Origin of the sequence: Pontibacter deserti, from assembly GCF_023630255.1 — a bacterium.
Lineage (GTDB): Bacteria > Bacteroidota > Bacteroidia > Cytophagales > Hymenobacteraceae > Pontibacter > Pontibacter deserti.
In genome coordinates this window covers 1-57,671 of the sequence record NZ_JALPRS010000004.1, presented here as the reverse complement: position 1 = coordinate 57,671, position 57,671 = coordinate 1, and the positions used below count along the sequence as shown (strand labels likewise).

General features: G+C 43.3%; 54 protein-coding genes (1 of these 54 running past the window's edge). 15 read left to right on the top strand and 39 right to left on the bottom strand.

Annotation, left to right across the window (positions count from 1 at the left end; genetic code table 11):
• Positions 1-1,144, top strand: partial view of a hypothetical protein gene (locus MJ612_RS17295; protein WP_187034002.1) — the 3' portion only. Its footprint begins 305 nt before the window's first position; the window shows 1,144 of its 1,449 coding nt (coding positions 306-1,449); its start codon lies off the left edge, out of view; it ends in the stop codon at positions 1,142-1,144.
• Here MJ612_RS17295 and MJ612_RS17290 read toward each other — a convergent pair.
• The 7 genes from MJ612_RS17290 to MJ612_RS17260 form a co-directional block, all read right to left on the bottom strand.
• Positions 1,137-1,865, bottom strand: a complete 729-nt coding sequence (locus tag MJ612_RS17290) for a glycosyltransferase family 2 protein (RefSeq protein WP_187034003.1) — start codon at positions 1,863-1,865, stop codon at positions 1,137-1,139. The two genes, MJ612_RS17295 and MJ612_RS17290, sit on opposite strands and share 8 nt — an antisense overlap.
• A 179-nt stretch (positions 1,866-2,044) precedes the next feature.
• Positions 2,045-3,835 carry an acyl-CoA dehydrogenase family protein gene (locus MJ612_RS17285; protein ID WP_187034004.1) on the bottom strand — a complete coding sequence of 597 codons (1,791 nt, stop codon included), beginning with the start codon at positions 3,833-3,835 and terminating at the stop codon, positions 2,045-2,047.
• A 155-nt stretch (positions 3,836-3,990) separates the two neighbouring features.
• On the bottom strand, positions 3,991-5,169 hold the full coding sequence (locus tag MJ612_RS17280) for a thiolase family protein (protein ID WP_187034005.1): 1,179 nt from the start codon (positions 5,167-5,169) through the stop codon (positions 3,991-3,993).
• A 33-nt stretch (positions 5,170-5,202) separates the two neighbouring features.
• Positions 5,203-7,605 (bottom strand): 3-hydroxyacyl-CoA dehydrogenase/enoyl-CoA hydratase family protein, encoded by a 2,403-nt coding sequence (locus MJ612_RS17275; RefSeq protein ID WP_187034006.1) that lies wholly within the window; start codon positions 7,603-7,605, stop codon positions 5,203-5,205.
• Between the two features lie 24 nt (positions 7,606-7,629).
• Positions 7,630-8,064: a MarR family winged helix-turn-helix transcriptional regulator gene (locus MJ612_RS17270; protein ID WP_187034007.1), complete on the bottom strand. Its 435-nt coding sequence runs from the start codon at positions 8,062-8,064 to the stop codon at positions 7,630-7,632.
• Between the two features lie 179 nt (positions 8,065-8,243).
• Positions 8,244-8,837 (bottom strand): hypothetical protein, encoded by a 594-nt coding sequence (locus MJ612_RS17265; RefSeq protein WP_187034008.1) that lies wholly within the window; start codon positions 8,835-8,837, stop codon positions 8,244-8,246.
• 128 nt (positions 8,838-8,965) lie between these two features.
• On the bottom strand, positions 8,966-10,729 hold the full coding sequence (locus MJ612_RS17260; protein ID WP_187034009.1) for an AMP-dependent synthetase/ligase: 1,764 nt from the start codon (positions 10,727-10,729) through the stop codon (positions 8,966-8,968).
• 239 nt (positions 10,730-10,968) lie between these two features.
• Between MJ612_RS17260 and MJ612_RS17255 the strand changes: the two genes are divergently transcribed.
• From MJ612_RS17255 to murQ, 4 genes are all read left to right on the top strand, one after another.
• The gene (locus MJ612_RS17255) at positions 10,969-12,126 is read left to right on the top strand and encodes a formimidoylglutamase (RefSeq protein ID WP_187034010.1); all 1,158 of its coding nucleotides are present in this window, start codon (positions 10,969-10,971) and stop codon (positions 12,124-12,126) included.
• A gap of 9 nt (positions 12,127-12,135) precedes the next feature.
• A complete protein-coding gene (locus MJ612_RS17250; RefSeq protein WP_187034011.1) occupies positions 12,136-12,390 on the top strand; it encodes a cytochrome b5 domain-containing protein in 255 nt (84 codons plus the stop codon).
• A gap of 63 nt (positions 12,391-12,453) precedes the next feature.
• Positions 12,454-13,326, top strand: coding sequence for a hypothetical protein (locus MJ612_RS17245; protein WP_187034012.1), 873 nt, complete (start codon positions 12,454-12,456; stop codon positions 13,324-13,326).
• Positions 13,327-13,366: 40 nt separating this feature from the next.
• Positions 13,367-14,191 carry an N-acetylmuramic acid 6-phosphate etherase gene (gene murQ, locus MJ612_RS17240; RefSeq protein ID WP_187034013.1) on the top strand — a complete coding sequence of 275 codons (825 nt, stop codon included), beginning with the start codon at positions 13,367-13,369 and terminating at the stop codon, positions 14,189-14,191.
• Positions 14,192-14,206: 15 nt separating this feature from the next.
• On the opposite strand, the gene MJ612_RS17235 is transcribed toward murQ, so the two are convergent.
• Positions 14,207-15,289 carry a hypothetical protein gene (locus tag MJ612_RS17235; protein WP_187034014.1) on the bottom strand — a complete coding sequence of 361 codons (1,083 nt, stop codon included), beginning with the start codon at positions 15,287-15,289 and terminating at the stop codon, positions 14,207-14,209.
• A gap of 208 nt (positions 15,290-15,497) precedes the next feature.
• On the opposite strand from MJ612_RS17235, the gene MJ612_RS17230 reads away from it, so the two are divergent.
• Positions 15,498-16,067 (top strand): hypothetical protein, encoded by a 570-nt coding sequence (locus MJ612_RS17230; protein ID WP_187034015.1) that lies wholly within the window; start codon positions 15,498-15,500, stop codon positions 16,065-16,067.
• A 55-nt stretch (positions 16,068-16,122) separates the two neighbouring features.
• On the opposite strand, the gene MJ612_RS17225 is transcribed toward MJ612_RS17230, so the two are convergent.
• The 12 genes from MJ612_RS17225 to mazG form a co-directional block, all read right to left on the bottom strand.
• Positions 16,123-16,314 (bottom strand): hypothetical protein, encoded by a 192-nt coding sequence (locus MJ612_RS17225; protein ID WP_187034016.1) that lies wholly within the window; start codon positions 16,312-16,314, stop codon positions 16,123-16,125.
• Between the two features lie 186 nt (positions 16,315-16,500).
• Positions 16,501-16,701, bottom strand: coding sequence for a hypothetical protein (locus tag MJ612_RS17220; protein WP_187034017.1), 201 nt, complete (start codon positions 16,699-16,701; stop codon positions 16,501-16,503).
• Positions 16,702-16,781: 80 nt separating this feature from the next.
• Complete coding sequence (gene der / locus MJ612_RS17215) at positions 16,782-18,095, bottom strand: ribosome biogenesis GTPase Der (protein WP_187034018.1); 1,314 nt, start codon at positions 18,093-18,095, stop codon at positions 16,782-16,784.
• Between the two features lie 70 nt (positions 18,096-18,165).
• Positions 18,166-19,053: a GTPase Era gene (gene era / locus MJ612_RS17210; protein ID WP_187034019.1), complete on the bottom strand. Its 888-nt coding sequence runs from the start codon at positions 19,051-19,053 to the stop codon at positions 18,166-18,168.
• 167 nt (positions 19,054-19,220) lie between these two features.
• The gene (locus MJ612_RS17205) at positions 19,221-20,870 is read right to left on the bottom strand and encodes a tetratricopeptide repeat protein (RefSeq protein ID WP_187034020.1); all 1,650 of its coding nucleotides are present in this window, start codon (positions 20,868-20,870) and stop codon (positions 19,221-19,223) included.
• Positions 20,871-20,928: 58 nt separating this feature from the next.
• The gene (locus MJ612_RS17200) at positions 20,929-21,867 is read right to left on the bottom strand and encodes a PstS family phosphate ABC transporter substrate-binding protein (protein ID WP_187034021.1); all 939 of its coding nucleotides are present in this window, start codon (positions 21,865-21,867) and stop codon (positions 20,929-20,931) included.
• A 374-nt stretch (positions 21,868-22,241) separates the two neighbouring features.
• A complete protein-coding gene (locus tag MJ612_RS17195) occupies positions 22,242-23,087 on the bottom strand; it encodes an energy transducer TonB (protein WP_187034022.1) in 846 nt (281 codons plus the stop codon).
• A gap of 198 nt (positions 23,088-23,285) precedes the next feature.
• Entirely contained in the window at positions 23,286-24,104 is an 819-nt protein-coding gene (locus MJ612_RS17190) for an energy transducer TonB (RefSeq protein WP_187034023.1), read from the bottom strand.
• Positions 24,105-24,109: 5 nt separating this feature from the next.
• The gene (locus MJ612_RS17185; protein ID WP_187034024.1) at positions 24,110-24,637 is read right to left on the bottom strand and encodes an ExbD/TolR family protein; all 528 of its coding nucleotides are present in this window, start codon (positions 24,635-24,637) and stop codon (positions 24,110-24,112) included.
• Between the two features lie 19 nt (positions 24,638-24,656).
• On the bottom strand, positions 24,657-25,268 hold the full coding sequence (locus MJ612_RS17180; RefSeq protein WP_187034025.1) for an ExbD/TolR family protein: 612 nt from the start codon (positions 25,266-25,268) through the stop codon (positions 24,657-24,659).
• Between the two features lie 18 nt (positions 25,269-25,286).
• Positions 25,287-26,159 (bottom strand): MotA/TolQ/ExbB proton channel family protein, encoded by an 873-nt coding sequence (locus MJ612_RS17175; RefSeq protein WP_187034026.1) that lies wholly within the window; start codon positions 26,157-26,159, stop codon positions 25,287-25,289.
• Between the two features lie 516 nt (positions 26,160-26,675).
• Complete coding sequence (mazG, locus tag MJ612_RS17170) at positions 26,676-27,485, bottom strand: nucleoside triphosphate pyrophosphohydrolase (RefSeq protein WP_187034027.1); 810 nt, start codon at positions 27,483-27,485, stop codon at positions 26,676-26,678.
• A 125-nt stretch (positions 27,486-27,610) separates the two neighbouring features.
• On the opposite strand from mazG, the gene glmM reads away from it, so the two are divergent.
• The 4 genes from glmM to MJ612_RS17150 all read left to right on the top strand — a co-directional run bounded on the left by glmM (position 27,611) and on the right by MJ612_RS17150 (position 31,466).
• Entirely contained in the window at positions 27,611-29,005 is a 1,395-nt protein-coding gene (glmM, locus tag MJ612_RS17165; protein ID WP_187034028.1) for a phosphoglucosamine mutase, read from the top strand.
• Between the two features lie 135 nt (positions 29,006-29,140).
• On the top strand, positions 29,141-30,283 hold the full coding sequence (locus MJ612_RS17160; protein ID WP_187034029.1) for a cysteine desulfurase family protein: 1,143 nt from the start codon (positions 29,141-29,143) through the stop codon (positions 30,281-30,283).
• A gap of 89 nt (positions 30,284-30,372) precedes the next feature.
• Positions 30,373-30,954 carry an LOG family protein gene (locus tag MJ612_RS17155; RefSeq protein WP_187034030.1) on the top strand — a complete coding sequence of 194 codons (582 nt, stop codon included), beginning with the start codon at positions 30,373-30,375 and terminating at the stop codon, positions 30,952-30,954.
• Positions 30,955-30,965: 11 nt separating this feature from the next.
• Positions 30,966-31,466, top strand: a complete 501-nt coding sequence (locus MJ612_RS17150; protein WP_187034031.1) for a hypothetical protein — start codon at positions 30,966-30,968, stop codon at positions 31,464-31,466.
• A gap of 85 nt (positions 31,467-31,551) precedes the next feature.
• Here MJ612_RS17150 and hemH read toward each other — a convergent pair whose 3' ends face one another.
• The 16 genes from hemH to MJ612_RS17070 form a co-directional block, all read right to left on the bottom strand.
• Positions 31,552-32,580 (bottom strand): ferrochelatase, encoded by a 1,029-nt coding sequence (hemH, locus tag MJ612_RS17145; protein WP_187034032.1) that lies wholly within the window; start codon positions 32,578-32,580, stop codon positions 31,552-31,554.
• A gap of 159 nt (positions 32,581-32,739) precedes the next feature.
• Positions 32,740-33,777, bottom strand: coding sequence for an RluA family pseudouridine synthase (locus MJ612_RS17140; RefSeq protein WP_187034033.1), 1,038 nt, complete (start codon positions 33,775-33,777; stop codon positions 32,740-32,742).
• A gap of 80 nt (positions 33,778-33,857) precedes the next feature.
• Positions 33,858-34,478, bottom strand: coding sequence for an OmpH family outer membrane protein (locus tag MJ612_RS17135; RefSeq protein WP_187034034.1), 621 nt, complete (start codon positions 34,476-34,478; stop codon positions 33,858-33,860).
• Positions 34,479-34,509: 31 nt separating this feature from the next.
• Positions 34,510-35,172, bottom strand: coding sequence for an OmpH family outer membrane protein (locus tag MJ612_RS17130; protein WP_187034035.1), 663 nt, complete (start codon positions 35,170-35,172; stop codon positions 34,510-34,512).
• Between the two features lie 16 nt (positions 35,173-35,188).
• On the bottom strand, positions 35,189-37,669 hold the full coding sequence (gene bamA / locus MJ612_RS17125; RefSeq protein WP_187034036.1) for an outer membrane protein assembly factor BamA: 2,481 nt from the start codon (positions 37,667-37,669) through the stop codon (positions 35,189-35,191).
• Positions 37,670-37,676: 7 nt separating this feature from the next.
• Positions 37,677-38,420, bottom strand: coding sequence for an isoprenyl transferase (locus MJ612_RS17120; protein WP_187034037.1), 744 nt, complete (start codon positions 38,418-38,420; stop codon positions 37,677-37,679).
• Positions 38,421-38,480: 60 nt separating this feature from the next.
• Positions 38,481-39,251, bottom strand: a complete 771-nt coding sequence (porG, locus tag MJ612_RS17115) for a type IX secretion system protein PorG (RefSeq protein ID WP_187034038.1) — start codon at positions 39,249-39,251, stop codon at positions 38,481-38,483.
• Positions 39,252-39,299: 48 nt separating this feature from the next.
• Positions 39,300-40,307, bottom strand: a complete 1,008-nt coding sequence (locus tag MJ612_RS17110; protein ID WP_187034039.1) for a DUF6089 family protein — start codon at positions 40,305-40,307, stop codon at positions 39,300-39,302.
• Positions 40,308-40,423: 116 nt separating this feature from the next.
• Positions 40,424-41,311, bottom strand: coding sequence for an NAD kinase (locus MJ612_RS17105; protein ID WP_187034040.1), 888 nt, complete (start codon positions 41,309-41,311; stop codon positions 40,424-40,426).
• A gap of 10 nt (positions 41,312-41,321) precedes the next feature.
• On the bottom strand, positions 41,322-42,665 hold the full coding sequence (locus MJ612_RS17100) for a POTRA domain-containing protein (protein ID WP_187034041.1): 1,344 nt from the start codon (positions 42,663-42,665) through the stop codon (positions 41,322-41,324).
• A 46-nt stretch (positions 42,666-42,711) separates the two neighbouring features.
• Positions 42,712-43,377 carry a CBS domain-containing protein gene (locus MJ612_RS17095; protein WP_187034042.1) on the bottom strand — a complete coding sequence of 222 codons (666 nt, stop codon included), beginning with the start codon at positions 43,375-43,377 and terminating at the stop codon, positions 42,712-42,714.
• Entirely contained in the window at positions 43,374-44,147 is a 774-nt protein-coding gene (locus tag MJ612_RS17090) for an alpha/beta fold hydrolase (protein ID WP_187034043.1), read from the bottom strand. Before MJ612_RS17090 ends, MJ612_RS17095 begins: the two co-directional genes overlap by 4 nt.
• A gap of 27 nt (positions 44,148-44,174) precedes the next feature.
• Entirely contained in the window at positions 44,175-44,744 is a 570-nt protein-coding gene (locus tag MJ612_RS17085; protein WP_187034044.1) for an anthranilate synthase component II, read from the bottom strand.
• Between the two features lie 50 nt (positions 44,745-44,794).
• Entirely contained in the window at positions 44,795-45,076 is a 282-nt protein-coding gene (locus MJ612_RS17080; protein ID WP_250419229.1) for a PH domain-containing protein, read from the bottom strand.
• Between the two features lie 221 nt (positions 45,077-45,297).
• The gene (locus MJ612_RS17075; protein ID WP_187034046.1) at positions 45,298-45,816 is read right to left on the bottom strand and encodes a CvpA family protein; all 519 of its coding nucleotides are present in this window, start codon (positions 45,814-45,816) and stop codon (positions 45,298-45,300) included.
• A 131-nt stretch (positions 45,817-45,947) separates the two neighbouring features.
• Positions 45,948-46,409 (bottom strand): GatB/YqeY domain-containing protein, encoded by a 462-nt coding sequence (locus tag MJ612_RS17070; RefSeq protein WP_187034047.1) that lies wholly within the window; start codon positions 46,407-46,409, stop codon positions 45,948-45,950.
• A 168-nt stretch (positions 46,410-46,577) separates the two neighbouring features.
• On the opposite strand from MJ612_RS17070, the gene MJ612_RS17065 reads away from it, so the two are divergent.
• The 5 genes from MJ612_RS17065 (at position 46,578) to MJ612_RS17045 (ending at position 51,053) form a co-directional block, all read left to right on the top strand.
• Positions 46,578-47,291 (top strand): pyridoxine 5'-phosphate synthase, encoded by a 714-nt coding sequence (locus tag MJ612_RS17065; RefSeq protein ID WP_187034048.1) that lies wholly within the window; start codon positions 46,578-46,580, stop codon positions 47,289-47,291.
• 6 nt (positions 47,292-47,297) lie between these two features.
• Positions 47,298-48,326: a tRNA 2-selenouridine(34) synthase MnmH gene (gene mnmH, locus MJ612_RS17060; protein ID WP_187034049.1), complete on the top strand. Its 1,029-nt coding sequence runs from the start codon at positions 47,298-47,300 to the stop codon at positions 48,324-48,326.
• A gap of 2 nt (positions 48,327-48,328) precedes the next feature.
• Positions 48,329-49,381 (top strand): selenide, water dikinase SelD, encoded by a 1,053-nt coding sequence (gene selD / locus MJ612_RS17055; protein WP_187034050.1) that lies wholly within the window; start codon positions 48,329-48,331, stop codon positions 49,379-49,381.
• Positions 49,382-49,458: 77 nt separating this feature from the next.
• A complete protein-coding gene (locus MJ612_RS17050; RefSeq protein WP_187034051.1) occupies positions 49,459-50,229 on the top strand; it encodes an alpha/beta fold hydrolase in 771 nt (256 codons plus the stop codon).
• A gap of 107 nt (positions 50,230-50,336) precedes the next feature.
• A complete protein-coding gene (locus MJ612_RS17045; protein WP_187034052.1) occupies positions 50,337-51,053 on the top strand; it encodes an SAM-dependent methyltransferase in 717 nt (238 codons plus the stop codon).
• A 120-nt stretch (positions 51,054-51,173) separates the two neighbouring features.
• Here the strand turns inward: MJ612_RS17045 and MJ612_RS17040 are convergent, their stop codons facing one another.
• Genes MJ612_RS17040 through MJ612_RS17030 form a run of 3 tightly spaced genes read right to left on the bottom strand, consistent with a single transcriptional unit; the run spans position 51,174 to position 56,887 of the window.
• Complete coding sequence (locus MJ612_RS17040) at positions 51,174-52,205, bottom strand: DUF1735 domain-containing protein (protein ID WP_187034053.1); 1,032 nt, start codon at positions 52,203-52,205, stop codon at positions 51,174-51,176.
• A gap of 25 nt (positions 52,206-52,230) precedes the next feature.
• On the bottom strand, positions 52,231-53,736 hold the full coding sequence (locus MJ612_RS17035; RefSeq protein ID WP_187034054.1) for a SusD/RagB family nutrient-binding outer membrane lipoprotein: 1,506 nt from the start codon (positions 53,734-53,736) through the stop codon (positions 52,231-52,233).
• 34 nt (positions 53,737-53,770) lie between these two features.
• Positions 53,771-56,887, bottom strand: coding sequence for a SusC/RagA family TonB-linked outer membrane protein (locus tag MJ612_RS17030; protein WP_187034055.1), 3,117 nt, complete (start codon positions 56,885-56,887; stop codon positions 53,771-53,773).
• Positions 56,888-57,671: the final 784 nt, after the last annotated feature.

Sequence of the window (57,671 nt, the reverse complement as noted above, 5' to 3'; positions counted from 1 at the left end):
TATAGTTGTAGCACAAACCAAAACTGGGCATACACAGCAACTATACGGGTATTATGTTGAGCTGGTGAGCGGCGCTTTAAAAGACAAACAGTTATTACTGGAGAGTCCTGTATCTAACCGCGAGCCGGGCGTAGCTTTCTCACAGGATGGTTCAAAGCTACTGGTATACCATACGCAGGCCGATAGCAACCACAGGATCAGAAGTATAAGCGGCTCGTTGTATGATGAGAAATTATCAAAGATCAAGGATACCAACTATAACCTGAACGATGTGCGGGATATTTTGTCGGTGGATGTGCAGCTTAACAATGCGGGAGACCAACACCTAAGCCTTATTTCTGACAACATGAACCGCCTGACAGTGCGCCAGTACAACCTGAAGGACCCAAAGGCCAAAATAATGAGTGTATTAGTAGGCGGAGTGTTTGATGGCAAGAAAGTATACATAATGGATTCCCGTTTCAAACTGATGTCAGACGGACAACTTTATGGCGCTGTGATAACAGCAGAAGAGACTTCGGGTTTATATCATAGTTTAAAAACAGTACGCTTTAACTTTGAAGCCGAAGACATGGTATTTGCTGAGGAATTTAAGTTTACAGCTGATTACCTGGCAAAAATAAATGGGCTTAATAAAACAGACCAGAACAAGCCTAAGCGTTTCGAAGACATTTACCTAAGCGACATCTATCAGGCTGCAGATAACCAAATAATTGTGCTGGCTGAGAAGAAGTATACAACAGGTGGCAAAAATGCTCCATACTTTGCTAAAGAGATGCTGCTGTTCGCATACGATGAATACATGAACTCTGCCTGGAGCTCTGTTTTAATGAAGCACCAGCAGGCTTCTGCCGAAGATGTATTTTCAGGTATATCCTACAGCGCTTATATGAACGGCAATACCCTTAGCCTGCTAACGCTGGAAGAACTGGAAGGTAAATATGACTTATACTTACGCCAGATAGATACCAAGACCGGAGAAACCACACCAGCGAAAGGTGTTCGTCTGAACGTAGCGAACGACAAGGAACTGGCTTATGTAAAAGATTTTACGGCCTGGTTCTCAGACAAAGATGTAACTGTTGTAGTACGTCCTAAAAAACGCGAAGCAGGTCTTAGGTTGCATCACATACAGCTTAAATAGGTTTTAAAGTATAATTATCAGTTCTAGCTGGTTTTGTGGTTTTATGATGCTTTAGCTTTTTGGTAAAAGATGCCAGTTGAAGGCACATGTGCGAAAAACCAACATAGTTTACAATATCCACATACATCATAAACTCTTTTTTAGAACCATCCAGTACGCCCAGTTTATCAACCTTGTAGGTATTCATAGCTGACCATGGCATCCAGCGCACTACTCGTTTGTGGCGCAGCATGTAGCGGTTTATGGCAACCTCCAGTTGGTAGCACTTTAGCTTTTGTTTTAGTACCTGTTTCAGGTCGGCTGTTCGGAGTATACGCTCCCCGGAAAGCAGCACATCGCTACGGTACCATTTTACAAACCAGGGCGAGTTAATGCGCCGCATAATGATCATATCAATTCCGGTATAATGCTGATAGGCATCTAAAGCAGCTTCCAGTTCTTCTTTTCTCAGATCCTGCAGGTCAGCATCCATCATCAGTAATACCTCGTGCTGCACGTACTTTAAGCCATACTTTATAGCAGCTGTTTTACCAACATTTTGCGGCATGCGTATCACTTCCACTTCCGGCCAGTGCATTTCTATATAATCGGCTGTTCCGTCTTCTGATCCATCATCTACACAAATTACCTGAGCAATATAGCTGGTATCAATGATCACATTCAGCACTTGGGCAATCCGCTCACGCTCGTTATAACAAGGTATAAGACAGGTTACTTTCATAGTTAAATTTAGGTACAATTAAGGCGCTTTTCTGCATACGTAAAATCGGCCGTAGCTTTTGCCCCGACTAAGTATAAAATTATTCAATTACGTATTTTGCACTCAGTTTTGATACAATTTTAAAGCAAAAAGGCTTCCCCCTGTAGAGAAAGCCTTTCTAAACTATAAATGGTCAGAAATTAATAAACGTATTCGTTTGCCTCGATGAGGGCAGCTGCTATACGACGGCGTGCATCCTTGGTATTGAACAGGTCTTTCTTTGTGAAACGCTTTAAGCCCATAAATAACAGGCGCTGCTCATCTCCTTCGGCCATCGCGGCAATAGCATCTTTACCAGCTATAAACGATGCATCAACAGCATCATTCACTACCACACGTACAATATCGATCTGGTTTGCTACGGCTTCTTCGCCTCTATTGCTTACCAGTTTTTCTACACGTAGTAAAGTAGATTCAGCCACATATGTTTTGATAGCCATGTCGGCAATGTGCATCAGTATTTCCTGCTCTTTTGCCAATGATGCCATGTACTTTTGCACTGCTGTACCCGCTACTAAAAGTATAGCTTTCTTCAGATTACGGATGGCTTTGTGCTCCGCAGCAAACAGTCCTTCCTCCTCGCTTCCAAAATCAGGTATAGCCATTAACTCGTTCTGCACATTCTGCGCTGGTCCCATCAAATCCAGTTCACCGTTCATGGCTTTCTTCAGGATCATATCCACGGTAAGCATGCGGTTGATCTCGTTGGTACCTTCAAAAATGCGGTTGATACGTGAATCGCGGTATGCACGGTCCATTGGGTAATCAGCCGAGAAGCCGTAACCACCGTAGATCTGCACACCTTCGTCTACTACAAAATCCAGCACTTCAGAGCCTTCTACTTTAAGTATAGCGCACTCTACCGCAAACTCCTTCGCAGCACCAAGTAATGCTTCGTTCTCGTCTTTGCCGGCAGCCATCAGTTCCTGCTCCATGCGGTAAATGTCCATACCTGCACGGTACTGCGCCGACTCTACTGCATAAATTCTGATCGCCTGCTCTGCCAGTTTATGACGTATAGCGCCGAATTTGGAAATAGGAAGTTTAAATTGATGACGCTCATTCGCATACTTCACTGACAGGTCAGCTACTTTTTTAGCAGCACCCAGCGTAGCTGCACATAGTTTAATACGACCGATGTTCAGGATGTTGAACGCAATTAAATGGCCTTTGCCGATCTCGCCCAATACATTCTCTTTCGGAACTTCGCAGTCTGTTAAGAAAACCTGGCGCGTTGACGAACCTTTGATACCCATCTTGTGCTCTTCGTTACCTAAGCTCAATCCCGGATAATCTTTTTCAACTATAAAACCAGTGAACTTATCGCCATCCACTTGTGCAAACACGATGAACACATCGGCAAAACCAGCGTTTGTGATCCACATTTTCTGGCCGTTCAGGATGTAATGCGTACCTGCTTCGTTCAGTACTGCTTTGGTTTTAGCAGCTAGTGCATCAGACCCGGAACCAGGTTCCGTTAAGCAGTAAGACGACATCCACTCACCGCTCACCAGCTTCGGAATATACTTCTGTTTCTGCTCTTCGGTTCCGAAGTATAAAATTGGCAACGTACCGATACCGGTATGTGCCGCAAAAGCCACCGGGAATGAATGGCCACCACCAACGGACTCTGTTACCAGCAGCGCTGTGTTAAAGTCCATGTTCAGGCCACCGTATTGTTCCGGAATAGACACTGCGAACAAGCCAAGTTCTCCTGCTTTTTTCATCAGGTTTTCCATCAGGCCTTCTTCGTGGTTGTCCAGTCTGTCAAGCAGCGGATATACTTCGTCGCGCACAAAGTCCAGACAGGTCTGGGCCATCATGCGTTGCTCTTCGTTGAAATTTTCGGGCGTAAATACGTCCTGCGGATTCGTTTCCTTTATCAGGAACTCACCACCTTTTAGTATTGCGGTTTTATTCTGAGTTTCCATGGGATGTATGTTTTAAGGTTTTGGATACAGTTATAGTTAGTTTTTGTCCCCCTTTGAAGGGGGCTGGGGATGACAATCGTTAACCGATAAATTTTGTCTCAAATATGTAATCATCCCCCTACCCCCTTCAAAGGGGGACTTTAGGGCTTTTGCTACTATTTCAAAAGCTCATATATCCCAGCCACACCCTGGCCACCGCCTACGCAGGCTGTTACCATGCCATACTTTTTACCTAAGCGGCGAAGCTCGTGGAACTGCTGTATACTTAACTTGGCACCAGAGCAACCCAGCGGGTGACCAAGTGCAATAGCCCCACCACTTACATTCAGCTTAGAAGGATCAAAATCGAGGTGGCGCATTACAGCAATAGATTGCGCAGCAAAGGCTTCATTCATTTCGATCAGATCAATGTCATTCAGGGTCATTCCTGCCTGCTTCAGCGCTTTAGGCACCGCTGCGATTGGTCCCATACCCATAATGCGCGGATCGACACCACCAGATGCGTAGCTGATCAGACGGGCGATCGGCTCCAGGTTCAGCTCTTTTACCATGCGCTCGCTCATAACTATAACGAAGGCAGCGCCATCCGAAGTTTGAGAAGAGTTACCAGCCGTTACAGTACCACCTGCTGCAAACACCGGCTTCAGGCGAGCCAATGCTTCCATAGAGGTATCAGCGCGAGGACCTTCGTCGGTATCTACTACATAGCTGCGGGTCTTCTTTTTGCCACTCTCGTCCAGGTAAGTCTCTTCAACTGTTATCGGCACGATCTGATCTTTAAAGAAGCCGCTCTTGATAGCATTGATCGCTTTCTGGTGTGAATGGTAAGCAAACTCATCCTGGTCTTCGCGGGTAACGTTGTAATCGTTTGCAACCGCTTCGGCAGTTAAGCCCATGCTCAGGTACCAGTCTGGGTTACTTTTGGCAATTTTATAGTTTGGTACTGTCTTCCAGCCAGCTGTTGGCACCAGCGACATCGACTCGGTACCACCAGCTATGATACAGTCGGCCATACCTGCCGAAATACGATTAGCTGCAATGGCTATAGTTTCCAGGCCAGATCCGCAATAACGGTTTACTGTCATACCACTCACAGAGAGCGGTAAGGAAAGCAGAGAGATCATACGACCGATCTGGAGCCCCTGCTCTGCTTCCGGCACAGCGTTACCAACTATAAGGTCGTCTACGCGCTCCGGGTCCAAGGCTGGCACAGAGGCCATAAGGTGTTTGATGACATCAGCGGCCAGGTCATCAGGTCTGGTGAACCGAAATCCGCCGCGGCCCGCTTTACCCACGGCACTACGAAATCCGGCTACGATATATGCATTGTTCATTTTGATGCTCTTTTATAGTTGATACTATAGTTACTAGTTTCTCAGCGGCTTGCCTGTGGTCAGGATGCTCTGGATACGCTCCAGCGTTTTGCGCTCCCCTGTCAGTGACAGGAATGCTTCACGTTCCAGGTCCAGCAGGTACTGCTCGCTCACCTCTGTAGCCGCAGACAAGTCGCCGCCGCACATCACGTAAGCCAGTTTCTCCGATATCTTTTTATCATGCTCGGAAATATAGCGACCCGAGAACATGGCATTAGCACCTGTCAGGAACATACCCAACGCGCCTTTGCCCTGTACTTTTACATTGGTGCGCTGCACCGGTTTGGTATAACCAGCCTCAGCCAGAAGTATAGCCTGCGCTTTGGCATCAGCTATCAAACGGTTGCTGTTTATAGTTATGCCGTCAGATTTGCGCATGTAACCCAAGTCTATTGCTTCTTTACCTGAGGTAGATACTTTGGCCATACCAATCGTCAGGAACACGTTCTTCAGGTCATTGTATTCTATGTCGCCATCCGTATACATATCGGCAGCGCGAAGCGTCATTTCTTTGGTACCACCACCGCCTGGTATCAGACCAACCCCAAACTCCACCAGGCCCATATAGGTCTCAGCGGCAGCCTGTACGTGGTCGCAGTGCAGGTTAAGTTCGCAGCCACCACCCAGTGTTAGGCCATGTGGTGCACCTACTACAGGTATAGCCGAGTAGCGCATGCGCATAATCGCATCCTGAAACTGCTTGATCATGAAGTTGATCTCGTCGTACTCCTGCTCCAGCGCATACATGTACACCAGCCCCAGGTTAGCACCCGCTGAGAAGTTAGCTCCCTGGTTACCAACCACCATGCCTCTGAAATCTTTCTCTGCCAGTTCCACTCCTTTCATCAGGCCCTGCACCACATCACCTCCCAGTGTGTTCATCTTCGTGTGGAATTCCACGTTCAGGATGCCATCACCTAAGTCAGTTATAGTTGCGCCGCTGTTCTTCCAGATCACATTGCTGCTTCGCAGGTTATCAAGTATAATGAAGTTCTCAGCGCCAGGTATGGCTTTGTATTCTTTGCTGTTGATGTCGTAGTAGCGGCGCTGACCATTCTCTACTATGTAGAAAGACTCTTTGCCGCTATTCAGCATTTCTTCTACCCAGGCTGCAGGCTTGTAACCAGCTTCGGTCATGCGCTGCACACCTTCGCGGGCACCAATGGCATCCCAGTACTCAAACGGACCAAGCTCCCAGCCAAAGCCGGCACGCATGGCATCGTCTATTCTGTATAGTTCGTCAGATATCTCAGGTATGCGGTTGCTCACATACTGGAACAAGCCGTAAAGCGACTCATTAAAGAACTGTGCTGCTTTATCAGATTGCTGAGAGAAAGCTTTAACACGCTTCTTAAGGTCTTCAATCGGCTTCAGCACTTCCAGGCTCTGGAACTTGGCGCGCTGCTTCGGCCCATACTCCAGCGTGTTCAGGTCCAGCGTCAGGATCTCTGTTTTGCCTTTTGCGTCTTTTGTCTTTTTATAGAAGCCTTGGCCAGTCTTATCGCCTAGCCATTTGTTCTCAACCATTTTCTGCAGGTAGCCCGGCAACTGGAACAACTCACGCGACTCATCATTCTCGCCAGTCTGGTATAAACCGTTTGCTACGTTTGCCAAAGTATCCAAACCAACCACATCCAGTGTGCGGAAAGTAGCCGACTTCGGACGACCGATGATCGGGCCAGAGATTCTGTCTACTTCGTCTACGTTCAGGCCCAGTTTGTTCATTACCTGCAGGCCTTGCATAATGGCATAGATACCTACACGGTTAGCAATAAAGGCTGGGGTATCTTTAGCAAGTACAGTTGTCTTACCTAAGTATAGATCGCCGTAGTGCATCAGGAAATCAACTATAGCCGGATCGGTTTCAGGCGTTGGGATGATCTCCAGAAGCTTTAAGTAGCGTGGCGGGTTGAAGAAGTGCGTACCGCAGAAGTGTTTTCTGAAATCATCAGAGCGGCCGTCCAGCATCATATGGATTGGGATACCCGATGTGTTGGAAGAGATCAATGTACCCGGCTTACGGAACTGCTCCACCTGGTCGTACACGATCTTCTTTATCTTCAGGTTCTCTACCACCACCTCTATGGTCCAGTCGGCAGTAGCGATATCCTTCATGTTATCTTCAAAGTTACCTGTCTGGATCAGGCGGGCATCAGCTTTGCGGTAGATCGGCGAAGGATTAGAAGCAAGAGCTGCCTGCAGCGAGCTATTCACAATGCGGTTGCGCACGGCTTTGTTTTCCAGGGTCAGGCCTTTTTTCTCTTCGTCGGGCGTCAGCTCTTTTGGTACGATATCCAGCAGCAGCACCTGCACCCCGATGTTGGCGAAATGGCAGGCAATGCGCGAGCCCATCACACCCGAGCCAAGTACGGCTACTTTCTTTATTATTCGCTTCATAGAATAGCTATAGTTGTCTATGGATTAAAAAATCTCTTTGTTCTCGATCATGCCTTGTATGCGGCCACACACTTTAAAGAATGCATCCAGTTCTTCCTGCGGAATCTGTTCGCGCACTTTGGCATTAAACTGCTTTACCGTGCGCCGCGATATTTCTTTCTTCTCCAAGCCTTTTTTGGTCAGGAAGATGCGCACCAGGCGTTTATCGCTTGGGTCTGAAACTTTAAAGATTAGTTTCTTCTCTTCCATACTTTTCAGGATGCGGGTAAGGCTGCGGGCCTCCAGGCCCAGCAAAGGAGCAATTTTAGTGGCAGGTGTACCGGCCTCCTGGTCTATGTTTAACAGCACAAACCCTATAGATGTTGTAATGTCGTTTTTAGCGGCCTCGGTATTATACATGCGCGATATAGCATGCCAACACACTTTTACATTATAGTCTACTGTTTCTTCTGGCTTCATGGGTAAACAATGGTGTATACCAAATATAGAAAATAAATGTTATGCTTGCATACTATTTCTGAAAAATTTATTCGGCATGCATAAAATGTAGTACGCAGGATGCACTGAACAGATACTATGGTTATAGTTTTAATAATTAGATAATAAAAAAGCCCTCCGATTAAGGGAGGGCTTTGGTGTTAAAGGCTGTCGAGCAACTTGTTATAATCTTTTGGCTTAAACTCTTCCGGGGGTGAAATAATGACGTCCTTGGCAGTTCTGAACCTATGGTTATCACTTTTCTTCATCTCCTGGGCTTCAACAAGCTCCATCAAATTCCAGATGTTCTTCATTATTTCCTCATCAAGATATCCTTTCATACTAAGCCCACCATTATACATTGTAAAGTAAATATTTACTTCATGGGCATCTTCTGCATCACCTTCAGGAAACTTCAACTTATTAAAGTCAATGGAGTCGAGAATTGCATAAACTCTATCCATGCTGGCAGAGTCAAGCTTACCTGTATAGTTTGCCTTTATAATTGGCTCATAACGTTCCCGCAACCGATAATAGAATGTACCATCTGAAAATATTTCAACATCCTTATCATATTTATCACGACTCATTCCATGTCTAACAGAAAATATGATGCCTTTAAAATAACCACCCCTTTGCTTTAAGGTGTATGTAAGTTCCGGCTCAGGATTCTCATCAACTATAGCTTCATGTTGCTTCCGCTCTTTACAAGCAAAACAAACTATAACTAAAACTATAAATAGGTATTTGTACATGACAACTATAGATTGGTACACAAAAAAATCATCCTGAAAGGCCTAAGTTAGTAGCAGGTGCTTATGCTACCTTTAACAAAGATCCTTTCAGGATGACAGTTTAAGTATAGTTAGTAACTATTTATACTTTAAAACATGCTTTCGATCTCTTTCTTATAGTTGCTGGAGATATTTTTACGCTTCACTTTAAGGGTTGGCGTTAGTTCTCCGCTTTCTACGGTCCACATGTTCGGGATCAGCGTGAATTTCTTCACTGTTTCGTACTGAGCAAGGCCTTCGTTAGCTTTGTCTATTTCGCGCTTGAACTTGTCCAGAATCTCCGGCTTCGTGATCATCTCCACATCCGAAGTATAAGGAATACCTTTATGCTGGCAGTAGTCCTGCAGCCCCAGGAAAGAAGGAACAATTAGTGCGGCAGCATACTTTTGTCCTTCGCCCACGATCATTACCTGCTCAATTACTACTGATTCTTTTAACTTATTCTCGATTGGCTGTGGTGCTACGTATTTACCGCCAGATGTTTTAAACATCTCTTTTTTACGGTCAGTGATCTTAAGGTATTTTCCCTGTATCATTTCACCGATATCACCTGTATGGAACCAGCCTTCGCTGTCGATTACTTCAGCTGTAAGCTCTGGCTTGTTATAGTAGCCTTTCATTACGTGTGGTCCGCGGGTTAATATCTCTCCATCAGCTTCTGCAATCTTCACCTCCACACCATCAATTGGCATACCCACTGTACCGATCATGTTATTCTCCGGCTCAAAGCGGTTAACAGTAATTACCGGCGATGTTTCAGTAAGACCGTAACCTTCCATTACCCGAATGTTAGCTGACCAGAACACACGTGCCAGGCGAGGCTGTAAAGCCGCCCCACCCGAAACGATAGCTATTACATTACCACCCAGTGCTTCGCGCCATTTGCTGAAAATAAGTTTATTTGCCAACGCCAGCTGCTGATTATACCACCAGCCATGGTTAACCTGCGGATCATATTTAAGCCCCAGCTCCAGTGCCCAGAAGAACAATCTGCGCTTAACGCCTGTCAGCTCCATGCCTTTCGCTACGATCTTGTCATATACTTTCTCAAGCAGGCGTGGCACTGTAGTAAATACGTGTGGCTGTACTTCCTTCAGGTTGTCAGCTACCTTTTCTATACTTTCGGCATAGTAAATTGAGGTACCCACCCGCATGTATAAGTATAGCAGCATGCGCTCAAAAATATGGCAGAGCGGTAAAAAGCTAAGTGCACGGTGCATATTGTTTACCGGTACATACGGCACGGTCCCCTGCACATTGCTCACCAGGTTGCTGTGTGTCAGCATTACACCTTTCGGGTTGCCCGTAGTACCAGAAGTATAAATAATAGTCAGGGTATCTTCCGGCGAAACTGCATCGCGCAAAGCATTAAGCTGATCCGGGTTTTCCATCTGCTTACCCAGTTCCACTACTTCAGACCAATGCTTGGCACCATGTACTTCGTCAAAAGTATAAATCTCTTTTACACTATCCATGCCATCGGTAGCAGCTACTACTTTGTTGTAAAGCTCGCTGTCAGCCACAAAAATTACCTTTACTTCTGCATCGTTAAAAATGTAGCGGTAATCTTCTACGGTAATGGTTGGGTACATCGGTACACTGATAGCACCAAGCTGCTGGATACCAAAATCAGCGAATACCCACTCCGGTCGGTTAAAGGAAATAATGGCGACTTTATCGTTCTTACCAATGCCCAGCTTTAAAAGGCCAAGGCTTACCAGGTTAGACATGTTCTGCACATCCTGGGTGCTATACTTCACCCACTGTCCTTCTCTTTTTACTGCAAGGCAATCAGATTTAGGATAGTTGTTTAACTGATGCGACAAAAGATCGATGGTGCGGGTAATGCTCATGCTGTTTTATATCTTTGTATAAAGTATCGTTACTATTATAAAGCCGCCTGATGATGACTTTCAGGTTTTTCGTTAGTGCATTTTACTTATTTTTTTTTATTTCTACCACTTTCGTTCCTATAAATATTTAATATCAGTTATATTACACTTCCTTTTTTACCTATTCTCGGACGAATGCAGGTATTCAGGGCTTATAAATAAGTGGTTTTGGTATTTTAGAGTAAAAAAACAGTTAACATATGAACCTGTCGATCTTTTTTGAGCCGCTTAACGAAGATGTGTTTGCTGCACTTAGCAAGCCACGCACATTAGGTGCTTATATAAGCCGGTTTGTAAGCAAATTTCCGGATTGGCGATCAGCCGACATAGCTCTGATAGGTATAAATGAAACACGTGGGGCGGGCAACGACGAAAACACAGAACCGGCTTTGGCTCCTGCCCGTATTGTCCGCAAGAAGTTATATGCCTTAAATAAAGGCGCCGGCAGCTGCAATGTAGCAGACTTAGGCAACTTGCGTCCCGGCATTACTTTAGATGATACTTACCTTCGCCTGAAAGAGATTGTAGAAGTACTGATTTCTCATGGCACTATACCTGTAATTATTGGTGGCTCACACGACCTGGAATATGGCCAGTTTATGGGATATGAGCACCTGGAGCGTGTGGTAAACATGGTTACTGTGGATAGCAGCGTGGACATGACAGAGGACACAGCCGCTACTCCTAACAAAAAGCAGCTGCGAAGCATTCTGATGCACGAACCTAACTACCTGTTTAGCCTGGGTCAGATCGGGTACCAGTCGTACCTGGTGGAGCCGGAGGTGATGGCCACGCTCGAGAAGATGCATTTTGAAGCATACCGTGTTGGCGAAGTACACCGCAATGTGCAGGAAATGGAGCCTGTGGTTCGGTTGGCAGACCTGCTAACTATAGATGTTGCTGCTATCCGCCATCAGGATGCACCGGGTTATGAGCCGGCTAACCCTTTTGGACTAACGGGCGAAGAAGCTTGCCAGCTTTGCTGGTACGCCGGCCTTAACGATAACCTTACTTCGTTGGGCATTTACGAATATAACCCTGCGCTTGATGATCGTGAAATTACGGCCATGACAGTAGCGACCATGATCTGGTATTTTATTGAAGGTTATTATCACCGTAAAAACGAGATTACCTTTACCAGTAATCAATTCACTAAGTATGCTGTAGCTTTTAATGATAACCCTGATCGCATGGTTTTCTATAAAAGCAAGCAGACTGAGAAGTGGTGGCTGGAAGTAGAGTCGTTATCAGACGGGAAGACGCCGCACATTGTGCCGTGCAGCTACGAAGACTACCTGCAAGCCACCAAAGGAGAAGTACCAAATCGCTGGATACTGACGCAGGCCCGCATTGGTTAATTTAAAATAATGGATTTACCAGAGTATACGTTACAACAGCTGGCCTCCCGCAACGGACAAGACAGAGATGAAGTATGGGTAGCTTACAAAGGAGTGATCTATGATGTGAGGAAATCCAGGTTATGGCGCACAGGCAACCATTATGAGCACTGGGCCGGGCAAGACCTGACAGAAGAATTGAAAGATGCCCCACATACAGATTATGTTTTTGATAAATTTGAAGTGATCGGAGTGGTAAAGAATTCAGTATACCTTAAAAAATAGCTCCAGTAACACATATTATAAGTATAAACAGACAACTTTACATAAAATTTACTTTAACAGCATATGGTTCTTATTGCAGATAGTGGCTCCACAAAAACAGACTGGAACACCTTAAACCTTACTGATGTATTGCAGAACGTACAAACGGTAGGTTTTAACCCGATGTATCAGGAAACTGAAGATATCTTCGAAGAACTGAACAAATCGCTGCTTCCACATCTGAATGATAAAAATCCATCGGCTGTATACTTTTATGGTGCCGGTTGCAGCTCTCCGGAACGAAACAAAAAAGTAGCAGATGCTTTACAGCGCCTGTTCCCGGGTAGTGAGATACACGTAGACCATGATTTATTAAGTGCTGCCCGCGCACTTTGTGGCCATAATCCTGGCATTGCCTGTATACTTGGTACAGGTTCCAACACCTGCCTGTATGATGGTTCCAAAATTATTGATAATGTGCCATCGCTAGGTTTTTTACTGGGTGATGAAGGCAGTGGTGCTTATTTAGGCAAGCTATTGATGCGTGCTTACTTTTATCGCGAGCTTCCGGAAGAACTGGCCCAATCCCTTAAAAACACCTATCATATTACTAAAGACGAGTTTCTGGACACATTGTATAGTGCTGAAGTACCAAGCCGTTACATAGCCACATTTGCGAAATTTGCCTATGATAAGCGCAAGCACCCGGTAATTAAAGAGATGATCTATGCAAATTTCGAGAACTTCTTTGAACGCCATGTGCTAAAGTATAAAGGACACATGGAGCTGCCGGTAAACTTTGTAGGTTCTATTGCATACTTTTTCTCTGACATTCTTAAACAGTCTGCTCAGAAGTATGGCCTGCATATCGAAACCATTATCCAAAGCCCAAGCGAAGGCTTAATCAAATATCACCAGGAGCTGCTCGAGAAATTCGGTACTCCAAATAAAGTATAAATTCATCATTCGTAATTTTTAATTCATAATTACCCAAAGCGTGTCTACTACCGAATCTGCGTCTCATTATAATAGCCTGGAGAATATGCCTGTGCGGCAACTGCTGGAGAGTATCAATAATGAAGATAAGACTGTACCGCTGGCCGTAGAAAAAGCTATTCCGCAACTGGAGCAACTGGTTAATGCTACCGTAGAACGCTTACAACAAGGTGGCAGGCTTTTTTACATTGGTGCCGGCACCAGCGGCCGCCTGGGCGTAGTAGATGCTTCGGAGTGCCCGCCAACGTATGGAGTGCCACATGGCATGGTAATAGGCTTGATAGCAGGAGGTGATGCCGCAATACGCAAGGCAGTTGAGTTTGCTGAAGACGATGAAGAGCAAGCCTGGAAAGATCTGCAGGAGCATAATATCACCAATAAAGATATAGTGGTAGGTATAGCTGCATCGGGCCGGACGCCTTATGTAATTAGAGGGCTGAAAACCTGCCGTGAACATGGCATTGCAACCGGATGCATAGTTTGTAACGCAGGTAGCGCCGTAGCTGCTGCTGCCGATTACCCTGTAGAGGTTATAACCGGACCTGAATTTGTAACCGGCAGCACCCGCATGAAAGCTGGCACTGCCCAAAAACTGGTTCTGAACATGCTTACCACTTCTACTATGATCCGGTTGGGTCGGGTAAAAGGCAATAAAATGGTAGATATGCAGCTCTCTAACCTAAAGTTAGTAGACCGCGGCACACGCATGATAATGGAAGAACTGCAATTAGCAAGACCTGAAGCCGCTGCCCTGCTACAAAAGTATGGCAGCGTGCGGGCTGCTATAAATGCATACAGGAACGGCGAAACAGCATCAGAAAACTAAAGCTATTCTTTATACTTACTCTGGAGTAGTTGTTTTTTTGGCGATAACCAACCCTTGTGTAAGTGCTTTGGCGGCTTCTTTACTAGGCACCACGTAACTACCAACAGACCATTTATTGCTTAGCATAAACCTGGTGTCATTTAAATTATAAAGTACCTTTTTACGATAATCGGCAAGAGGCTCCAGTCCTAACTCCGCACGGAACGCATTCACTTTCTGTTCTTCTTTATCATTTAAATCCTCAACCAGGTATTTGTTCAAGGCTTTCAGTTTTTTGTCGCCTGCGCAGTCTTTTGGATTACTGCAAGACACCCACACCAACGCCCTTGTTTTATACTTGCGCACACCTTGCTGTGTCTCCATCAGATAAGCTGCTGCCTGTGGCGAGAGCTTCCCTTGCTGTACCGCTTCTTTAAGTATATCTGTAAAATCGAAGCCCTTTTTAGCTTTTGTTTGTCGTTCAATTACAATACTGAACCGTGGCAGCTGCTCAATTGTGTCTCCAACCCCAATCAGCTTCTCTCCCGGGTAGCCATGCTTCTGGATAGTGCGCAGCAGGATGTCTACGTTATCATTTTCTATTTTCCGAAGTGTATCAGCATAAATCCGCACCCCACCTTTTGCTAACCTGTAATATTTATCCCGCGCATATAAGTCATCCAGGTCTGCCCTGATGTCCAGTTCTGCGTGACGCTTATACTTTTTTCTACGCTTCGGGTAACTATCCAGAAATTTATCCCATTCTTTCGTTTCGTGCAGTGGCTTAAATACTTCCTGCTTCCTGATAAATGGTAGCTCCACTCCTTTCAGTACTAACTCTTCGAGGTAATCAAAAGTCTGTTCATAGTTTTCTGAGAGCATAGCACAGACCGCAGCGTTGTAATAGTCTCGAGCGAATGGCTCCGGCACGGCTTTAAAAGCATCCTTATACTTATCTAAAGCAGAGCTGTAATCTTTATTAAGCAGCAGTAGCTCGGCTTCGTGTATAACCGGGTGATATGCTTTTATATAATCTATATCCTTAGCATAAACCTGTTGCACACACAACAAGGCAATAAACAGTAAGGCTTTACGCAAATAGGCTTTAACTGGAAACATAAAACTGATAAGGGTAAAAGCAACCGGCTTGCACCGGCGCAAGTATGTATCATCCTGAACTTATTGAATCAACTTCTTATACTTTAAAGCCACAACTATAGTTTACAGCCTTAGTATATCCAAAACAGCAGCAGGTTATTATTTTAGTATACCTAATGAATCAGGTAAGAGCAACCTGTGTTATCTTTAACGATTACCGTACACTTTTATGCATACAATAGAGCCTTTTTATAACTGGCTGGAATTATACAGTGCCTCCGAAGATCCGCGCTCTCCTTTGTTCGGTGCCGAAAACAGCCTGTCGCAATATACCAATACTATTTATGGATACTATATTCATCCGCAGTGGGATGACATTGAATCAGAAACGCTCTTTCTGAAAATACTTTACGCGGACTATGAGAAAGGCTTTGCTGTAATTGAGTTTATCGGCGAGTGGAACGATGCGTTGAATAACGACATCATGAAGCTAAAGCGCAACATCATTGACCCGATGGTGCACGAAGGAATCAAGCACTTCATACTTATAGGTGAAAACGTTTTCAACTTCCATGGCTCCGACGACTCTTATTATGAAGAATGGTTTGAGGATGTAGAAGAGGGCTGGATCGTAGCTATTGGTTTTCAGGACTTTGTGCTGAACGAGATGAAGAACTATAACTTAGACTATTACCTAAACTATGGCGGTAATTTAGAAGTTGTAAACTGGCGAACACAGGCTCCAAAACGTCTTTTTGAACTTATAAATACTCTTATACAACGCCGTTTAGGTGCATAACAATAAAGGCGGCCCTAAAAGGGCCGCCTTTATTGTTATACTTCAGCGTAACGACTTACTGAACTGTAGCAGTTGTATCTTCCATATCATCGGCAGCATCTTCCATGTCGTCAGCAGCTTCTTCAGCGTTATCTTCTGATTCTTCTACTGCTTCTTCAGTTTGCTCTGCCTGGTTTTCAGCAGGAGAGTCGCAAGATGCAAATGCAAACAGGCCAGCGGCCAGCAGCATAAAAATTGGCTTTTTCATGTTCTATTGTTTTGGTTTTAAATCATTAAACTGAACTGCAAGCATATTTGTACCTACAGGTATAACTTACAAGTCAACATGACATCGAATACGATGATAAGCCTATATAGTTTTTCAATAATAAAAAAGGCACCTGTAAACAGGTGCCTTTTTCTTTCCTGGCCATGCGCCAGGCGGTGTTGTTAATTACTGAGCAGCAGCAGCAGTATCAACTGGAGTTGAAGTTGTATCAACTTCTACAGCAGTAGTGTCTTCAACAACTGTTTCTTCTACTGTAGTCTCAGTAGTTTCAGTTGTTTCTGTCTCAGTAGCTGTTTCTTCTGCATTGTTGCAAGATGCGAAAGCGAAAAGACCAGCAACGAATAATAAACCGAATACTTTTTTCATGATGTTTTGTTGTTTTTTTGAAAACGAGCTACAAATATAGCACTATATTTTAATCCCCTAATGTTCTTCGGATTAATTTTTTATTTCTTTTTAAACAATACCTTAATTGGTACACCTTTAAATCCGAAGTGCTCTCTTATACGGTTCTCAAGGTAACGTGTATAGGGCTCCTTAATGTATTGCGGCAAATTACAGAAGAATGCAAATGTTGGGTTATGCGTTGGCAGTTGCGTTACATACTTTATCTTAATGAATTTACCCTTGATAGCTGGTGGCGGGTAACGCTCTATATCCGGTAACAGAGCATCATTCAGTTTAGACGTAGCAATTTTCTGTGTCTTGTTCTCATATACTTCCATAGCCACTTCTATGGCTTTGTGTATACGCTGCTTGGTAAGCACCGAAGTGAAGATTACCGGCACATACTTAATTGGCGCGATCTTATCCAGAATTTCCTCTTCAAACTCTTTAGTTGAATTAGTATCTTTCTCAACAAGGTCCCACTTGTTTACAAGTATAACAATGCCTTTGCGGTTCTTTTCGGCAAGGGTAATAATATTTACGTCCTGCGCTTCAATACCACGGGTTGCATCCAGCATTACAATACAAACGTCAGCATCTTCCAGGGCACGCACAGAGCGCATCACTGAATAAAACTCGATGTCTTCGCTTACCTTGCTCTTGCGACGCAGACCAGCAGTATCAACTATAATAAACTCTTTACCAAACGCATTGTAGTGTGAGTGTATCGCATCGCGGGTGGTACCTGCAATGTCAGTAACTATGTTTCGCTCTACGCCCAGCAGAAGGTTCACAAAAGATGATTTACCAACGTTTGGTCGGCCAAGTACAGCAATTTTAGGAATACCGGCAGTCGGATCTTCTACACCTTCGTCTTTAAAATGTTTTACTACTTCATCCAGAAGGTCGCCGGTACCGGAACCGCTCTGTGATGAAATCGCATAAATCTCATCGGCTATACCTAATGCATAGAACTCGCCTACCTGATGTGCACGTGCATTTGTATCGGCTTTGTTAGCAACAAGGTAAATTGGTTTATCTGTGCGGCGCAATACGTTGGCAAATTCTTCATCCAAACCGGTAAGGCCTGCATCCACATCAACCATAAACAGGATAACATCGGCTTCTTTAATGGCCAGCTCTACCTGTTTGTTAATTTCACCCTCGAAAATATCGTCGGAGCCGTGTACGTAACCACCTGTATCTATTACTGTGAAGAACTTACCGCACCACTCACCGTGTCCGTAGCTTCTGTCGCGGGTTACACCGCTTTCGTTGTCCATGATAGCCTGGCGGCGGCCAACAAGGCGGTTAAAAAGTGTAGACTTACCCACGTTTGGGCGGCCTACAATGGCAATAATGTTTGTTGACATTATTAAAAGTATAAAATAGTTAAAGTGCCCCCGGAGCACCTTGCCCCGAAGCTTTAATACATGCGCCTACTTACTCGCTATAGCCAAAGCGCCTTAACAGCTTTTGGTCTGTTCGCCAGTTTTCGTTCACGCGCACATACAAATCAAGAAATATCTTTTTCTGGAAGAACTGCTCCATATCAATACGGGCCTGCATACCCACTTTCTTCAGTGCTTCGCCTTTGTTGCCAATTACAATACCCTTCTGGCTTTTGCGCTCCACACTGATCTCAGCCCTGATACGAATGATGTCTTCTTCCTCTTTAAACTCCTCTACCACCACTTCGCAGCTGTAAGGAATCTCTTTTTTATAGTTCAGGAAAATCTTCTCGCGGATGATCTCCGACACAAAGAAACGCTCAGGCTTATCAGTCAGTTCATCTTTGGGATAAAAGGCCGGATGTTCTGGCAAGTAATGGAGCAACCGCTGGAATAATTGATCTAAGCCAAAGTTGTGCAGCGCCGAGATCGGGTGAATTTCCGTTGGGTTCATCTTCTCCTGCCAGTACGCTACCTTTTGCTGCACTTCTTCTTCTGTTGCCTGGTCAATCTTGTTTATCAGCAAAAGTATAGGCACCTGCGCATGCTGCAATCTTTTAATCACATCATCCTCGTCGTGCTGCTCATAAATGTCCGTCACGAAAAGTATAACATCGGCATCTTCCAGGGAGGTACGTACAAAGCTCATCATCGACTCGTGCAAGGCATACTGTGGTTTTATAATACCAGGCGTATCAGAATAAACAATTTGGAAATCATCGCCATTCAGGATACCCATGATGCGGTGCCGCGTAGTTTGCGCCTTGGATGTAATAATAGAAAGCTTCTCGCCCACTAATGCATTCATCAACGTAGATTTACCTACGTTTGGCTTCCCAACTATACTTACAAAACCAGCTTTATGCGGAGTCTCTGCCATACTTCAAAAATTAAGGATGCAAAATTACTTCTTTTTTACGAGACGGCCTGCCTTTCGCTGAATAATTGATTAACAGATTGATAGCTTTAAAGTATAGCCTTAAGTATAAAAACAGAAAAGCCTGCTCTTTGAGAGCAGGCTTTTCTGTTAATTCGAAATATTTAAACTTATTTCTTTTTTCTTTGTGCCGGGTTGTTGATCTCAGCCATTGCTGTTTTAGCTTGCTCATTATTCGGATCAAGCTTCAGCACTTCTTGGTAGTACTTCTTCGCAATGTTTCTATCTGTCTTAACTCCAAAGTAGTAGTAAGCTAGGTAGTTGTTAGCATCTACCAGAGCAGCTTTATACTTATCAGGCTCACCGCTGGCAAGTTTCAGAAACTCTTCGAAGTGTGGTTTAGCCAAACCTTTAGTGCTTTCAGGATCTAAGTTGGCATTTGCCAAACCTCTCCAGTAGTGACCATAAGCGTAAGTTGGGTTAGTTGTTGTAACGTTCGCATATGTTTCGTCAGCTTTCTTGAAGAACTCTAAAGCTTTCTGCTCATTTTTAGCAGCTCTGGCATCTTCGCCGGCCTGCATATAAATGTTACCCATGTAGTAGAAGTCAGCATTAGAAGGCGATAATTTTTCGCGCTTCTTGTTGTAAACATCTATGGCTTTATCATACTGGCCAGACTTAGCATAAGCAGACGCAAGTTCCTGATATAGCTCAACTTTATCCGGAGCCATCTCAACTGCTTTACTTAAGTTTTCTGTTGCCTTGGCATGCTGGTTGTTCTTGCTCAGGATACGGCCATAATACTCATAGTCTTCTGCAATCAGCTTGCTCTTATCTACTTTCTGCAGGTAAGACTCCATTGCCTGAAGCGCTTTGTCCGGCTGACCTAGCTCTAAATAAGAGTAAGCCTGCAAACGGTTCATTACAGTATTGTTTGGATCAGTTTTCAGAACTTCCTGTACTTCCTTCAGTGTTTCATCATAGTTCTTTGTTAAGAACAGGAATGAAGCATACTTTGCTCTGGTCTCAGGAGTTTTCTCAGCCATATCTACATACTTCTTGAATGTAGAAAGAGCTTTGTCATACTGACCTGCAAAGTAATACAACTCACCAAGGTCTCTGTAAGCCGGTGCGAAGTTAGGATTGATCTCAATTGCCTTCTGGAACGCCTGCTCAGCTTCTGTATAGTTTCTTGATCTTGTATACAACTGGCCTCTTCTCAGGTAAGCATTTGGGTTCTTATCATCAATGCGGATTGCATTGTCATAGCTCGTCATGGCTTCACCACCTTTTTTCAGCTCAAGCTGCGCATCACCTAGCAGCATATAAGCTGCCGTGTTGTTTTTATCGCGCTGTACAGCTGTCTGCAGGTAACCTACCGCTTTATTTAAATCAGCTTCTGTTTTGTTTTCAGCAGTAACATAAGCTTCAGCAACAGCAGTAAGTACATTGGCATCTTTAGACTTGCTATACTTCAGAGCCTGCGAAAAATGCTTCTCAGCTTCAGCTTTGTTGCCTTTCGACATTTCAACCTTACCTAAACCAGCATGATTTATCGCAGACTTGTCATTTTTAGAGATACCTTGCTTAAAATAATAAGCAGCTGAATCAGGCTTATCTGTTTTAAGGTAAATATCACCTAATGCGTAATAAGCATTATCTGCTTTCTTTTGGTTAAGCTGTTTTTTATAGATAGACTTTGCATCCTCATAACGCTCCTGTTCTACAGCTTGTTTACCTGCGTCACCAGTCTGTGCAAATGCTGCAGCAGTTGGGAAGGCAGTGGCCATCAGAAGGATGTACTTCCAGTTGTTCGTCATTTTAATTTGCTTGTTAAGGTTATAATTGTACTAATTTTGAGTAAAAGGTATTCAGTTATTATTGTATTCCAACTACACGTACTGGCGTTGTGGCAGGCACCAAGCCGGATTTAAGTATAATTCTCTGTCCTTTATCCCCTGCTACAAATGATACAAAACCTGTGCCAAGTCCGGACCGGCCAGTTGTATTGATTATATACAGGTATCTACGCAGAGGGTAAGTGCCTTGTGCAATGTAAGCCTGGTATGGCTGATAATAGCTTTCTGTAGTTCTAGGCACTGCTTCAGCGCTAACACCAACTACCTTAATTCTTTTTTGAAAACCTACTACTGTGCTGTCATCAAAATCACTGATCCAGTTCACGCCGATCACGCCCATTGCATTCTCATTCTTCTCTACGTAATCTATCAGCGCTTTATGCGATTCAGCCGCAAAAGTATTCTGTGGCAATTTATGATTTGAAATCAATGAATCGGTAACATAACGTGCTGTTCCCGAATTATTGTTATCAAACACGATAGTAATATCTTTTAATTTGCTATCACTGTTCAGTTGCTTCCAGGATTTTGTATTTCCGTTAAATATGCTCTTTAGCTCATCTAAAGTAAATAACGAATCCGGATTGTTTCTGTTTACGATAATAGCAATTGCATCGATTGCGAATTTTGTTTCTCGTGGTATCAGCTTTTTCTTCTCGAAAACAGCTTTCTCTTCTTCTGTCAGCGCCCGCGAAAGTATACCAATTCTTGTACTGTCATTCAGCATGTCTTTTATCACTTCACCTTCCGATTTGTAGGCTGCCGTAATATCAGCTCGCTTGTAAATACCTTCGTAAGTACTTACCTGCGTTTCTATAATAGGCTGAAACGACTCGTCTACGCTGATGTTAATCTTACCAGATGTGGGAGTATCTGAGGGAGCATCGCTAGAATTACCACAGCTTGTTAAAGCTATTGTTCCGGCTGCCAGAATAGCTGCCCATATTTTATTCTTCATACCTTCTTCGTTCTCTTTTGGTATTAGTCTGGTATACTTTTACAAATCTGATTATTCCGTACAAGATCAGTATGCCACCGAGCACATATTTAAAGTCCCGCGACATGTTTAGATTCAGGGTTTCTGTATCTGCAAAAATTATGAAGACACCCAAACCTATGTATATAACTGTCATGAGCAGGCCGAAAATCTTCACAAACTTTGTGAAGGATGTACCGCTTGGTCTTTGTCTTTGTGGTCTTATCATTTATGCTTTTATACGAACATACGCGTTGTTTCACCTTTAAAGTTAATGGTATCACATTAAATATGAAAGCAGAGGCCTAAAAGCTTCTGCTTTTTTTGACCTCTGCTTTATACTTATGTACTGATATTTAGTTTTTTAAGGCAAACTTAATTGGCAATGTATACCTGACAGCTACAGGTGTTCCGTTTTGTTTTCCCGGTTTCCAGCGCGGCATACTTCTTACTACACGCATTGCTTCTTCATCTGTGCCAAAACCTAACCCTTTCAAAACTTTTACATCTTCTATGGCTCCGTTTCGGCTCACTACAAAAGAAACAACTACTGTGCCTTCTATTCCTGCAGATCTGGCAGCACCGGGGTAAATCATCTTTCTTCCCATGTATTTAGCTAATGCGTCAAATCCACCCTCATATTCAGGCATTATCTCCGCAAAGTCTTTTATACTGTTATCTGTATTTTCTTCTGTGCCGGTGCCGCCGTCTATGCCAATCAAATCATCAGATGGCATAGTAACAGGTAAATCTGATGGCTTTACACCATCTACTTTTTCTACTCCGATGTTAGCATTTTGTAGATCTTCCTGATTAGCAATTATGGTTTCTTTTACCGGGGCATCATCAGGTACTATTTTATTTGCCACATATACTTCTGTCTTAACCTTCACTTTTTCTGGTGCAGCAGTTGGCGCAGTTTCTTTTACAGGCTCCGGATCTACAGGGAGTGGGGGCAAAACTATAGTTATAGGTTCAATAATATCAATTACCGGCTTCACATACCTTTCGGGAGGTGTAAAGAATATATTATTTACTAACGGACCTATAAGCCCTCCAGAAAAGATCGCTATCGCAAGTATAGCTGCTATTATAATGTGCCTGTGGTAAACGCGTCGCAGCTTATAGGCTCCGTACGCCTGGTTCCGACCTTTAAAAATAATGTTGTTAAAGGTCATGTCGAATAAATAGCTCTCTTTCATGGGCTTTGGGTTTTATAGTTTAACAATATGTCAGGTAATCATCTTTTATTTTGCTTTTGATTTTATGTAATGGTTTTAAAGATATTATAAACTGAATATACGATATTATACTTAAATAGTATGCATGCTGAGTATTTTTATTTAAACAAAAAACCCGATCAGTTTCCTGATCGGGTTTCTAAGTATAGCTAAGCTATTTTATTTGATTGTGTAACGAACCGGTACGGTAAATCTTACTGGTACAGCTCTACCATTTTGTTTACCTGGGTTCCACTTCGGCATCGATTTCACTACGCGCATCGCTTCTTCGTCAGTTCCGGCTCCTAGTCCCTTCAGTACTTTAACTTCAGAGATCTCACCGTTTTTACTTACTACAAACGATACTACTACAAGTCCTTCGATACCGGCTCTTGTGGCTGCTGCAGGATAGCGAATGTTTTTCGCAATATATTTCTGCATTTCCAGTTCACCACCCGGGAAGGTTGGCATCTGCTCCACATACTCGTAAGGTTTTTCTTCAACTACCTCTGCAACTACGTCGCTGGTACCGTCAATTTCACCTAAGTCTAGCGGAGCGTCTTTGCTTCCTTCAACAGTTTTTGTACCGGCGTCAATTTCTTCCAGTACTTCCACATCCGGAACTTCTTCCTCTTCACGCACCTCTTCGTCACGCTTAACAACCGGCGGCGTATACTTTATCGACGCACGTACTGGCGGCGGTGGCGGTGTTGATGGCGGTGGCGGTGGCGGTGGCGTATTCTCCTCTAGTGGTGGAGGTGGGGCCAGGTCTACTTCTGTAATAACACGCTCTTCCACTACTTCTTCTTCATCGCCTCCTATCATTTTGCTTATCAGCGGCATGCTGATGAAAAGCGCAAATAATATGGTTGCAATGATAGCTGCTTTCGTGATATGGCTATTATACAGTTTACGAAGTAGATAGGCACCATATGCTTTGTTTCGTCCGGCAAAGACGATATCATCAAGCGATGCTTTAGCTAACTTACTTTCGTCCATATCTGTTATTGTCCAATTTTAGTTTGTACCAATTGCTTATCCGTGTCAGTAATATCTACAAGGGCAAATTTCTTGGTATCGGTAATTTTCAGTTCATCCAGGATGTCTACCATGTTCTTGTAGCGCGACGTCTCCATAGGTTTGATCATCACGGTCATCTTCGGGTTGCTCTTTACTCTTTGAGAGATAAGAACCTTACGAATACCTGATGCAGAATAATCAGTTTCTATCACTTCAGGGTTCTCTTCAGGAGCACCCAGACCAAAGTAATAAAATACTTTATCGTCATCACCTAAGATAATTGTCATCGCATTACTTGCCTTCAGAGCAATCTGTTCTTCTTTCGGAACATCTTTCACAGGCATGTTAATTTCCATGGTCTGCGGCTTACTGAACGTAGTCGTAAGCATAAAGAATGTTAAGAGAAGGAAGGCAAGGTCCACCATTGGCGTCATATCCAATGATGTAGACATCTTTTTGGAACGTTTCTTACCACCCTTACCGGAGTCGGCTTGCTGTTGTACTTCTGCCATTTTTCTGTCTCCTTAACGTTTATAGGGTTGTAGGTCTTTTTTCCATGTCAGTAATCAGGTTAAATCTGTTAACCTTCTTATCCTGTAGTGTACTTATAACCTGCTGTACAGTTTCGTAGTTCACGTCCTGGTCACCCTTAATAGCGATGATCACTTTAGGGTTTGTCAGACGCGTCTGGTGCACCCAGTCTCCCAGTTGGTTATTAACTGAGTCGATAGGTATACCTGGAGAGGTCTTGTCAAAATTTCTTCTTGCATCAGCACCCAGGGCCAGGTAAGACTTAAGCTGGTTTACCGGCACCCCGAATTCACTAATCAAAGAGAAAGTTTTGGCTTCCTGTTCATTGAAACTAACACCATACTTGCTTGCTATCTTGTCTAACAATGCTGTTCTCGTGTTCTGACCATCTACTCCGAAGAATACTCTGTCATTCTTATCAATAGAGATAGTAATAACGTTAGAGTCAGGTATCTTGATATCTGATACAGACGAGGGTGTATCTACTATCACAGCCTTTTCAGGAGCCATAGTAGCAGTCAGCATAAAGAAAGTAACTAACAAGAAGCCCAAGTCCACCATCGGTGTCATGTCCAACGAGGGTCTGGTTCTTTTTACTTTTACTTTAGGCATCTTTCTGGGTTAAATCAATTAAACTGTGTGTTGTCTTACGTTCGCGTTAGCGCTATCGTGCTGAGCAGCAAAAGTAGAGATGATGCTGAAGCCAGCTTCGTCAATGCTATAAGTTAACTCGTCGATTTTGCTAGTGAAGTAGTTGTAAGCGATGATCGCAAGAGCAGAACCAGTAATACCGATCGCTGTGTTGATCAAGGCCTCAGAGATACCGTTAGAAAGTGCAGTTGCATCAGGAGTACCAGAAGAAGCAAGAGCGGCGAACGCCTTGATCATACCAAGTACTGTACCGATCAGACCTGTAAGTGTTGAGATAGAAGCGATAGTTGAAATTACTACCAAGTTTTTCTCAAGCATTGGTAACTCAAGAGAAGTAGATTCTTCGATCTCTTTCTGGATAGCAGCAACTTTCTCAGCTTTTAACAGCTCAGGCTCATTCTGCATCTCTTTATACTTAAGAAGACCAGCTTTTACTACGTTTGCAACAGAACCTTTCTGAGCGTCGCAGGCAGCAATAGCACCATTGATGTCACGCTGGTTAAGTTTAGCAGAAATGTTACGCACGAATGCAGGAACACTCTTAGTACCTTTTGCCTTGTTGATTGTAAGTACACGCTCGATAGCGAAAATAAATACCATCAGTACAAGAGCCATCAGGATCGGAACTACCCAACCACCTTTGTAAACAATACCTAAATAGTTACCTGGAAGCGGGTGATTTTCGTTGCTGCCACCTTCGAAGTTAGCAGGGTTGCCTAGTACGAACATATAAACAAGTACACATGCAAGTACAGCAAGGGGAATAACGATAGTGGCAAATAAAGAGCCTGCCGGGCTAGTCTTTACTTCTACATTAGCATCTTTGCTCACTACTGCAGTCTTTTTTTCCATTTTGATTAAAGTTTAAAGTTTAGCTGTTTGTGTTGTAATTAAATTGATTGTGTAATTATAAAAATGTAATTGTTTCATTTTTAGTTCTTTAACCACCAAACTTTTTAGCAAAACCTTTCAATTTTACTATTCCTGGCAGTTAATTAAGATGCTTAAAATGGTTAAAATTGCTCTTCCTGATTATTTTACACAGGGGTGCTTTTACAAATCTATGTATTTTCAAATATTATCCAAAGTATAAACATCATTCAGAAAGCATTCTCTTTGAAAATTTCAAAATAAAAATTGAGCACTACCATTATACATAGCTGGCTTACAATTGTTGCATTTTGAGGCACAAAGAAAAGATTACAAATGCTGGCTGTAGCCTGTCAGCTGGCTACCAGTTATAACATAAAGCTTTAGCAACAGCTGTTATACGTTATAATTTAGCACAAAATATTGCCTGTTCTATACTTTAGTTTTAGGAAAAAGCGCTTTAAATATAAGCAACGTATTTAAAGAATGTATGCATAGCTACTTCTTTTTTGCTCTATTCCAGTAAAAATCCATTTCTTCCAAACTCATGTCCTGTAATTTCTTCCCATCCTTGGCTGCCTCAGTCTCCAGATACTGAAACCTGTCTATAAATTTAAGGTTAGTTCGCTCTAGCGCCTCTTCCGGGTTAATATCAACAAAACGGGCAAAATTTATTAAAGAAAAAAGCAGATCTCCGAACTCAGCTGTGGCACGCTCTTTATTTAAAGTGGTAATGTCGGCCACGTTAAACTCTTCTTCAAACTCATTTAGCTCTTCCTGCACCTTTTCCCATACCTGGGATTTATCGTCCCAATCAAACCCTGCGCCACGAGCCTTTTCCTGGATGCGCATAGCCTTAACCAAAGCCGGCAACGATGATGGCACACCACCTAAAACAGACTTATTACCTTCTTTCAGTTTAAGCTGCTCCCAGTTTTTCTTTACCTGTTCTTCTGTATCTGCTGTTACATCACCGTAAATGTGCGGATGGCGGAATATAAGTTTTTCGCAAAGAGCGTTTAGTACATCGGCAATATCAAAAGCTTTTTGCTCAGAGGCTATTTTTGCGTAAAACACCATGTGCAACATCAGGTCCCCGATCTCTTTTTTGATCTCAGGCATATCCTGCTTAAGTATGGCATCCGATAATTCGTAAGTTTCTTCTATAGTTAAATGGCGTAGACTCTCCAGTGTTTGTTTACGGTCCCAAGGGCACTTTTCGCGCAGGTCGTCCATTACATCCAATAATCTGTTAAAGGCCTGTAGTTGCTTACCACGCGCAGTATCGTCAAAAAAAGTTTTATCCATAAAGCAAATATACTAAAATACGGCTGTTGCTGTTTGTTGGAAACAGTTATAGCTATATATTAAGTAAAGGTGTTAAGTATAAAGTTAAATATTGCTACTTTTGCAACCTACAAACATTAATTCAAGTGGCTTTAATAAAATCAATTTCAGGAATTAGAGGAACGATAGGCGGGCAGGCAGGTGATGCACTTACCCCTGTAGATGTGGTTAAATTTGCTGCAGCCTACGGTACCTGGGTACTCCAGACTACTAATAATAATAACACAATAGTAGTTGGGCGTGATGCACGTATCTCTGGCGATATGATCAACAAGCTGGTTTGTGCTACCCTGCAGGGGCTGGGCATAAACGTTGTGGATGTTGGCCTTTCTACAACTCCGACTGTAGAGATGGTGGTACCCGAACTTAAAGCAGGTGGCGGCATTATACTTACAGCCAGCCATAATCCTAAGCAGTGGAACGCCCTGAAGCTCCTGAACTATAAAGGTGAATTTATTTCGGACGCAGAAGGAAAGCTGGTACTGGAACTAGCCGAAAAAGAAGCTTTTGAGTTTGCACAGGTAACAGAACTTGGCACTTATACAAAGCAGGAGGATGCGATAAAAAACCACATAAAAGCTATACTTGAGCTGCCTTTAGTAGATGTAGAAGCTATTAAAGCAAAGAAATTTAGTGTAGCCATTGACTGTGTAAACTCGACAGGTGGTATTGCTGTACCAATGCTGCTGGAAGCGCTGGGCGTAAAGAAAGTAGAAAAGCTTTTCTGTGAGCCGGATGGTCATTTTCCGCATAACCCGGAACCACTGCCAGAGAACCTGCGCGAGATTTCTAAAGTGATAGAAAAAGGTAAGTTTGACTTAGGTATAGTTGTAGACCCGGATGTGGACCGCCTGGCGCTGATAAACGAGGACGGCAGCATGTTTGGGGAGGAATATACCTTGGTAGCCGTTGCTGACTATATCCTGAAGAATAAAGTAGGTAACACGGTTTCTAATCTATCATCAACAAGAGCACTACGTGATGTAACAGAGAAAGCAGGTGGCAGTTATTTTGCTGCCGCTGTTGGCGAAGTGAACGTGGTAAACATGATGAAGGAGCAGAACGCAGTAATCGGTGGCGAAGGTAACGGTGGTATCATCTACCCTGAGCTACATTATGGCCGCGATGCTTTAGTAGGTATAGCTTTGTTCCTGACGCACCTGGCAAAATCAGGGATGAGCATGACTCGCCTACGTGCCAGTTATCCTAACTACTACATTTCTAAAAACAAGATAGAGCTTACGCCGGATGTTAATGTAGATGCAGTTCTGACGCAGATGCAGGAGCGTTATGCCAAGCAGCCAATCAATACGATAGATGGTGTTAAGATTGAGTTTGATAAAGAGTGGGTGCACCTGCGCAAGTCAAACACGGAGCCTATTATCCGTATTTATGCAGAGTCGGATAGCAATGCTACAGCTGAGCACCTGGCTAATAAGATCATCGCAGATATCAAAGAAATTATTTCTGTAAAAGCATAATGTGTTGTTGTAAGTATAAATATTAACAGGCAACATAAAGCGCCAAGGATAAAGCTTCATATTCTTTATCCTTGGCGCAACTTTTTTTAATACTTTAGTAGTTCGTAATATATAGTAATTCAAACCCTTACCGACATGCGTGTATATTTAGACAATGCTGCCACAACTCCTTTAGACAAGGAAGTTTTTGATGCAATGGCTCCTTTTATGCTGGAACACTACGGAAATCCGTCCTCTATTCATTCGCATGGGCGCGAGGTAAGGGCAGCTATTGAGAAGGCACGTAAAACAGTAGCGGGATTACTAAATACGTCACCTGCCGAGATCTTCTTTACTTCTGGCGGAACCGAAGCAGATAATGCAGCTCTGATTTGCACTTGTCGTACCTTGGGTATAAAGCATGCTATCAGCACTAAACTGGAGCACCATGCTGTGTTACATACCATGGAAATGCTGGAGAAGCAGGATGGTGTACAGGTGAGCTACCTCCGCCACGATGAGCGCGGCAACCTGGACCTGGAGCACCTGGAAGAACTGCTGGCAAATCAGCCACAGACACTGGTATCTGTAATGCATGCCAACAACGAGATTGGTAACCTCAACGATATTCAGACTATAGGTGAGATTTGCAAAAAGTATAACGCCCTCTTCCACTCTGATACAGTGCAGACAATGGGCCATTACAAGCACGACCTGCAAACCCTTGGCGCTAATTTTATAGTTGGTTCAGCTCACAAGTTTCATGGTCCTAAAGGTGTGGGTTTCCTGTACAGCGATGCAAACTTCAAAATACAGCCTTTAATACAAGGTGGTGCGCAGGAGCGCAATATGCGTGGTGGTACCGAGAACGTGTATGGCATTATTGGCTTGGCAAAAGCACTGGAAATTGCTTACCGTGACATGGATGACCATATGCGTCATATTCAGAGTTTGAAAGACAGGATGATCTATAAACTGCGTGAGCAACTGGAGGATGTAAGCTTCAATGGCATGTCAGAATTTGGTGATAAGAGTTTGTATACTGTACTTAATGTAAGCCTGCCTGCTTCTGATATAAACGAGATGCTGCTGTTCAGCCTGGACATAAATAAAATATCTGCATCTGGTGGCAGCGCCTGCAGCAGTGGTGCTAATGCCGGCTCGCATGTATTGCGTGCTTTAAATCTAGACCCTGCTCGTGGATCAGTTCGCTTCTCTTTCAGTAAGTATAATACTCCTGAAGAAATTGATTTTGTAGCAGAGACCTTAGCTAAACTGTATACTAAAGTAACGGCTTAGCTGCTATAAACATAAAGTATAAAATAGAGGCTCCGGTAGCAATGCCGGAGCTTTTCTTTAGCCAAAGTATAAACAGAAATAAAGTATAAATGAAAAGTATAGGCGTATTCTGTGGGGCAAACACAGGAACAAACAATGTATACAGCCAGGCATCTGCGGAATTAGGAAGACTAATGGCAGAGCAACATGTAACACTTGTTTATGGAGCTGGTAATGTCGGTTTAATGGGTGTTATAGCCGATGCTGTTCTGGAAAACAATGGAAGAGTGATTGGGGTAATTCCACAAAGCCTGGTTGACAGAGAAGTAGCTCATAATGGCTTACATGAGTTACATGTGGTAGAAACAATGCACGAGCGTAAGGCAATAATGGCGGCACGCTCTGATGCGTTTATAGCGATGCCAGGCGGCTTTGGCACCTTCGACGAGATCTGCGAGATCATTACCTGGAACCAGTTAGGTATTATTAAAAAGCCTGTTGCCTTCTACAACATTAATGGCTACTATGATAAATTCTTTGAGATGATAGATCATACGATAGCGGAGGGCTTTGTAAAACCTGACCAACGCGAGAACCTCATCATTGAAGACAACCCTGTTATACTTCTTCAGAAAATCCGAGAATACTCAGATGCAACTTCCGATTACTGGATCGACTTCAAAAGAATCTAAATCAGTAACATATGACCTTTTCTACTAGTAAGAAAGTGGCTTTAAAGTATAAGTTGCTTTTAATTTTACTTGTACTGGCTCTTCATGCAGTACATGCTCAGGATGTTTTCTCGGTAGGTCCGGCTTTCCATTATAATTTCGGGGATAAGAAGCCGAAGGTAAGTTGGGGTGTTGAAGCATCGTTGTGGTGGTTTGAAGACTATAAGGTTCCGTTTAGTGCTAACTTAGGTTTTGACCGTCGGAAAGGAAATACCATTCTTTACACGCAGGCACAAACAGGTCTAGGGATAGTTGGCATTTCAGCAGGACCATATATTGAGTTTAAGAAAGACGAAGCAACAGCTATAGGTCTTCAAACTGATTACTGGGTGAACTACTACATGGGCCTGAACTATAGAATAAGATATGCCAAGGGCGGACCTCAGAAGGCTTTAGGTATATACCTTAAAGCTCCTATTATGCTTGATCCTGAGGAGGATGACGGAGATGATTCGGATTGGGACTGGGATTAATTTCTACAAAATAAAAGAGCCGCTGATTTTAATGTCAGCGGCTCTTTTATTTTGGGTCTCTTTCAAATATCTTCTTTTTTAAAACTTAATGCTGTAGAATCATATCTTTAACAGCATCAACCCAGATCTGTTCTGAATTAAGGCTTTCTACCAGTTGCCATTTTTCACCACCGGCATGTTCGAACATTTCCTTAAATTCTGAGCCAACTTCTACAGTAGTTTCAAGGCAGTCAGCTACAAATGCCGGACTATAGGCCAGTACTTTCTTTATACCTTTAGCAGGAAGCATTTTTAAAACCTCATCAGTGTATGGTTGCAACCACGGGTCTTTCAGCAGGCGGCTCTGGAATGTTACTGTATACTGATCTTCGCTTAGCCCAAGTTGTTCTGCCAGTAACCTTGAGGTGGCAAAGCAGGCCGCACGGTAGCAGTATTTGTTCCGCTTGTTATAACTGTTACAGCAAGAGCCTAGCTTACAATAACCTTTATCGCTTCCTTTTAAAACCTGTCGTTCCGGCAATCCATGGTAACTAAAGATTACATGATCATAGTTATCTTTTGCCATGTGTTGCTTGCCTAGCTCGGCAAATGCTTTTATAAACCCGGGGTCATCGCAGAAAGAAGAAATAAAGTTTATACTTGGTATAACCCACCAGTCCTTCACAATTTCCATCACTTTATCCTGCACAGACCCGGTTGAAGCCGATGCATACTGCGGGAACAAAGGCAGCACAATAATACGGTCTACACTTTTATCGCGAAGTTCTTCTAAAGCGCTTTTTATACTTGGGCTTTGGTAACGCATACCAAAAGCCACATGATAATTATCGCCAAGAGCAACCTGCAGCTTCTCTTTAAGGTCAAGCCCATGGAACAATAAAGGTGAACCGCGCTCGGTCCATAGCTCTTTGTAAACTTTCGCAGATTTAGGAGCCCGGAAAGGAGCAATTATTCCATTTATCAGGAAGTAACGGCCAACCGGGTTTATATCTATTACACGCTTATCCAACAGGAACTCGCGCAGGTACTTTCTTACATCAGGAGTTTCAGGTGTATCCGGAGTTCCGAGGTTTACCAGCAGAACACCAATTTTACCCATGTTTCTTTTGCTCATCTAAAGTATAAATGCTTATCAGTTTCAAAGATACAAAGTATAACTCTATCTATTTGATGAGAAATATCACCTCTTTTTATATAAATATACAATCTTGTAAATCAGTAAATACGCAGAATGTTTTAACTTACAGTAGATAGTTATACCTCCTGTATACTTTTATTCTGCATTCTCATACAACTCCCATTTATCCAGCACCGAAGTAAAGTCGTCTGGAAGATCAGAGTTGAAGTATAGCTCCTGTTTAGTTGTAGGATGTATAAAGCCCAGTGATTTAGCATGCAGTGCCTGGCGAGGCATCAGCTTCATGGCGTTATCTACAAAAGCTTTATAAGTGCCGTTTGGTGTTCCATACAAAATTTTGTCGCCACCATAAGTTGCGTCCGAGAAAAGCGGGTGGCCAATATACTTCATATGCGCGCGTATCTGGTGCGTTCTACCTGTCTCGAGGTTACATTGTACCAGTGACACGTATTTAAAGCGCCTGAGGACCTTATAATGCGTTACAGCGTGCTTACCATAAGAACCATCCGGGTAAACTTTCATTACCTTACGGTCTTTTGCGCTGCGCCCTACATTGCCGGTTATAGTACCTGAATCTGATTTTGGCTCACCCCACACCAAGGCATAATAGGTACGTTCTATTGTATGGTCATAAAACTGCTTTGCCAGAAAAGCCATAGCATACTCAGTTTTAGCAATTACCAGCAAACCGGATGTGTCTTTATCGATGCGGTGTACAAGACCGGGGCGGCCTTCGCCATTACGGCTGGTTGGCAGGTTTTGCAGGTGGTAGGTAAGCGCATTTACTAAAGTACCCGTCCAGTTATTGTAGGCAGGATGCACTACCATTCCGGCAGGTTTATTTACCAACAGTAATTCCTCGTCCTCATACACAATATCCAACGGAATGTTCTCCGGCACTATATCAGTATCGCGCGGTGGCTCTGCCAGTGTAATGGTTATAACATCCGAAGGTTTTACCTTGTAGCTTACCTTTACCGGCTTGTCGTTTACCTGCACCGACTCCGCCCGTATGGCTTCCTGTAATTTATTACGAGTTACATTTGCCAGGCGGTCCATCAGGAACTTGTCGATACGGAGCAGTGCCTGCCCTTTATCTACAATTATGCGATGGTGTTCATATAGTTCGTCTGAGTCTTCTGTTGTTATATCCTGTTCTTCGTAAGCTGCCACTGGTATTTTGCTATAAGCTATAAATAAAAAGAAAGCCGAGGTTTACACTTCGGCTTTCAAAACTATAAGGAAGTACGTTATTAGTTCTTCTTCTTGGTGTTTTTAGCTGGCGTTTTAGCCGGAGTTTTTGCTGGTGTAGTTGCTGCTGGTTTAGCTGCAGCAGGCTCAGCTGCCTTTGCTTTTGATGGGTCTACACCTAGCTTTCTTAGCACAAGCGGAGAGATATCGCCATCTTCCGGGCCAGCTAATAAAGCCTGGTTGCTGATTACATAAGTATAACCATTCTCTTTTGCCACATCTTTGATAGCCTTGTCGATTTTAGCGATAACCGGATCAACTAAAGACTTTTCTTTCTGCTGCAGAGACTGCTGTGCGTTACGCTGAAACTCCTGGATTGAGTTGTTCAGGTTCATCAGTTCTTTCTCTTTGTCTTCACGAATGGTTTTATCCATAGTGGCAGCACCTTTTTCGTAAGCCTGTAGTTTGCTTTCGTAATCTGCATACTTTCCTTTCAGCTGGTTTTCCAACTGTGTGCTGTGGTCTTTAAGAGAAGATTCTATCTGCTTGCTTTCAGGAAGCTGTAGTAAGATGTATTCAACGTTAGTATAACCAATCTTTAAAGGCTGGTCGCTGCTTTGTGCGAAAGACGCAAAGCTGATCAGTAAAAACGCTACTACTAAGGTTTTGATCTTGTTCATCATTGGTTGGTTAATTAATAATAAAGTATAATAGTTAGTTGTTAGGCTTCTTTTTGGTTGTTGGCTTTTTTGGTTCCTGTACCGGCTTCTGCTCTTCTTCCTCTCCTTCGCCTACAGCTGGCAGATCATCCGGATTTTCTTTAAGTGCGTCTGCTGGTTGTTTCCCTTTTGTATTAGCTTTATCTGAGGCTAACCCCAGTTCTTCCAGCACATACTCTGTATAATCATGTATCGGGTTGGTATAGATCATTACAAGGTCACCGGATTTATCGAACATGATAGCTATCTGGCGTGCTTTAGAAACTTTCTCTACCGCAGTAAAAACTTCGTCTTGTATCGGCCGCATCAGGTCCTGGCGGCGCTTAAACATCATACCTTCGTAGCCAAAAACCTTACGTTGGTAATCGCGCACTTCAACTTCTTTCTTGTTGATCTCGGCCTGGCGCTTCTTCTTCATTTCTTCTGTAAGAAGCACTTCCTCCGCGCGGTATTCCTGTTTTAATTTATCTGCTTCCTGCTGCAGGCTTTCTATTTCTTTCTGCCAGGTTTCAGCATACTTGTCCATCTCCTGCTGCACTTTGCCATAAGCAGGCATTTTGCTAAGTATAAAGTTGGAATCAATATACCCAATCTTCTGTGCATTGGAAATATGCGCCAGAAAAAAGCCCGCTAAAAAGATGAACAAAAACTTTTTCATACTGATTCCTTTTTAATTAGCGCAGCTGCTGCCCTATAATAAAGTGGAACATACCATTCTTCGCACCCGGCTGACCTGGTATATCATCTAGTCTCCAGCCATAGTCAAATCCTAGCAAGCCAAACGCAGGCATAAATATTCTGGCACCTACACCCACCGAACGGTACAGCTTAAACGGATTATAGTTAGTATACGAACCGAAGTTGTTACCTGCCTCTACGAAAGCCAGACCATAAATGGTAGCCGCCGGGCTAGGCGAAATCAACTGGCGTAGTTCCATTACAAACTTGTTATAAGCGATACCACCTGCCTGTAATAATTCAGGATCATTTGTATCTACAACGCTTTCATCTTCATAACCGCGCAAGCCGATATATTCTGTTCCAACAAAGATGTTACCACCACCAAGACCAGAACCACCTAATTTAAAGCGCTCAAACGGACCATAGTCTGCATCTGAGCTATACTTACCTAGGAAGCCAAAATGTGCCCTTGTATTCAATACCAATTTTCCTGCCAAGTTTATAAAGTACGATGCATCGAACATCCATTTATTGAATTCAATGTATTCATACTTACCTTTTCCTTCCTGGAACAGTGAGTAAGGTGGTGTCAGGTTTATACTTAACGAAAGCTGAGAACCACGTGTAGGGAAGGTTGGGTTATCTATACTATAGCGTGAAAGTGTATTTATAAACGAGATACTGTTTGATGTACCAGTTGTAAAATCAGCGAATAGCTGGGTATAGTTATCAAGTTTATATCTGTTGTAAGACAGTGTATGTGTAATGTTGAAGTAGTTATCCGGCCAGTTAAGTCTGCGGCCCAGGCTCACAGATGCACCATCTACGTTCAAGCGTTCATCCTGCTCCGCTCTTGGCACGCGTCTTACAGTTTTAAATAAACCTACTGTTAATGAATTCGGATTGCGGCCTCCTAACCAGGGCTCTGTAAACGATAGTGAGTAAGACTGGTAATATTTACCGTTTGCCTGAACATTTAGTGACAAACGCTGCCCATCGCCGCTTGGCACTGGTCTCCACTCAGATAGTGTCAGGAATTTGCGGGTAGAGAAGTTGTTAAGTGTTAAACCTACAGTACCTACAGCACCAATAGGGCCACCCCAACCACCTGATAAACTGATCTGGTCATTTGGTCTTTCTACAACTGAATAATGAATATCCACGGTACCATCTGCCTGGTTTGGAATAGGCTGTAACCCGATGTTTTCAGGATCGAAGTAACCTAAAGCTGCCAGTTCGTTTCGTGTTCTGATCAGGTCGTCACGGCTATACTTTTCGCCAGGCAATGTACGTAACTCTCTGCGCACTACGTGCTCGCTTGTTTTTGTATTACCTGTAACAACTACATTCTTGATAGTAGCCTGCGGTCCTTCATACACACGCATCTCTAAGTCTATAGAGTCGCCTTCTATTCTTACCTCTACAGGATCTATACTTTGGAACAGGTAACCATCATTCTGATAAAGGGCTGATACGTCAATTCCAGTTGGATTGTAGTTCAAACGCTTATCAAGTTCCTGACGGTTATAAATATCACCCTTCTCAATACCTAATACCTTCGTCAGGTAAGCATCATCGTATAGGTAATTTCCTTTCCAGGTGATGTTTCGGTAGTAGTAGCGTTTGCCTTCATCTACTGTTATTTGTATGCCCAGTCGGTCGTCGCTTATCCTGTAAACAGAGTCAGAAACAATAACGGCATCACGGTAACCTTCAGAATTATAAAAATCAAGCAGTAGTTGCTTGTCGTTTTCATACTCAGCTTCCTGGAACTTAGAAGATGACAGAATATTAAAGAGGCTTTTCTCCTTTGTTTTCTTCATCTGCTTTTCCAGCTTTCTGTCAGAGAAAGCTTCGTTACCAACTATATCAATATCCCCGATCTTTACCTTATCTCCTTTATCAATTTTAATATCAAGCACTACACTGTTAGGCAATAGCGAATCCGGACGCTGTGTCATACTTACTTTTGCGTTCAGGTAACTTTTTTCAGCAAAGTAATTCTTTATTATAGTACGGGTGCTGTTCAGGGTAGCATCGTTCACGGTTTTACCACGCTGCAGGCTTATTTTCTCGCTCAAGTTTTCCTGCTGCGATTTATTTATACCTGAAAAAGTGAAGCGGGAAAGGCGTGGGCGCTCTTTCAGATTGAAGTCCAGGAATATCTGGTTGCCCTCAACACGGGAGATCGTTACATCTATATCTCCGATAATACCTTGCGCCCATAATTTTTGTATGGCTTGGCTGATGTCTTCGCCGGGCACCGTAATTTCGTCACCTACCTTGAGGCCAGTAACAGCTATAAGGGCATCCGGATTTAAGAAGTTTGCTCCGCTTACCGTAATGCCTCCAATCTGGTACTGGCGCGGCTGCGTGTAATCAACAGGGTTTGTCTGCGTAGTGTTGTTAAGAACTTGAGAAGAGGCTGTGCCTGCCAGAAGCAGGAAAAACAGCACCCAGATGCATCTTGCCATTAATATTTTACTTGATTAGTTGTTCACTGGTCTTACCGAAGCGTCTTTCGCGACGTTGGTAAGATAATATTGCTTCGTATAGATGCTCTTTCCGGAAGTCCGGCCAAAGCAATTCTGTTATGTATAATTCCGTGTAAGCTAATTGCCATAGTAAAAAATTACTGATGCGCATTTCGCCACTTGTACGTATGAGTAGTTCAGGGTCTGGCATACCTGCTGTAGCCAGATGATCAGCTATCATGCCTTCAGTTATCTCTGCTGCTGAAATTTCGCCTTGCTCTACTTTACCTGCCAGCTTTCGCATGGCCTGCGCAAGCTCCCAACGACCACTATAGCTAAGGGCTAACACTAACGTCATCCGGGAGTTACCACTTGTTATTTCAATGGCTTCCTGTAGCTCCTGGCGGCAACTTTTAGGCAAACTTTCTGTGTCGCCTATAGTTTGTAAGCGGATATTATTTTTGTTAAGTGTAGCGGTTTCTTTGCGTATAGTTGTTACTAAAAGCTGCATCAGTGCCGAAACCTCACTTGCTGGCCTGGACCAGTTCTCTGTAGAGAATGCGTATAGGGTCAGGTATTCAACACCAAGCTCAGCAGCAGCTTCAACTGTTTCCCGGACAGCAGTAATTGCGTTCTTATGCCCGAAAATGCGTAAGCCCCCACGTTGCTTAGCCCAACGCCCATTACCGTCCATAATAACGGCTATGTGCTTGGGTAAATTGTTTATATCTACTTTCTCCCTAAGATCCATTTAACCACAATTTCCTTGCAAGTTACAAAAAGCAAAGCAATTTAATTAAAAATTAAATGGTTAATCCAATATGCCGGGCTGGCGTTTGTAAGGAGGTGGGCAATTAATTCTGTAAATGGTATAAGAAAGGCTAATGCCGTTGTAGTAATACCAGTCTTTATCATAGGGGTTGGCCACATCTTTACCATCTACTTCCTGCAGGAAATCCATGTTATCGTTAAATAGCATTCTGGTACCAAACTCCAGACCAAGGTTCCAGTGCTTGCTAAGCGCATACTTTACACCTACCCCAAAAGGCACGCTGATAGTAAGATCAGTATCAAATACTTTATTTAACCTGGGTTCCAGAGCAGGATTATCTGTTGTAAGCTTTTTGTTATAGATGAGGCCTGCTACCCCTGCAAAGAAGTATGGGGATAGGCGTATCTTTTGAGAAAGGTCATAATAATCCAGGAAGTTATACTCCATGACCAGTGATACTTCAGCTAAGCTCAGTCGCAGCTCCGCCTGCCTGTAATCTGATAACGGCAGATCCTGCACAGCATCTCCTATGGTGTTATCATCTACTATCCGGTGGCTAAGCATAACGCCGCCTCTGGCTGTAAATGTATTGGTTAGGTCGCGGCGGTAGAAGCCCGTAATTGCAGGCTGATTATTAAGAAAGCGGTAATTAGGCGCAAGTTCTCCTTTATAGTTGGCGCCACCTATACCTACTCCTATCTCACTTGTAGAAACAGAACGCTGGGCGATAGCTTCTGTGCTAAAAAAAGCACTCCCTATTTGCAGCATTACACAAATAAGGAGTGCTTGTCGGATTCTATGTAAAGTCATGTATTCGCTGAACAGAGTTTAGGTAACAACGAACAGTACTATGTTCTATTATCTAAACTTCGGACTTCTGATTCTAGGTGTTAAAATATAATTTATGTTTACGCCGGATACGATATACCAGTCTTTATCTGTTTTATCGCCCCGACGCTGATTGGCCGGCGTTCCGTAACCATTTAAACGCTTGTAAGGAACGCCTGGATTAGGATCTGCTATTATTGAGCTTGTAAATTCCCCTTCAGCACTACGGTCAGAGAAAATAGCGGATGCCTGTCTGTTAGGGCTGCCGTTTGCAGAGCTTAAAAGCGAAGCCTTATCAACATAAGCAGAGCTTGCATCATCTAAGTAATCTGTAAATGTTTTTCTCCAGCCTACTTCAAAGCTAAGGTCCCAGTATCTGTCAAGTTTGTAACGTACACCTAAGCCAAATGGTATAGCAACCTGAACGCGTTTATAGGGTTCAGGGTTACCTGCGCCGTCAATATGTTGCCCTTCGGTACCCAGTGGCTGCAATTCATACCAGCCAGTAGGTATATCCTGGTCTCCGGCTAAGCCCGGGTGAGAGCCAGACTCATAATATGCTTTTGGGTTATGATGCAGCACAGCCACCCCCACAAAACCATAAGGCACAAAGTCCGGACGGCGGCGGTAAGTCTGACGGTTCTCGAACAGGTCAACTATAGCTACTGCACTTAGTTCTTTAATGTCGTTTCGGAAAGACAGGTTACGTCTGTAACGCCCTGCGTTCTCTGTTTCATTCAGTGCTGCACTTTTCACGTCATCACCTATAATGCGCCCCCAGTTTAAGCTGGCACGGACAGAGATACGTGGAAAATAACGGTAAGTATAGGTTATACCTATGTTTGGTCTTGTTGATTTAAAGCGAAGACTGGTAAAATCCGGCTCAGGCACGATATCACCAAAGTAATTCATCGCTCCCAGATGCACTCCTACAGATGCGTACCGCTTCCTCAAGGTAAAGCGCTGAGCATCTGCATCAGTAGACACCAGGGTCATGGCAAAAGTAAGCAGCAGAACAAGGGTACAAATTTTTCTCATATGAATAAATGCTATGTAAGTGCCTGTTACTCACAGATACCTCTCCTTAAGTTACAAAGACAAAAATAAAGATTAAGTATTATTAAAGAAATAATATTTTATATATTTAATCTTCATCACTTTTGGAAGAGATTCCTGTTATCTATACCCCAGTTAAGCTTACTGCGCAGCGTTGATAGGAAGTTAACATGATGCAACTTAACTAACCTTGCCACGAAGTTTTCTCGCCTAACAGCTAACTGAACATTCATATCAACAGGTACAGATCTGGAATCGAGAGAGGCAAGGTAACTGCTGCTACGGCCTTCCACTTCAAAAGAGATCACACTTCTGTCTGATACTATCATGGGCCGCACATTCAGATTGTGAGGACATACGGGTGAAATGATAAAATTGTTGGTTTGGGGCAGCACTAACGGACCTCCGGCACTTAGTGAGTACCCTGTAGACCCGGTTGGCGTAGCCACAACCAGCCCATCTGCCCAGTAAGAGTTCAGGTATTCACCATCAATATACGTATGCACCGCAATCATAGATGAACTATCGCGTTTTAGTACGCTAAACTCATTTAATCCGAAGTTAATGCCATCAAAAATCTCCTGATCGGAATCTACCCGGATAAGTGCGCGGTCGTCTAAAGTATAATGGCCTTTGTAAAGTGCATCGAGTGCAACGTTTATACTGTCGTGTGAGATGGTGGCCAGAAAGCCTAAGCGGCCAGTGTTTATACCAAGTATAGGAATCTGCTGTGCTCCTACATAAGTAACTGTGTCCAGTAAGGTACCGTCTCCGCCAATACTTAATACCACATCTACGCCGGTTAGGTCATCGCCGCGCTTAAAGGTGGGTATATCGTTAGGTATTTCTAAGGTATTCTGCAGGTATAACTGGAAATGCTCTACCAGCATGATGTCAGCTTTGCGCAGCAACAGCTCATCGAATAGCTTTTGTATGAAAGGTGCGATACGTTCGCTGAATGGTTTACCAAGTATAGCAATCTTCATAAGCAGTTCTTTAAAATGGATACCCCATGTTCAGGTACAGGCCCCGGTCGCCTTCACGGTTAACAGTATACTCTCCGCGCAGCACAATATCGTAAAATGTTACCACATGCAGCCCAATACCGCCACCCAATAACAACCGGTTGGTAAGCGGGTTACTGGCTTCATAAGTATTATCTATAGTATAGCCGGCATCTGTAAAGGCATTTAAGTATAAAGCTAGCGGCACTGTGTTTAGCTTAGGACTACGGATAAACTTCAGGTGGATGCCTTTGATGTTGAACAGTTCTCTAGAGAGCCCTTGCTTAAACAGGCCGTAATGCTGCCCGCCCACCACATACAGTTCATAGCCGCGCACTAACGACCTATAGCCCAGTGCAATGTTATCGGTAACGGCAAAGTTACTACCTATACGCACTTGTGCTTCTGCACCTACAGTATAATAAAATTTATGCGGTAATGCAGTATACGTTACATACTTGGCCCGGGCAGTTGTAAACCCGGTGCCTGTATCATTCAGGAAAAAAGCATGGCCTATACCTGCATCAAAGTAACTGCCTGTTAAAGGATAGGCAAATGTGTTCCGTTGGTTTACAGCACGGCTAAGATCCACCCTGATGTAGTTACGGTTAGTTTTATCTGTATTAAAATAGTCCGGATTCAGGGAGACGACAGTATCTGATATCTCTTCGTGATTGTAGGAAAGCCGGAGCGCTGATTGCCGCTGCACACTTTGCCGGTGAATAATGGCGGCAGCAACACCTGTTCGGTTTATAGGCATGCCTTCCTCCTGCTCAAAGAAATATTGCCGGTTGTTAAGTATGTTATAGCTGATCGTATGGCTGCGGTAATCTGCTACACCAATCTCATAACCAAAGTTTCGGCTGCCAGCTAAGTATGGTACGCGGTAAGATAGTTCTATCCGGCGGTTAAAGCCATGCTGCAGGCGCAGGCGCACATCTTCATTCCGGCCCCTGAAGTTTTTACGCGTTAGGGTAAATCCGTAATCGATGCGGTTCAGGTCTTTTTTCTCGAGCCAGGCATTAAAGTTACGGTCTGCAAAATCGAAGATAGGAATGGGATACAGGTATACGCGCTCCTGTACCTGGTAAGTAACTATAACCAGCCCCTCGTTACAAGTATAGCTATAGTTTACATAATGAAAGAGCCTGAGATTATAGATGCGTTTGCGGTTTTCTTCGAGCAGGTTTTCCAGGTTCTCAACTTTAACTGAATCTCCAACCTGAAAGGTGAGTTCGCGGAGCAGCACAAAGTCTTTTGTGGTTTCGTTGCCCTGCAACTGTACTTCGTGTATAACTGCAACCGGAACCGTACAAGGCGATGCACCTGCAACCATACAGCATAACAGCAGACCCAGAAGCAGACAAACGCGCAGCACCTTTTTAAATATCCAGGTACTTGAATAACATATCCAGCCGATCTTTACCCACGTCAAAAGAATTACTATCCTGGAACTGGGCAGTAACACGGTACTCAAACCGTTCGAGTGTAGCAATTATACGGGAAAGGTCGGTGGCATTTAACTTAAGCGTCAGCTTTATGCTGTAGGGGTCCAGCTCGTCAGGTGACACATAAGCACTCAGAATTTTGGTATTCTCTTCTTCTATCAGGCGGCTGATCTGGCTCAGGGAATAGTCGCGCTCAGGCATGCTCAGCACCAGTATACTGCCCTGCCCCTGCAAGGCCGACATCTGCCCGAAAGCAGCCAGGGTATCGTTTATAGTTATAATACCCATATACTCCTGCATCTCGTCCAGCACGGGCACTACCTGTATCTTGTTCTTGATGGCAGCCTCCATTACATCGTAAAAATGCTGAAAGTGCATGACATGAACATCTTTGTGTTCCAGTTCTACCTCTTTTAGCGTTATGTTACGGTCTACCAGATCAACTAAACTATATTCAGTAGCCATGCCCAGGTATTTGCGATTGCTTACCACAGGCAGATCGTTAACACGGAACTCATCCATCCAGCGCAACGCCTTCTCTACGGTATCATAGAGTTTAAGCGGCGGGATCATTTGGTTGATGAGTTCTTCTGCGATCATGTAGTTTGTTCTACGGTAGTTTTACTTAAAAATTTCTCTAAGATACTATTAAACTTCTCCGGATGTTCCATCATTGGTGCATGTCCGCACTTATCAATAAAGTATAAATCCGAATTCGGGATGAGCCTGTTAAACTCATGTGCTACCAATGGCGGCGTAATAGTATCGTTCAATCCCCAGATTAACAGGGTTGGCACTTTAATGTTTGTGATATCTTTTGCCATGTTGTGGCGCTGCGCCGATTTGGCGATAGCTATAATACGCAAACACTTGGCATTGCTGTTCGTAATGTTGAAAACTTCATCCACCAGCTCTTTGGTAGCTGTTTCAGGGCTGTAGAAAGTATACTCTACACGCTCTTTTACATACTCGTAGTTGCCACGCTTCGGAAACGACCCACCCATAGAGTCTTCAAACAGGCCAGAGCTGCCGGTAAGAACCAGGCGCTTTACTTTATCCGGGTTATTTAAAGTATAAACCAACGCTACATGTCCGCCAAGGGAGTTACCCAGCAACGACAGATTATCAAGCTTTTTAAACTTTACAAAGTCTTCTACAAAGTGCACCAAACCTGGTACGCCTGCTTTGTGCAGCGACATTTCGTAAATAGGCATGAGTGGAATAACCACCCGGTAATTCTGAGAAAAGTAATCTACAACACCTTTCCAGTTGCTCAGGGCACCAAACAAACCATGAAGCAATAACAACACTTCACCTTGTCCTTCATCTATATACTGAAATTCGCCGTCTTTTCTGATTTGTAAATCCATGAGGGAAAACTAAACAAAAGATATAAATTATACTGCAATATTAGCAATACTAACCCAATTTCGAAGCATTTCTAAACCATAAGTAGTTAAGGCAGCTTCCGGATGGAATTGTAACGCATATAATGGCAGTGTGTTATGCTTAAATGCCATTAGCTCGCCAGTAGCAGTATGTGCAAGCGGAATTATACTTGGCGGCGTATGACGCAGCACCAGCGAATGATACCGCACCACCGGCATCTTTGCTGGCAGGTTTTTAAAGATCGGATCAGGCTCACAGGTTATTTCAGAGATCTTACCATGCATGGGTTTTTCACCCTTCTCCAGCTTTGCCCCAAAGAATTCGCCCAACGCCTGATGCCCTAAGCAGATGCCCAGCATCGGTACACGTTCGTGGTATTCGTGTATCACATCCATCAGCACCCCTGCCCCTTTCGGTGTTCCTGGCCCCGGCGATAGAACTATAGCTTCAATTGGCAGTTTTTTTATCTCTGACAAGGGCACATTGTTCCGCACCACATGCGCCTCCACACCCAACTGGCCAAAGTAATCCACTAGGTTATAGGTAAACGAATCAAAATTATCGAGCAGGAGAAGCATGGGGTTTGATTTGGAAATTTGGAGATGTGGGGATTTGGAGATGGATTGAATTAGTCTTTATAGATGATTTCTATACTTGGGTTTATAGTTTTAAGATCTTCTACTAACTCCAGGTTGTTTTCCGGGGCGATGTAGATCTCGTCGTAGCGATTATACTTTACAATAATACCTTTACTCGCTGGCCTAAGACCTACCCACATAGTTTCGCCGATTACAAGCTGCCGGATGTTGCTGATATTGATCTCGCTCCATAGAAATCCTGACTTATACATTAGTTTGCCATCTTCCACTTTATACAAGGTTCCGTAGAATACCCGTAATAGTAACCCCATAGGTGCTATTAAAGGCAGAAGTATATATGGCCGCTCAGAGAAACCTTCAGTGTTGGTTATATAAATTACAAAAGGTAATAGCACCAGGAGAACTATTAAGTAAGGTATAGGAGCTCTACGATTTGCTTTATATTCTTTCATGGGGATTTATACTTCTGATCTATTACATTTTAAGAATTAGATCATCTTCAAATTTACAAATCTTCACATTATCAAATTAATTAAAAGAACCCCTTCAAAGAAGAGATCAACGTCTTCACAAACGGAAGCACATACCCCAGAATATCCAAAGCATAAGGCGTAGCTTTAAGCACAACCGGGTAAACTATAGATTCGGATGCGGTTTCAGGGGTGATGCTGATACCAGCCATATCGGAAACGTAAAGCAACAAACTGATAGCGCAGCACCATTTCAGAGCGCCAAGTATAGCTCCCAGCACATTATCGAAAAAGCCGAAGGGAGTAAAGTCTAATACCTTTTTTAGGATGAAGCCGAGCAGATATACCGCAAGTATAATTCCGATGAAAACAAGCAGGAACGTAAAGTAAGGCAGCACACCGCCCACATCGCCTACAAAATCCCGAACTACAGGCAGCGCCACGTGCAACAGTTTTAGTCCGCCAAGTATAGCCACCACTAGCGCCACCAACGACACTAACTCCAGCAGCAACCCTTTACGGTAGCCCATAAATGCGCCAAACAAGATCGGAACCAGCAGGAAATAATCGAAGGTACTCACGCAGCGAAAGTATAAGTATAAACAAAACGCTGCTACACTGGTGTAAAGCCAATGCAGCAGCGCTAAGATAACTATAATCAGTATTGTGCACCAAAATAAACCAGTGCTATACTATATACTTCTTTGAGTAATTAAAAATCGGTGTTATTAAGTAACGCACCTACCGCCGAAGAGATGGCACGACCATCTGCCTGGCCAGCCAGTTCTTTAGACGCTACACCCATTACACGACCCAGATCAGAAGGGCCGGTTGCGCCTACACGCTGAATGATTTCCAGTAATCTGGTACGGAGGTCGCCTTCATCCAACTGTTTTGGCAGGTATTCTTCTATTACAGCCAGTTCGCCCAGTTCAATCTGCGCCAGGTCTTCGCGGTTCTGTTGGGTATATACTTCCGCCGATTCGCGACGCTGTTTGGCTGCTTTCGTCAGCAGTTTAAGTTCTGTGTCGGGGGTTAAGCCTTCGCCGCCGCCTTTTTCAGTTTCGGCCAGCAGTATCAGCGATTTTATACTTCTTAAAGCCTGTAAGCGTGGTTTATCTTTCGCCAGCATGGCCTGCTTTATATCGCCTTCTACTCTTTCTTTTAAGGTCATAGTTTTTAATATTTTATAGTATGTATCAGCACAAGGTGTTACGCTACTTCTACGGAGCTTTTGCTTTAGAGGCAACGCACCGGGCATAACATCTTATTTAAATTTCCATTAATTTAGTCATCTCGTTTAGATTAACTATAGCCGGCAGTAAACCGGCCAACCAGCAACATGACCAAACTGAGTGTAAATATAAACAAAATAGCCACGCTGCGTAATGCCCGCGGCGGCGACAGGCCAAATGTAGTGCAGGCGGCAAAAGACTGCGAGCGTTTCGGAGCACAGGGCATAACCGTGCACCCACGTCCCGATGAGCGCCATATCCGCTACCAGGATGTGTACGACCTGAAACCTATAGTTACTACCGAATTTAACATAGAAGGCAACCCGACTCCTGATTTTCTGAAGCTTGTTAAAGACGTGAAGCCGGAGCAGGTAACGCTTGTACCCGATGCACCGGATGCCATTACCTCAAACGCCGGTTGGGATACAATAAAGCACAAAGATTTCCTGACGGATATAATCTCTGAGATGAAAAGCCTGGGAATCCGCACCTCTATTTTCGTGGACCCGATGGAAAGCATGATTGAAGGTGCAGCTATAGTTGGTACCGACCGCGTAGAACTATACACCGAAGATTACGCACGCCGCTACCATACCAACCGCGAAGCAGCTATAGTCCCTTATGTAAAAGCTGCTGTAAAGGCTCAGGAATATGGCATCGGCCTAAACGCCGGTCACGACCTGGACCTGGACAACCTGAAGTACCTGAAAGATAATCTGCCGGGTTTGCTGGAAGTAAGTATAGGCCACGCCCTGATCTGCGACGCTTTATACTTTGGCCTGGAGAACACGATACAGCTATACCTGCGCCAGCTTAAATAACCGACTTTGATAAACTCCATAACTATAGACGAGTTTCTGCAGAAAGCTGAAAAGCTGCCTGTGCTGGATGCACGTGCTCCCAAAGAGTACGAAGCTGGCCATATATTGCAAGCTCAAAGCTTCCCTATTTTTTCAGACGATGAGCGGGCTATAGTTGGTACATCTTACAAGCAGCAGGGCCACGACCCGGCAGTATTACTTGGCTTGGATCTGTTCGGTCCTAAGATGTCTCAGTTTGTAAAAGAAGCTACTAAAATTGCTCCCGATAAAGAAGTGTTGTTGCATTGCTGGCGCGGCGGCATGCGAAGCGGGGCCATGGCCTGGCTCCTGAGCTTTGCTGGTTTTAAAGTGCATTTGCTGCAGGGCGGCTATAAAGCGTACCGACATTTCATACAGGAGCAGTTTATAAGACTCTGGCCTATACTTATACTTAGTGGCTTTACGGGCAGTGGCAAAACTGATATCCTATCTTACCTGCAAAAATTTGGTCAGCAAACTATAGACCTGGAAGGACTGGCGAACCATAAGGGCTCTGCCTTCGGAAGTATAGGCATGCCGCAACAACCTACTACAGAGCAATTCGAGAATCTGCTGGGATCAGAGTTGTTAAAGTTAGATCCGCAGCAAGCACTCTGGCTCGAAGACGAAAGCGTAACTATAGGCCGTGTTAAAATGCCGCATGAGTTTTATACTTATATGCAACAGCGGCCAACCATAGTTATCGATGTACCAAAACAACTACGTGTACAGAAGCTGGCTCACGAATATTGCCGCACCGACAAAGCTATACTTGAAACTTCTATACTTAAGATAAAGAAACGACTTGGCGGTTTGGCAACCCAAGAAGCTTTGGATGCCATTGCCACCGGCGATATGGAAAAGATGGTAGAGATTGCCCTAACCTATTACGACAAAGCATACCATTACCAACTCAAACCAAAGCAACAGGTACTTACGCTGCCACTGCAAAGTATAGATCCCGAAGAGAACGCACAGCAGATACTAAGCTTTGCTAAAACCAATAACCTGATTTAATTATGGAAGAGACATCCACACAAGATATAAAACTTACCCAGTACAGCCACGGTGCCGGTTGCGGCTGCAAAATTGCCCCAAAAGTACTCGATGCTATACTTCATTCTGACATCACGTACCCCGACAACGACAAGCTACTGGTAGGCAACAGCTCCCGCGACGATGCTGCCGTGTACGACATTGGCAATGGCCGCGCTGTTATCAGTACCACCGATTTCTTTATGCCGATTGTGGATGATGCCTATGATTTCGGTCGTATCGCGTCGGCTAACGCTATTTCGGATATCTATGCGATGGGCGGAAATCCGATGATGGCAATTGCTGTGCTGGGATGGCCTATAGATAAACTGGCCCCGGAAGTTGCCAAGCGTGTAATAGAAGGAAGCCGCAGCATCTGCCACGAAGCAGGTATACCCTTAGCCGGCGGCCACAGCATCGACAGCCCTGAGCCAATTTTCGGCCTGGCTGTAACCGGCATGCTTGATATCCCCAACCTGAAACGTAACGACACGGCCACCGCAGGCTGCGAACTATACTTAACAAAACCGATTGGAGTAGGCATACTTACCACTGCTCAGAAAAAAGCCATCCTTAAACCAGAGCACGCACACTTAGCTCCACAACAAATGATGCAGCTAAACAAGATTGGTGCTGAACTGGGCCAACTGCCACAGGTAAAAGCTATGACTGACGTAACTGGTTTCGGTTTATTAGGCCACTTATCTGAAATGTGCGCAGGCAGTAATCTGGCAGCTGAAGTATACTTTGATAAAGTTCCTGTAATCAAAGAAGCACTGGATTACCTTGCACAAAAAGCTATACCTGGCGGCACACACCGAAACTTCGACAGCTACGGCCATAAAATAGCAGACCTTACCCCAGATCAGAAACATCTGCTCTGCGACCCCCAAACCAGCGGCGGCTTGTTAGTAGCTGTAGATCCTGCTGGCCGGGATGAAGTGCTACAGCTGTTTACAAAGTATAACTTAGATCTTCAGCCATTGGGTATTTTGAAAGAGCGTGGCGCTGAAGACACGTTGATCAAGGTTTTATAGCTTTTTATACTTCTAGTTTACATAAACGTAAGCTGATAAGCTGATAACTATTTACTGTTAACTGATTACTGTTATAAATGAAACTACACTATAGAGAGTTGGGCCATGGCCAGCCCTTGATTATACTTCATGGCTTATTTGGCACTTCTGATAACTGGCAGACACTGGCAAAGCGCTTGGCAGAACATTACAATGTATTTTTAGTCGATCTTCGTAATCATGGGCGTTCACCACACGACGAGCAGCACGATTACGATACTATGGCTGATGATGTATTACGACTGGTTGATGAGTTGCAGATACCAACGCCAGCAATAATGGGACATTCAATGGGAGGCAAAGTTGCTATGAACTATGCCCTTAAATATCCAACCCGCATCACTAAACTTATAGTCGTTGATATTGCCCCTAAAGCTTACCCACCACATCATGACGAGATCATAGATGCACTACAGTCAGTTGATCTGGCAACAGCAACCAGCCGCAACGAAGTAGATGCGCAATTAGCCACAACTATTCAGGAAGATGAAGTACGTCTGTTCCTGATGAAGAACCTCTACCGAAAAGAAGATAATACCTTTGGCTGGCGCATGAATTTAGGTGCCATTGAGAAAAACTATGAAAAAATAGCCGCTCCAATAACTTCTGATATTCCTTTTAAAAAGAGTGCACTATTTATAAAAGGTGGAAGGTCCAGGTATATCCTTCCTGAAGATGTGTATACCAATATTGAACACTTATTTACCCAGGTGGAAGTGGAAACTATACCGGAAGCCGGTCATTGGGTACATGCCGAAGCTCCTGATAAAGTTTATGATCTGGTAACTACATTCTTGAGTGCTGAGTAATTACCAGTTTACAATGACTTATTTTAATTAAATCTAAAGCTGTCGTTGCACATTAGCAGTGGCAGCTTTTCTATTTCCATCTCCGTTATACTTTATACTTTTGTAACATGAACAAGACCGGCACATTATATCTTATTCCAACTATACTCGCAGAAGGTACAGCAGAACAGGTTATATCTCCGCAGGTAAAAGACACGGTGCATAACCTTACTTACTTTATAGTTGAGAATTTGCGCACAGCACGTCGTTTTGTGAAATTAATTTGTCCGGAAATGGTAATTGAGCAGCTCACATTTGTGCAGGTTGATAAGGATGCTACTCCCGCTCAGGTACAGGCTTCTCTTAAACCGCTACTGGAAAAAGGAGTAGATGCAGGTATAATCTCAGAAGCAGGTTGCCCGGGTATAGCAGATCCAGGTGCAGAAGTAGTAAAATATGCTCACCAAAAAAATTTAAAGGTCATACCTTTCGCCGGTCCCTCGGCTATACTTCTCAGCTTAATGGCAAGTGGTTTCAACGGACAACAATTCGCTTTTCATGGTTACCTGCCCATAGATAAAGGGCCACGTCTGCAAGCCCTGAGACAGCTGGAAAAAGAGATGCAACAGCGTAACCAGACCCAGATCTTTATGGAAACACCCTATCGCAATAACAAATTGCTTGAAGATCTGCTTACCACCCTTCACCCAGAAACTAAACTTTGCATAGCTGCCAATATCACATCGCCAGAGCATGAGTTCATCCATACCAAAACTATAAAACAATGGCATGGCAACCTACCTGATATACATAAGCAACCGACTGTTTTTTTGATCTACAGGTAAATTTATACTTTTAGCATAATACCTTACAGACCTCTCCCAACATCTTCAGTTCAGATGTCTTAAAAAAAAAAGCCCTTGCCTGATTGGCAAGGGCTTTTATACTATAAGGTTTTGCTAATACTATTTCTTAGCTTCTCCTTCAAATGTCCACTTCTCATGGAAGAAGGTACGATCTGCACCAGCTTGAACCATAATGTAGCTCACTTCCAATGATTCTGGATTACCTTCAGCATCAAATGTCCATTTATTTACTCCTTCAGGATTAAGTTTTGCAGCTCTACCGTTACCAGCCGGCTGACCATAATAGTTTGTAACGTCTATTACATTACCAGCTTCATCCATGTGGAATACAGGTGCAAAACTACCATAATAAGAGCCTGCAGTACCATTCTTAATAGGGTGACCTTCATAACCACCCAGGTAAGTCCAGGAGTACATTACAACAGATCTGGCACCAGTTGTGATTAGGTCAGAATCCAGTGGGTAGTATCCTACTAAAGCAGCATTTACCTTATCAACCATCGGAGAAGTAGCAGTAACTGAATAGTTAGCATGATACTTGTTTTTAGCACCAAGCTGGAAGATACCAGAACCAAAGTTACCGCTTACATTGTACTTCTCATCAGCAGTTAATGTCAGAGGTAAACCATATTTATAAGCAAAGTCAAATAGTTCAGGTCTTACTGTAACTTCAAAAGTTGCTTGTCTTTCACCTTTCTTAATTGTTACGGAAGAAGGTACTTCATAAAGCTCAGCAGGAATTAGGTCAAATAATTCGCCAGCAACATGTGCCTCAGCATCTTCCGGGTCTTCACCAATTTCGATAAGATGAGCTCTTTCATCAGCAATAATCTTTTCATTATATGCATCAAGAGCAGCCTCATCTACAACAATACCTACTTCGATATCCTCAGGTGCAACACTTGTACCTGCGTAGTTAACAGTCACTTCAAATGTAGTAGAAGGAACTACATCAAATATTCTGTTGTACACTGGCAGGATATAACCTTCTGTTGCAGGCGCAGTCGGAGTCTCAAGGAACTCAATAATGTTCTGCGCATCCTCGGTTCTACCTGTAATAGGTTCGTCATCTAAGCAAGACGTAAGTCCTACTGTCAGAAGAGCTAATGGTAGTATTTTAGTTAGTTTCATTTTCGTATCCTTAATTTTTTACTTATTAATTATCCCAGAACACAGTTGATGTTTGTGCACTGATAGTTCCTTCTTTAGCAACGTTTGCTGCATTGTAGCTATACTCAGACTGAGGGTATAGTAAACGCTTAGGAATACCGTTACCACCACGGCTTGGAGCTAATGATAAAGGAAGATCAGCAGGTACACCTACTCTTCTGTAGTCAACCCATGCTTCAAAGTTATTGATACCTACTAACGCAAGGTACTTCTGCATCACGATAAGTCTGATCTTATCTGTAGCATCATCCCAGCTAGAAATCGTACCACCATTAGCTAGATAATCCTGAGCTGCTGCTTCCGCATTAGCAACCTTTAACCATTTGAAAGATTCTGTTACAGCCGCTTCGTAAGCTGCTTTAGCATCACCTGCTAACCAACCTCTTTGTGTTGCTTCAGCCTGTAAGAACAAGCTTTCAACAGAAGTAAATAACCACTGGTCCTGAGAAGCACTCTTAGCAAGACCTGGACCAGCTACATCAGATGAGTTAGCGTGCTTGTAAGGGTCGTTGTTTGGAAGTACTTCACCAAAATTATAACCATAGTATAAGTTATTATTAAGTGGAACAGCTGCTTCAGAGAAGTAGTACTGGTAACGAACATCACCACTGTTCTTCATTTTGTTAAGAACATAGTTGTTCGCTCTGTTGTATTGGTCAGTTGCACCAAGAGCAGATTCTTTATACGTATTGTAGAAAGGATTCTGCTGGCCATCAACAGCAGCATAGCCAGGGTTAACTGCAGCTGTTTCACCACTCATCAGGAAGCCTGAACCATCAGCTTCGATTTTAGCAATTTCAGCTGAAGGATTAAATCCTGGAACTTCAGACTGGCGAACCAGTAACTTCAGACGCTGTGTGTTAACCAGTTTACGCCACATAGTTGCATCACCACCAAACATGATGTCTGCTTCAGCAAAACCAGGGTTAGCAGCATCTTCAGTTGGCTGAGCAAAAAGAGCAGCAGCTTCATCAAGCTCAATTAAAAGGCTGTCATAGATATCTGCGCCTTGGTCATAAGCTGGAAGAATATTGCCAGAAAGATCAAAAGCCTTTGAATATGGCACATTGTTATACTGGTCAACTAAGTACATAAAGCCTATAGACTTCATAACTTTAGCCGCACCCAGGTAATAATTCTGGTTAGCAACTGTTGCCTTTTTCTCCATCAGGTTAACATCAGTCAGGATATCATACCAGCCATTCCACTCATCCTGCTGGTAAGTATTTGTAATGTTATAAGACTCCTGTTCTGTGCTTGGTCCATAAGTACCTGAGCGTGCCCAGTAACCCATCCAGTGTGCAGAGAAATCATAAGAAGTAGCCATTCTTGCTGCAGTTGCATGCAAAGCTCTTGGCATGATCAACTGAGGCGTTATAGACTCTTCTGTCGGAGAGTTAGGGTTTGTGTTAATATCAAAGAAATCATCACCGCAGGATGTTGCTCCGAAAAGCATCACCAGGCTGAGGATTGGATATATAAGCTTTTTCATTTTAATACCTTTAGAATTTAAATCTTCTTATTCCTTAGAATCTCAGTGTTACATTACCACCAAACGTGCGGGTTGGAGGGTTAATGTTTGAGTTAGTGATACCTGCTGTGTTACCTTCAGTTGTGAAGCTAAAATCAGGATCCTGGAATTCATTTGTTTCAGGCAACCAAAGTGCCAGGTTTCTACCTGTTAATGACACAGTAATACCTTTTACTACATTCTGGCGAGAAACTAATGAAGTAGGCAGCTCATAGCTTAATGCCACTTCACGTAATCTCCAGTGTGCTGCACTAGTGATAAAGTTAGAGTTTGTTGATCTGAATACACCAGTGTAGAAGTCGTTAGTATTGCTGATAGCGATGTCAGTGTTTTCGATGTACTGGCCTTCGTTCGCAGGATCTTCGTAAACAGAGTTAGGGTATACAAATCTGTCACGATTGTTACGACCTGACTGAGCAGATACACCAGTCCATGCCATCGCACTACCAATGTTGTGGTAAGCAATGTGACCACCTTTGTACTCACCAAGTACTGACAGGTTTAAGCCTTTCCAGCTAACCGATGGGTTAAGACCAAGGATCCATTTTGGTAAAGTACGACCAAATTGCTTCACTGATGGGTCTGCAACAGGGTAACCGGTAAAGCGGTCAACAATTACACGACCTTGTGGGTCTCTTGCATAATCAGAAGCTTTGATAACAAATGCTGGCTGACCATTTACGATATAGTTAGCAGCAGTTGTGTAACCACCCTGAGCAATTTCATCAAGACCCTGGTAAACGCTGGTTACTTCGTTATCGTTGTAAGAAACGTTACCTCTGAATTCGATGTTAACATCGCCAAGTTCTACAAGTGGTGTAATTCTCAAGTCTAATTCAGCACCTCTGTTGATAAATGATGCAGCGTTTACGAACGCGCTTGTATAACCAGTTGCTGAAGACACGTTGATCGGAATGATCTGGTTGTCGTTGTTCTGGTGGTAGTAAGTTGCATCAATGTTGATTCTTCCATCAAGGAAACCAGTTTCAATACCAACTTCTTTTGATTCGATAAACTCTGGCTCTAATGCAGCGTCATATTTGGTATTGTTAGCAGTAAAGCCTGGCAATGTACCATAAGGGAAACCACTTGCCTGAGAGAAAGTAGCAGCTAATAAGTAAGGAGATATATCTGCGTTACCTGTTTTGCTCCAAGAACCTCTTAATTTCACGTAAGAAACTATGTTATTGTTCTGAAGAGCACCAATTGCATCAGATAATACTAATGAACCACTCACACCAGGGTAGAAGAACGAGTTGTTATCCATAGCAAGCACTGAAGTTCTGTCATTACGGCCAGTAACCTCAACGTTCGCCCACCCTTTGTAGCTTAAGCCTGCGCTACCATAGATAGAGAATAGTCTTGTACGAGCGAATGGAGAAGAACCATCAAGCTGACCTACTAAGTTATCGATGTTAAATAACTCAGGAACAACAAGGCTTGTAGCACCAACTCTTGTATCACGGGCATCAGTCTGACGTACGTAGGTACCCACAACACCGGTAACTTTAAAGTTCTCATTGATCTCTTTGCTTAAGTTAGCAAATAACTCAGATGATAAACGAGTGCTCTTATAAGATCTCTCTTGTACAGTACCTGGTATCGGGCTGAAACCTCTCTTCTCTACACCAAACACAGTTGGTATCTCACCTTTAGATGATTCTCTTTCAGTGATTGTACGAGAAGTTAAACCAGCTCTGTAAGATATGTTTAACCAATCAGTCGCTTTAAAGTTGAAGTCAGCGTTAGTTAATAAATCTTCTCTCTTACCGTCAAGTCTCCAGTTATCAATAGCGAAGTATGGGTTCAGACCGTAGTCGTTGAAATAGTTGTTGTACTGAGCCCACTTGTTATTCTTGAAGTCTTTGTAAGAAGTGATCGGAATTTGAGCAGGAGTGTTGAAGATTAGGTTCATCAAACCTTGGTTCAGACCTACGTTCTGAGCTGCATGGTAATCAGCCATAGAATTGTCATCAAAGATGTTATAATTCTGCTGGATATAGTTGGTATTGAAACCTACTTTAAATTTACCATACTCATTAGAGGTATTTAAACGGATACCTGTTCTGCGGTTCTCATCGTGAGGAACAATACCTTTAATGTTAGCATCCTGTAAGCTGATATAGAAATTCTTTGAAGCAAAAGATATATCATTCTGAGTAACAACACCAGTATTGAAGAAATCTTCACGCTCATTTGTTGGGCTATACTTCACTTTCTGAACTGAACCATCTTCAAGTGGTTGGCCAATTTCTACTTCAGAACCATCAAATGCAGGCCCCCATGACCAGTTCTCATATGGAACATATTCCCCATAACCACCGCTACCAAACTTAGTTTGGAACTTAGGGAAGAAAGAAATTTGCTGTAATTGAGTTGAATGGCTAAGTGTAATTACTGGCTTATCATCACCAGAACCTTTTTTAGTAGTAACGATAATCACACCGTTTCTAGCATCCGGACCGTAGATAGCTGCAGCAGAAGCACCTTTAAGGATGTTTGTGCTTTCAATATCATTAGGGTTTAGAGAAGACAAGTAATTTAGGTCTGCAGGAATTCCATCAATTACCAGGAGTGGGTTGTTATTACCTGTTAACGAACGGATACCACGAAGATTAATCTTCACGTTTTCGAATACACCATTGTTAACTGTAGAAATGTTCAAGCCAGCAACTTTTCCTTGTAAACCATTAGCAATGTTTACAGGATTCGCTCTGGTAACCACTTCGTTTGTTACAGTAGTAGTAGCATAACCAATCTCTTTTTTCTGTCTTTCGATACCAAGAGCTGTTACTACAACCTCCCCTAACTGTTTCGCATCAACAGGAAGTGCTACGTTAACTGTGTTGCCACTGATAGCGCGCTCTGTAGTTACATATCCAATGTAACGGAAAACTAGTGTATTACCACCTTCAGGCACATTAATGGTATAAGAACCATCTACAGTAGAAGCAGTACCTACAGTAGTTCCTTTTACCAGTACTGTTACACCTGGTAACGGCTGATTTGTGGAAGCATCTGTCACCTTACCGGTGATTGTTCGACTCTGGGCCATTGCCTGTTGCAGCAAGGCGGACACCAGAAGGAACGTCAGCATTAGAAGTTTTTTCATTGTCTGTCTGTTTAATTTGTTTAAAGTGTGTAATAATTATTCCTGCAAGATTTTAAGCCATAAAAATGAAACTAAATATTAATGAACTATTATATTAATAATAAAAAATTCTTTAAGGTACTGTTAATAATATTGTCTTAATTTTCTCTCTTGTTTATAAACCAGGCTGAGGGAGGAAGAGATTTTGCGTACAGGAAACGCGCAGAACTATAAAAGTAATTAGTTCAAAATAGGAAGGGTTGATTAGTAAATCTTTTACCATTCATTAATAAATGTAGTGAGAGATAATTCAATTTTATTAAAAAAGAATAACTATAGCAAATAAAAGCAATATTAAGATATAAAAAAATAGTATATAGTTATTTTTTTACAACTTCAAATTATATAATTACAAATATTACAGAAAAGCATTTGTTGGCTAGGTAAAACTAATTTGATAAAGTTTGGAATTTAAACTTTATAAATTTATCTGCTATCAGTATTGGAACTTCTTTTAAACCTCCCACTCCCCAGCCAAGCGCTCCCTTCTGTCTAGCTTCCTTCGTCTTAAAATCTTTCTAGCTGATCATCACGACAGCTTCTTACCACCTACAATGTTGCCCCTGCTTTGAGCGGTGCCGCGCCAGCCACTCGCTACCACTTTAGACTAAAGCCGGTAGCCCGGGAGCGGGCGTGGAGAGGGGCTTTAAACGCAAACACCCCGCTCTATTGCTAAAGCGGGGTGTTGCAAGATAGGGTTGGCGGCCACCTACTCTCCCGGGTGTGACCCCAGTACCATCGGCGC

Coding starts and splice junctions, on each gene's coding strand:
- era (WP_187034019.1), bottom strand. CDS start 19,053: ATGGCAGAGACTCCGCATAAAGCTGGTTTTGTAAGTATAGTTGGGAAG.
- MJ612_RS17190 (WP_187034023.1), bottom strand. CDS start 24,104: ATGGACGAAAGTAAGTTAGCTAAAGCATCGCTTGATGATATCGTCTTT.
- MJ612_RS17285 (WP_187034004.1), bottom strand. CDS start 3,835: ATGGAAACTCAGAATAAAACCGCAATACTAAAAGGTGGTGAGTTCCTG.
- MJ612_RS17175 (WP_187034026.1), bottom strand. CDS start 26,159: ATGGAAAAAAAGACTGCAGTAGTGAGCAAAGATGCTAATGTAGAAGTA.
- MJ612_RS17080 (WP_250419229.1), bottom strand. CDS start 45,076: ATGGGGTTACTATTACGGGTATTCTACGGAACCTTGTATAAAGTGGAA.
- MJ612_RS17225 (WP_187034016.1), bottom strand. CDS start 16,314: ATGAAAAAGCCAATTTTTATGCTGCTGGCCGCTGGCCTGTTTGCATTT.
- MJ612_RS17105 (WP_187034040.1), bottom strand. CDS start 41,311: ATGAAGATTGCTATACTTGGTAAACCATTCAGCGAACGTATCGCACCT.
- MJ612_RS17120 (WP_187034037.1), bottom strand. CDS start 38,420: ATGGATCTTAGGGAGAAAGTAGATATAAACAATTTACCCAAGCACATA.
- MJ612_RS17260 (WP_187034009.1), bottom strand. CDS start 10,729: ATGAGCATTACCCGCACCATCGATCTTTTGTCGCATCAGTTAAACAAC.
- bamA (WP_187034036.1), bottom strand. CDS start 37,669: ATGGCAAGATGCATCTGGGTGCTGTTTTTCCTGCTTCTGGCAGGCACA.
- MJ612_RS17230 (WP_187034015.1), top strand. CDS start 15,498: ATGCATACAATAGAGCCTTTTTATAACTGGCTGGAATTATACAGTGCC.
- MJ612_RS17090 (WP_187034043.1), bottom strand. CDS start 44,147: ATGGATTTACAAATCAGAAAAGACGGCGAATTTCAGTATATAGATGAA.
- MJ612_RS17035 (WP_187034054.1), bottom strand. CDS start 53,736: ATGAAAAAGCTTATATATCCAATCCTCAGCCTGGTGATGCTTTTCGGA.
- MJ612_RS17180 (WP_187034025.1), bottom strand. CDS start 25,268: ATGCCTAAAGTAAAAGTAAAAAGAACCAGACCCTCGTTGGACATGACA.
- MJ612_RS17265 (WP_187034008.1), bottom strand. CDS start 8,837: ATGTACAAATACCTATTTATAGTTTTAGTTATAGTTTGTTTTGCTTGT.
- MJ612_RS17250 (WP_187034011.1), top strand. CDS start 12,136: ATGGATTTACCAGAGTATACGTTACAACAGCTGGCCTCCCGCAACGGA.
- MJ612_RS17195 (WP_187034022.1), bottom strand. CDS start 23,087: ATGAAAGAGAGCTATTTATTCGACATGACCTTTAACAACATTATTTTT.
- MJ612_RS17085 (WP_187034044.1), bottom strand. CDS start 44,744: ATGCTTCTCCTGCTCGATAATTTTGATTCGTTTACCTATAACCTAGTG.
- selD (WP_187034050.1), top strand. CDS start 48,329: ATGGAAGAGACATCCACACAAGATATAAAACTTACCCAGTACAGCCAC.
- mazG (WP_187034027.1), bottom strand. CDS start 27,485: ATGGATAAAACTTTTTTTGACGATACTGCGCGTGGTAAGCAACTACAG.
- MJ612_RS17235 (WP_187034014.1), bottom strand. CDS start 15,289: ATGTTTCCAGTTAAAGCCTATTTGCGTAAAGCCTTACTGTTTATTGCC.
- MJ612_RS17290 (WP_187034003.1), bottom strand. CDS start 1,865: ATGAAAGTAACCTGTCTTATACCTTGTTATAACGAGCGTGAGCGGATT.
- MJ612_RS17160 (WP_187034029.1), top strand. CDS start 29,141: ATGCGTGTATATTTAGACAATGCTGCCACAACTCCTTTAGACAAGGAA.
- MJ612_RS17045 (WP_187034052.1), top strand. CDS start 50,337: ATGAACAAGACCGGCACATTATATCTTATTCCAACTATACTCGCAGAA.
- MJ612_RS17100 (WP_187034041.1), bottom strand. CDS start 42,665: ATGGTTGCAGGTGCATCGCCTTGTACGGTTCCGGTTGCAGTTATACAC.
- hemH (WP_187034032.1), bottom strand. CDS start 32,580: ATGAGCAAAAGAAACATGGGTAAAATTGGTGTTCTGCTGGTAAACCTC.
- MJ612_RS17135 (WP_187034034.1), bottom strand. CDS start 34,478: ATGATGAACAAGATCAAAACCTTAGTAGTAGCGTTTTTACTGATCAGC.
- MJ612_RS17155 (WP_187034030.1), top strand. CDS start 30,373: ATGAAAAGTATAGGCGTATTCTGTGGGGCAAACACAGGAACAAACAAT.
- MJ612_RS17275 (WP_187034006.1), bottom strand. CDS start 7,605: ATGAAGCGAATAATAAAGAAAGTAGCCGTACTTGGCTCGGGTGTGATG.
- MJ612_RS17220 (WP_187034017.1), bottom strand. CDS start 16,701: ATGAAAAAAGTATTCGGTTTATTATTCGTTGCTGGTCTTTTCGCTTTC.
- MJ612_RS17095 (WP_187034042.1), bottom strand. CDS start 43,377: ATGATCGCAGAAGAACTCATCAACCAAATGATCCCGCCGCTTAAACTC.
- MJ612_RS17130 (WP_187034035.1), bottom strand. CDS start 35,172: ATGAAAAAGTTTTTGTTCATCTTTTTAGCGGGCTTTTTTCTGGCGCAT.
- MJ612_RS17050 (WP_187034051.1), top strand. CDS start 49,459: ATGAAACTACACTATAGAGAGTTGGGCCATGGCCAGCCCTTGATTATA.
- MJ612_RS17280 (WP_187034005.1), bottom strand. CDS start 5,169: ATGAACAATGCATATATCGTAGCCGGATTTCGTAGTGCCGTGGGTAAA.
- MJ612_RS17200 (WP_187034021.1), bottom strand. CDS start 21,867: ATGAAGAATAAAATATGGGCAGCTATTCTGGCAGCCGGAACAATAGCT.
- MJ612_RS17030 (WP_187034055.1), bottom strand. CDS start 56,887: ATGAAAAAACTTCTAATGCTGACGTTCCTTCTGGTGTCCGCCTTGCTG.
- der (WP_187034018.1), bottom strand. CDS start 18,095: ATGTCAACAAACATTATTGCCATTGTAGGCCGCCCAAACGTGGGTAAG.
- MJ612_RS17205 (WP_187034020.1), bottom strand. CDS start 20,870: ATGACGAACAACTGGAAGTACATCCTTCTGATGGCCACTGCCTTCCCA.
- MJ612_RS17040 (WP_187034053.1), bottom strand. CDS start 52,205: ATGAAACTAACTAAAATACTACCATTAGCTCTTCTGACAGTAGGACTT.
- MJ612_RS17245 (WP_187034012.1), top strand. CDS start 12,454: ATGGTTCTTATTGCAGATAGTGGCTCCACAAAAACAGACTGGAACACC.
- MJ612_RS17110 (WP_187034039.1), bottom strand. CDS start 40,307: ATGAGAAAAATTTGTACCCTTGTTCTGCTGCTTACTTTTGCCATGACC.
- MJ612_RS17255 (WP_187034010.1), top strand. CDS start 10,969: ATGAACCTGTCGATCTTTTTTGAGCCGCTTAACGAAGATGTGTTTGCT.
- MJ612_RS17270 (WP_187034007.1), bottom strand. CDS start 8,064: ATGAAGCCAGAAGAAACAGTAGACTATAATGTAAAAGTGTGTTGGCAT.
- MJ612_RS17065 (WP_187034048.1), top strand. CDS start 46,578: ATGACCAAACTGAGTGTAAATATAAACAAAATAGCCACGCTGCGTAAT.
- MJ612_RS17150 (WP_187034031.1), top strand. CDS start 30,966: ATGACCTTTTCTACTAGTAAGAAAGTGGCTTTAAAGTATAAGTTGCTT.
- MJ612_RS17185 (WP_187034024.1), bottom strand. CDS start 24,637: ATGGCAGAAGTACAACAGCAAGCCGACTCCGGTAAGGGTGGTAAGAAA.
- MJ612_RS17070 (WP_187034047.1), bottom strand. CDS start 46,409: ATGACCTTAAAAGAAAGAGTAGAAGGCGATATAAAGCAGGCCATGCTG.
- porG (WP_187034038.1), bottom strand. CDS start 39,251: ATGACTTTACATAGAATCCGACAAGCACTCCTTATTTGTGTAATGCTG.